Below are 57,671 nucleotides of genomic sequence, written 5' to 3' on the forward strand. Positions count from 1 at the left end.
TTCTCTAATATTGGTATATTGAGTTGAAAAAATATAAATCATGATCAGGGCCAGAAGTATTATTATTATGTACTTAAATCTACTCAGTAATTTTTCCACCAGTTCCCCTCCTACATATGCTAATTTTCCCGACTTTTCTTCTTAAAATAAAAAAAGTAAATAAAATCAATCATTTTACTATATTATAACATAAAAACAGAAAAAAGGCAGCCAAAAAAATAAGGTACCAGCCGCTCTGAAAAATAATCCAGGTGCTGATACCTTCACTTTTTAGGCAAAATTATATTTTAACCAAATAGAAAATCTTAGCTTATAATCAGTTAAATATAAAATTTATTTATGTCTTTTTTTAAGTTCTTTTCGAATCTGAGCTGGGTTAATCCCTCTTTCTGCAAGCAGAACCAGCATGTGATAAACTAAATCTGCTGTTTCAAAGATCAGTTCATCATCTGGCTCATTTTTAGAAGCAATTATCACCTCTGCAGATTCTTCCCCTACTTTCTTTAAAATTTTATCTATTCCCTCTTCAAAAAGATAGGTAGTATATGAACCTTCTGGCATTTCTTCTTTACGACTTAAAATTAAGTCATATAAAAAATCAATAACCTGATCTTCCTCAAATTCATCTGTGATATTCTCTATCTGCTCTTCAAAAACAGACGATTTTTCTTCATTACTAATATTTTCTGCAATTTTCCTATAAAAACAGGAAGTCTTACCTGTATGGCAGGCAGGGCCAGCTGGCTCTACCATAAAGAGAATAGTATCCTGATCACAGTCATAAAATATCTCTTTAATCTTTTGAGTATTACCTGAGGTCTCTCCCTTATGCCATATCTCCTGACGTGAGCGGCTGTAAAAAACTGTTTCCTCTTTTTCCAGACTGAGCTTAAGTGTTTCTTCATTTACATAGGCAACCATCAGCACATCTTTTGTTTTATAATCCTGAACAACAGCAGGCATTAACCCCTGCTCATTATATTTAAAATCAATCTCATCTAAATTATCGATTATTTCTAACACTCAACCACCATATCCTTTCTGATAAACAACTTAGAGTCTATTAATATCCTTAATATACTCTCATCTCATTTATTTTAAACAAATATTTTATTATTTATTTTCTTCAATTCTGACTGGTATTTCAGCTTTTTCTAATTCTTTTTTAACATCCTTTATTGCTATCTCTCCAAAATGAAAAATAGAAGCTGCCAGAGCTGCATCTGCCCCAGTTTTAGTAAATACATCTTTAAAATGCTGAATATTACCTGCTCCACCTGAAGCTATAACCGGGATATTTACTGCTTCAGTTACAGCTTTAAGCATCTCCAGATCAAAACCATCTTTAGTACCATCAGCATTAATACTTGTCAGTAAAATTTCTCCTGCACCAAGCTCTTCCAATTCTTTAACCCATTCAATTAAATCAATACCTGTCTCTTTACTGCCACCATGAACAAAAATTTCCCAGCCTTCTCCGTTTTCTCTTTTGGCTGCATCAACAGCTCCAACTATACACTGAGAACCGAATATCTTTGCTCCCTCTCTAACCAGCTCTGGATTTTTAACTGCAGCTGAATTAACCGAAACTTTATCAGCTCCAGCCCGGAGAATAAACTGCATATCTTCTACTGTTCTGATTCCTCCTCCTACAGTAAGAGGAATAAAAACCTGTGCTGCCACCTTTTCCACCAGTTGAGCCAGAGTCTTACGCTTTTCTTTAGTTGCTGTAATGTCAAGGAAAACAAGTTCGTCTGCACCCAGATCATTATATTCTTTAGCAGATTCTACCGGATCTCCAGCATCTATTAAGTCAACAAAGTTTACCCCTTTAACAACTCTACCGTCTTTAATATCAAGACAGGGAATAATTCTTTTTTTAAGCATTTTCTTCACCTAACCTTGCTAAAACTTCTTTTAAATCAACTTTATCCTGGTAAATAGCCTGACCTGTAATTGATCCATAAAAGTTTTCTGCAGCCAGATCATATAAATCCTGATTAGAACTTATTCCACCTGAAGCAATAATCTTTAAATCAGTCTCAGCTTTTAATTTCCTTAAACCCTTAAAATCTGGGCCGCTGAGCATGCCATCACGCCCAATATCAGTATATAGTATGTATTTTACTCCTAATTCTTCCATCTCTCTGGCAAAGTCGAGCATATCTTTTTCACTTGCTTCCAGCCAGCCTGAAGTTGCCACCTTACCATCTCTGGCATCAATACTGACCAGAATGCTCTCTGCTCCAAATTCTTCTATTATTTCTGCCAGCAGTTCAGGATTTTTGACAGCCAGAGTCCCAATAATTACTCTCTTGACTCCCAGATCAAGCAGACGCTTAACATCTTCTTTTTTTCTAATTCCTCCACCTGTCTGAATCTTAAGCTCAGTTTCTGCTGCTATCTGCTTAATTACAGCAAAGTTTTGACTTTCTCCCTGAGAAGCTCCATCCAAATCGACCAGATGCAGCCATTTTGCACCTTTTTCTACAAATTCTTTAGCAACTGCCAGTGGATCCTGGCTGTAAACTGTTTTCCGATCGAAATCTCCCTGTTTTAATCTGACTACCTCACCTGCTTTTAAGTCAATTGCCGGTAATACTATCATCTATAACAACTCCCTAAAATTCTTCAAAAGCTGGATCCCATTATCTCCACTTTTTTCTGGATGGAACTGGAATCCAATTACATTATCCTTTTTAACTACTGCCGGAACTGTAGTACCATACCCAACTGTAGCCAGTACATCTTCTGTTACCTGATCAAGCTGATAGGAATGAACAAAATAAAAATGAGGACTTTCAGGCAGCCCTTTAAATAAGGGATCATCTTTTATAATCTCCAGCTGGTTCCAGCCCATATGTGGAATTTTATAGTGGCTGTCCATTTTAACAACATTACCTTTTAAAAGCCCAAGCCCGGAAGTTTTTTGATCTTCATAACCCCATTCAAATAATAGCTGCATTCCCAGACAGATACCTAAAAATGGCTTTCCTGTTGCTACAAATTGATCAATAAAATCTATAAATTCATCTTTTTTTAACCTCTCCATAGCTCCGGGAAAAGCACCTACTCCCGGTAAAACTAAAGCATCATATTTTTTTATTTCTTCTTTTTTACCAGTTTCCAGAATAACTGTTTCTTCTCCCACAAACTCCAGTGCTTTTTGAATACTATTTAAATTGCCTGCTCCATAATCAATTATTGCTATCACTTAAAGCACACCCTTTGTGGAAGGAATTTTATCTGATTCAATCTGGACTGCATCCTTTAAAGCTCTGGCCAGCGCCTTAAAGACTGCCTCAACCTGATGGTGACAATTATCACCATGCAGAATCTCCAGATGAAGGGTAATCCCGGCATTAAAAGCAAAGGCCCGCATAAACTCTACCACCATTTCTGAGGGAAAATCTCCCACCATCTCTCTTGAAAAAGGTAAATCTGTATATAGATAGGGGCGGCCACTGATATCAACAACTGCTCTGACTAAAGTCTCATCCAGAGGAACTAAAGCACTGCTAAAGCGGCTAATTCCTTTTTTATCTCCCAGAGCCTGAGCAAAAGCTCTACCAAGAGCAATCCCGGTATCTTCTATTGTATGATGCTGATCAATATGAAGGTCCCCTTTTACCGAAAGCTCTAAATCAATATCACCATGACGGGCAATCTGATCCAGCATATGATCAAAAAAACCAACACCTGTTTTGATATCACTTCTACCTTCTCCATCCAGATTAACACTGGCAATAATCTCAGTTTCTTTAGTTTTACGCTGTTCCACTGCTACCCGATCTCTACTCATTATAAATCACTCCTAATTTTTCGCTTTAAATTCTTCAAAAGCTTTGAGTACAGCTTTATTTTCTTCCCGACTGCCAATAGTAATTCTAATTGCTGCCGGTTCTTTACTATAAGATCTAATTTTAATTCCCTGCTGATTTAAAATGTTTTTAAACTCTTTAGTTTTTTCTCCCTCAATATAAATGAAATTAGCCATTGAAGGATAAAGCCGCCATCCCTGATATTGATTTAATTTCTGATACATCTTCTGCCTCTCGCTTTTGATTAAATTAATTCTTTCTTTTATAATATCATTATTTTCAAGGATTAAACAAGCCAGAATATCAGTTAGGCTATTTAAATTGTATGGTTTCAAAACTTTTTCTAATTCTTCAACCAGCACCTTATTCCCATATAAATAACCAAAACGAATACCGGCCAATCCAAATGCCTTGGAGAAAGTCCTGGTTACTGCCAGATTGGGATGATTTTCAACTTCAGGCATCAAATCAAAGTCATTAAAGTCAGCATAGGCCTCGTCAATGATCAGCGGTCCCGAAAAATAATTTGCTAAACTTAAGATCATTTCTCTAGAAATAATTTCCCCGGTGGGATTATTGGGAGAACAGAGAAAAATTAGCTTGGGCTCAAACTCATCAATTTTAGCCTTTAAATTTTCAAATGTAAAATCATCATTCAGCGGTACTTCTTTATATTTACCGCCACTTAATTCTGTAAAATACTGATACATTGAAAATGTAGGTGCCTGAGATAAAACCACATCTCCTGGTTCGACAAAAGTTCTTATTAACATATCCAGTAACTCGTCAGAACCATTACCGACAATTATTTCTCCTGTACTTACCTCTTTATTTAATTCCTGACTCAAATAACTGGCCAGTGTCTGCTGCAGACGCTCAGAATAAATTTCCGGATATCGGTTAATATCATGCTGATCAAATTCTTCTTTAAATTTCTCCTTAATTTCTACCGGCAGATCAAAAGGAGATTCATTACCAGATAAATTTATCTTTACCTCAAAATTATCCACCTCTCCTCTATATGGAGATATCGCCCTAACTTCAGGCCTCAACAGCTCTTTTAAATCCTCTTCCTTCTTATTTAAATTATTACTGCTCATTATTTCCTCCTTTAATATTGCTGGTTCAGGATTGAATGTAGCTTTTACCTAAGTTTGAATCTTAAATTTTATTGATCCTGCTTTCTTATTTTTATCGAATTGGCATGAGCATCAAGACCTTCTCCTTCTGCCAGACAGATTACATCATCACTTGCTTCCTTAAGTGCCTCTTTACTGTAGTGAATAAAACCAGAATATTTAACAAAGTCACGCACAGATAACGGAGAAAAGAATCGGGCTGTGGAATTAGTCGGCAGAACATGATTGGGCCCTGCATAATAGTCACCAATTGGCTCCGGTGTATATTCCCCCAAAAAAATTGAACCTGCATTTTCTACCGCCGGCAGCAGTTCAAATGGATTTTTGACTGCTAATTCTAAGTGCTCTGGTGCTACCAGATTAATCATTTCTAAAGCTGCCTCCTGATTTACGACCTCAATCATCAGACCAAAATTCTCCAGTGATTCTTTGATAATATCCTTTTTACTCATTTCTTTAATCTGCTTTTCCAATTCCTCCTTCACTTTTTCTATTAACTCTGGAGCATCTGTAACCAAAATTGAAGAAGCAAGCGGATCATGCTCAGCCTGGCTCATTAAGTCAGCAGCAATATAGGCCGGGTTAGAATCTTTTTCTGCCATGATCATAATCTCACTTGGTCCTGCAATCATATCAATTTTAACCTGGCCAAAAACCAGTTCTTTGGCCATTGAAACATAAATGTTGCCTGGACCAACAATAATGTCAACTCCCGGAATAGTCTCTGTTCCATAGGCTGCAGCTGCAACTGCCTGAGCCCCTCCAATTTTAAAAATCCTATCTACTCCAGCAATTTTTGCTGCTGCCAGAATTACTGGACTTACTTTACCTTCTTTGTCTGGAGGGGTAAGCATAATTATTTCTTCCACTCCTGCAACTTTAGCTGGAATTACAGTCATCAACACAGATGAAGGATAGGCAGCTCTACCGCCAGGAACATAGACGCCTGCTCTTTTGAGAGGCTGACAGATCTGTCCGGTTATAATCCCTGGTTTTTTCTGTTTCTGCCAGGATTTATCTTTCTGTTCAGCATGAAAATCCTTAATATTTGCTGCCGCATTTTTTAAAGCTTTTATAAAATCTTGATCTACTTCTTTCAGAGCAGCTTCAATTTCCGCCTCTTTTACCTCCAGCTCTGAAGCTTCAAAGTCTACCCCATCAAAGCGAGAAGTATATTCTAAAACTGCCAGGTCTCCATTTTTTTGCACATTCTTTAAAATCCCTGCTGCAGTCTCTCTATATTTAGCCAGATTATCACCGGAACGACTGTCTAAAAGTTCTTTAACCTGTTCAACATTTTTACGACCATTGCTAATTTTTTTTAACTTAAGCATTACTATCATCCCCACTGACTACTTCGTCTAAAGCTTCAATGATTGCAGCTATCTCATCCTGTCTGGTCTTCATACTCACTTTATTTACAACCAAACGAGCAGATAAATCCCTGATACTCTCATAAATCACCAGACCATTTTCTTTTAATGTTCTACCTGTTTCCACAATATCTAAAATAGTATCCGCCAGACCTGTAAGTGGGGCCAGCTCAATCGAACCATTAAGTTTAATAATTTCCACTGGTTCTCCTTTACTGCGGAAATAACGTCGGGTAAAATCTGGATATTTAGTCGCTACTTTTCGTTCAAGCAAAGTATCTTTTCTGTCCGGTAATCCCGCCAGGGCAAACTCACAGACTCCATATTCTAAATCAAGCACCTCATATAAATCTCTATTTTCCTCCAATAAGGTGTCTTTACCTACAATTCCCAGGTCAGCTGTACCATATTCTACATAAATTGGTACATCAGCCGGCTTAACCAAAATTATTTCAAATTTTTCGCTCTCAATTTCGAAAATTAATTTGCGTGATTTTAACATATTTTCAGGTAAGTCATATCCAGCCTGACGAAAGAGTTTAACTGCTTCTTTAGCCAGCCTCCCCTTGGCCATAGCAATACAGAGATTGTCCATTATTCCCACTCCTCTATTTTATTTAAAATTAAGTACTCCAGTGCTTCTTTTTGGTTTCTTTCAATTACAGCACTGGCACCACCATTTTGCTTTAATTCCAGTTTATCAGCTTCCAGGCAAATTTCGAAATTTACCTGCTGAAAATCTAAATACTCTTTATTCGCACCATTATATATTTCAGCTACAAAGCCAGCCCTTCTTAAATCTTCTGCTAGCTCAAAAGCAAGCCGCATATCTGAATCTGACTGATAAGAGAGCAAAAATCGTTTTTCCTGATCCTCAGCAAAGTTCTCCGTTCTATTTAAATAATCAAGCAGATTTTCAATTTCAAGAGCAAATCCAACAGCCGGTTCTTCTACTCCAAATTTTTCAGTTAGATTATCATAACGACCACCACTGGCCAGCAAATTACTGTATCCCCGGGCATAACCCTTAAAAATCAGTCCTGTATAATAACCATGACGCGAAATCAGCATTGGATCAAAAGTAATATAATCCAGTAATTCCAAGTCTTTTAATCTGGCAAAAAGACTGGACAGAGTTTTTAAGACTTCTTTTGTTTCTTGAGATAAAGGCATTTCTTTCATTACTTCAATTACCTTTTTAGGAGAGCCGAAAAGGGAAGGAAGTCTCAATAATACATCTTCTGCATCCTCCGCAAGCTCAACTTTTCTCAAGTAATTCTTTACACCTATTTTATTTTTAGCTGCCAGCAATTTGCGCAGCTCCACTTTTTCATTTTCAGCAATCTTTAAGTCTGCAAAAATTTCATTAATCAAATCTGCATGGCCTATATCAATCAGGGGAGCTTCAACTCCCACTTTCTTTAAAGTCTTAATTAAAAGCATAATCATTTCCAGATCAGATTCCAGACTGGCAGAACCAATTAGTTCTACACCGGCCTGAGTCTTTTCCTTTAAACTTAAACTCTGAGAATTTTTTGATTGGAAAGCAGAACTTAAATAAGAAAATTTTAAAGGCCGGGGGCTATCCTGAAAGCGACTTGCCGCCAGACGAGCTATTGGCATTGTTAAATCAGGTCTCAAAACTAAAATCTGTCCTTTATCATCTACAACCTTAAACATCTCACTTTTATCAACCAGTCCCTCTATACCTGCATACAATTCTAAAGATTCCAGAGTTGGTGTAATGACTTCCCGATAAGCACTGGCTTCAAAAACCTCTCTGATAGTCTGATAGATAACTCTTCTTTTTCTAAGTTCTGCCGGCAAAATATCTCGAACACCTTCTACAAATGCATTCATCTATAGCAACCTCCTGTTTAATTTAGTCCTTTATCATATTAAAGTATTAAAATGTTGTATCTATTATATTGATTATGATCTCTACTGTCAAGTCTTTTAGCAAATTTCCTATTCTGTCTTAATTTTAACACTATTTAGGCTAAATTTAAAACTTAAAAACCTGCTGGAAAATATCAGCTCCAGCAGGTCTCCTTTTAAAAATATTTAGCTTTATATCTAGCAAAAATTTATCATTTTAATAATCAGAATTCACTTCATTACCTTCGATAATTTGCACACCGGAACTGGCTCCAATTCTGGTTGCTCCTGCTTCAATCATAGCTTTCGCTTCTTCCAGACTGTGAATTCCGCCTGATGCTTTAACTCCCATTTCTTTACCAACAGTTTTTCTCATGAGAGCTATATCTTCCACAGTAGCTCCTCCACTGCCAAAACCAGTAGATGTTTTAACAAAATCTGCTCCAGCTTCTTTTGCCAGTTCACAGGCTTTAACCTTTTCCTGATCTGTTAAATAGCAGGTTTCGATAATTACCTTGACAAGCTTATCACCGGCGGCCTCAACAACTGCTTTGATATCATTTTTAACCAGTTCGTAGTCTCCTTCTTTTAAAGCTCCAACTTTAATCACCATATCAAGTTCATCTGCCCCTTCGGCTGCTGCTATTTCGGCTTCTGCAACCTTAGTCATAGTTGCATTGACTCCAAGGGGAAAACCAATTACTGTACAGACTTTTACCGGAGAATCAGCAAGTTCTTCAGCTATTAAAGTCACCTGGTCCGGGTTAGCACAGACTGAAGCAAAATTATATTCTTTCGCCTCTCTGCATTTTTCCCTCACTGCTGTTTTCGTTACTTCTGCTCCTAAAATGGTATGATCAATCATCCCTGCAATTTCTTTTTTAGTCATTAATTAAAACCTCCTGTATTTTAGTAAATATTAATTTCTCGAATAATCATTTTATTAAAAATAACTGATATTTTTTTGTTCCTCTAATCTGTCTGTTGCCGGTGGAGGAGTAATGGAAAGCTCTGTAATTTCTTTTCTCCAATCCTCTGTCATCTCGATATCTAATGCCCCCAGTGAACCTTTTAGCTGTTCAAGATTACGAGCCCCAATAATTGGAGCAGTAATAGCCGAATTGGACATTACCCAGGCAACTGCCAGCGAGGCTGGTTCGACACCTCTACTATGAGCATGATTGCTGAAATCTTCTGCTATCTGATAATACTGTTTTAAGCCATAGCGGGTAGCATAATCATCTCTCTCTACCAGTCTCCCTTTGTCAGGACGTCTGTCCTTACCGTACTTACCTGTCAAAAGACCTCCCCCAAGAGGGCTGTAAGAGATCACTCCCATATTCTCAGCTTCTGCCATAGGCAAAATTTCAACTTCCGCCTGTCTTTTGGCAAGATTATACATTGGCTGCACCAGTTCAAAGCGGGCCAGACTTTCCTGACGGGAAATGCCAAGAGCCTTTTCTATCTGCCAGGCTGCCCAGTTGCTAACAGCTGGATATAAAATCTTACCCTCTTTAACCAGAGCATCCATAGCCCTTAAAGTCTGCAGCATATCAGTTTTACTATCAAAACTGTGAACAAAATAAAAATCTATGCGGTCAGTTTTCAACCTCTTTAAACTCTCTTCTACTCCCAGTTTTATGTGGCGTCGTGAGAGCCCCTGAGCATTAACATCTTCAGCAGTCTTACCATATACTTTAGAAGTAATTACCAGATCATCTCTACAATTATTTTCCTGCATAAATTTACCGAGAAGTTCCTCAGATCGTCCTTCATTGTAAACATCAGCAGAGTCAAAAAAATTAACACCTCTATCTAGAGCCGCCTTAAACATCTTGCGCGACATCCCTTCGTCAGCTATCCCACCAAAAGACATCGTTCCAAAACAGAGCGGAGAAACCTGAACTCCTGTCTTACCAACTGTTCTGTATTCCATTATTTATCCCTCCCGAATTTGCTGTATTCTTTCTATTACCATTATATTCAATTTGAAAGTTAGATACAAATAATTCTTTAAATTTTAAAAAAATTTAATTTGAATAAAAACTATGCTATGATAAGGTTAAATATAAATAACCTGGAGGAGATTTTTAATGTATACTTTTGACTATCACCTGCATTCTAAATTTTCAGCTGACTCAGAAATGACAATGGACGAATTATGTCAGACAGCTGTTGATAAAGGCCTGGATGAAATAGCAATCACTGATCACCATGATATAGATTATAAAGACAACACAATTGAGTTTTTACTTGATAAAAATAAATATTTAAAAGAAATAGAAAAGTGTCAGCAGAGATATAAGGGAGATTTAGTTATTAAAAAGGGAGTTGAAATAGGTCTGCAGTCTCACATACTTAAAGAATGTAATAATTATTTAGATCAGGATTTTGATTTTATTATTGGATCTTTTCATACTGCAGAAAAAAAAGATCTTTATAATGGAGATTTTTTTAAAAATTACAGCCAGTGGGAAGCTTATATTCAATATTTAAAATCCGTGCTTGAAGTCGTCCGAAACTATGATAATTACAGTGTAATCGGTCATCTGGATATTATCCGCCGTTATGGAGACTTTAATACTCAACCGGATTTAATGGAAAACAACAAAGCTGCTGAACTAATAAGAGAAATTTTAAAAATAATTATTAGAAAGGATAAGGGACTGGAAGTTAATACATCCGGTTATAGAATTGATGCTAAAAATCCTCTCCCCAGTTTTGAAATTCTGAAACTATATTATAAACTGGGAGGAAAAATTTTAACTATTGGTTCGGACAGTCACACACCGGACAAAGTAACTAATAAATTTAATTATACAAAATCAAAACTGAAGGAGATTGGTTTCAAAGAACTTACAACTTTTGCAAAAATGAAGCCAGTATTCCATAAAATTTAACAAAAAATCGCAGGAATTTAATTCTCTCCTGCGATTTCTACTAATAATTCTGCTGTATCTTCCGGATCATAAAGATAATATTCTGCTTCAGTACTTAAATCATCTTCATTTTTTACATAAATTGTAATACCATTTTCTATAACTCTAAAAACATCTTCATCTGTACTATCATCACCAATATAAATCTGCAAAGTGTTGTCTATCCCCAGTTTCTTATTAATCTGATTACTTATATATTTTACTGCCTGACCTTTATCCCAGCCAGCAGGTCTGATTTCAACAATTTTTCGCCCTGCTAAAACCTGATAAGCAGTGTTTTTAAATAAAGCTTTTAAATCTTTTTCTGCTTTCAGCTGCTTCTGTTCAGATTCAAAGTGTAGAGCAAAACCAAAACCTTTATCCTCCAATCTAACCCCCGCTTTCGCCAGATACTTTTCTTTGCTTTTCTGATAGTTCTTTTTGCTTAAAACATCAATTTCATTAGTCTGATAGGGATAGATAACCCCTTCCGAAAAAAAGAGCTCGATTTCCAGTCCATGACTGCCAGCAAAATTACTCCGCTTAAGATCGATCATCTTTTTAAGCTCAGCTAACTTTCTACCTGAAACCAGGCTTAAATAATAAGCTTCTTTTTTTTCCAGTTCTTTTAGATTAGTCTCAATTTCTGGTAAAGCGAAAGCAGAAAGGGGATCAGGCTGAAAAGGAGCCAGAGTTCCATCATAATCCAGAAAAAACAGCACATTATCTGCTTTTTTGATTTGAGCTTTAATATTATTAAGATTTAGATTGTCCAGTGCATATTTTTTATTCATAACAATCAATCCAATTTTCTAGAAAATAATCACGCCACCAGTTAATATCATATTCTTTTAGATCAGCTTGAGCCTGCTCTAATCTCTCTTTTTTCTCTGCTGCAGGCATCTCCAGACCCTGATAAATACCATCTGCGAGCTCCTCAGTATTATATGGATTCACCTGGATAGCACTGTCTAAATATTCAGCTGCACCTGCAAATTCAGAGAGCAGCAGAACTCCGGAATCCTGAACTGCCAGATATTCTTTAGCAACCAGATTCATCCCATCAATTGAAGCTGTAATCAATGCCAGATCAGCCGCTTTATAGTAAGGAAGCAAATCTTCCTGAGGAACTGAACCATAAAAGTATTTTACAGGCTGCCATTTATCTTTTTGATATTTTCCATTGATTTCCCCTACCTTTTTTTCAATTCTTTCTTTCATCTGCTGATATTCTTCAATTCCTGTTCTACTGGGGGCAACTCGCTGAACAAAAGTTAGTTCACACTGATATTCTGGATACTTTTCAAAAAATTTATCAATCCCTGCCAATCTTTCTTCAATTCCTTTGGTATAGTCCAATCTATCAACAGCAAAAATCAGTTTTTCAGTTTCATAACTCGACTTGATTTCTTTTGCTTTTGCAAGGTAATCCTCATCCTGAGCTAGATTACTAAATTTCTGATAATCTATTCCCAGGGGGATACTTTCCACTCTAGTTTTTGCTCCCTGATAATATACTTCTTTCTCGGAAAAATTGACTTCTGCTCCAATCTTTTCAGCACAGCTTAAAAAATTATAGACAAAAAGATCTGTATGAAAAGCCAGAAAATCAGCAGCCAGCATTCCTTCTATAATCTCTTTTCGCCAGGGAATAGTCCTAAAAGCCTCCCAGGCCGGCCAGGGTATATGCCAGAAAAGTGATGTTTTAGTTTCCGGTTTTTCTTCTTTTAATATACCGGGAACCAGAGCCAGATGATAATCATGAATCCAGACAAGATCATCTTCCTGCAGTTCATCCAGCACACTTTCTGCATATTTCTGATTTACCTGTTTGTAATTTAGCCAGTAATCCTCCTTATAATTTGCTTTCGAGATAAAAGTGTGGCTAATTGGCCACATAACTTCATTCGAAAATCCGTAATAAAAACCATTTTTCTCTTCTTCACTCAACTTCACTCTTTTTAATGTGTAGCCATCATTATCAGGAACTTTTACCTTATTATCCTGATCAACAACCTCAAAATCAGCCTCACCTCGACCCCAGGCAATCCAGAGCCCATTATCTTCCTGCATCATTGGATCGAGACCAGTTGTCAGTCCACCGGCAAGTTTCTGCTGCTTAATTCCCTGATTTTGATAAACGTGTTTATACGGTTCTCCATTGGAAACCAGAACAAGTCTTTTCTGCTTTAATTCTGCTTCCATAATTATTACCTCCTATTTTTGCAACTTCTCACTTCTCCTATATTAAAAAATAACACAAAACAGAGGTAATTAAAGTAATCATTTAACAAAAATCAGTTTAATTAAATTTTGCATTAATATTCAGTCATTTTAAAAGATCATTTAATGAAACATCCAGAGCCTTAGATATTTTTTCTAAGTTTTTTAAGGAAGGGCTCTGAAGTCCATTTTCAATATTACTTAAAAAAGACTGGGCAATACCTGCTTTCTCTGCCAGTTTAAGCTGAGTCAGCTCTCTTTCTTTTCGAAACTTTTTGATTTTCCTTGCTAACTTTGCTGACATATTTCTTCCTCCCTTAATATTTTATTCACTATATACTATACTATCACTATAATAATTTATCTTCAATAATTATAATGATTAATAAGTTATATATTAATATTTTTTATAATCTTCAGAATTAAATTTATAAAATTTTATCTTTTTACTATTTTTTGCAAGAAATAAATGGTATAATAGTGTTAAATTATCATTATAGTGATATAAATTATTTATTAACTATCTGGAAAGATCACAAAAGAATATCTGCAGGGAGGTATTGATTATGAATATCGGAAAGCGTTTAAAAAAGTACCGTAATGAAAGACATTTAAGTCAGAAGAAGTTGTCACTTCACACAGGAATCAGCCAGTCATTTATTAGTTCAATTGAATCAAACAAACAGTCACCCACAATTACAACTCTGGAACGAATATGTGATGTTCTGGGAATTACAATTGCAGAATTTTTTTCTAAACCAGATAATGCTGTTCCTGATTCATTAAAACCTCTGCTTGATAATGCTCGCCAGTTGAGCCCTGTTCAAAGGAAAAGCTTAATAAATTTTTTAGAAAGTCTAAATAGTGATTAATCGTTTTTACATAAAAACCCTCAAGAAAGTTAGAAATCCTTTCCTGAGGGTTTCTTAGTTTTAGTTATAGAGGTTATAAATATAAAACCAACATTAAAAAAAGACCTGCATCTAAGGCAGGCCAAAAATTAACAATATTTATTGAGTATAATAAGAGTTATATCTCCAATTCTTCCCCAATTTCTATTACTCTGGACTCACAGCCAATCTGCTCAAATTTACTGGACAGTCCTTTTGCCTGCAGCAGTTCCTGTCTTTCTTCAGGATCATAATGATAGGGAATAGCCATTGCTGGATTTAACTTAATAACCTTTTCTAAGTAATCGGAAAAATAGTCATTAAAACAGGCTGTAAAAAGCAATTTAATCTCATCTCCGGGATCAGGATAATCAGAGGCATCAGCTGTCTGATATAAACCTTTATAAAAATAGGCTACAGACCCCTCAGAATTATAGCAGTCAACATCTAAAACCTTAATTTCATCCTCTATTACATCTCCTGCCTCTACAACTTCTCCCTCAAAATCAAACTTGTCATAAACAGATTGTGGAGCAAAAACTTTAGTATCTTTCCCGCTTATAGCTGCCAGATCATCTAAATTAATGTGATCATCATGCTCATGAGTAATTAATACAATATCTGCTACAAAATTGCTTTCTACTTTAAAGCTGGGGTCAATGACAATTTTGTTATCATCTTCAATTAAAAGAGCCGAATTTCCTAACCACTTAACTTTGATAATAATCATCTCCTGTTGAATTTATTAGATCTAACAATATTAATTTTAACACAAATTTTTCAATAAACAAAATAGCCCCCCACCAGAAGCAGGGAGCTTATAAATAACTTTTTATTAGCTTTAAGTATTTAACTCTCTTACATGAGCTTCGTCTCCAGCTGCAACCTTTTCTCCTATTTCAGAACTAATCGTGCTGCCACTTGGGATTTCTTTATTTTCAAAATCATCTACTCCCACATAAGAGAAAATACGACAGTTTCGTCCAATAGTTGTTCCTTCAGGAATAGTAGCTCTTTTGGCTATCACATTCAGCCCATTTGCTAAGAGGTCTGGTTTATCCTTATTTGGTGTATAATCATCACCAGAACCTATCTTACAGTTAGCCATTACCTCAACTTCTTTATCAATAATAGCTTTTTCGACTACAGAATTACTCCTTATTATTGTATCATTAAAGATAATCGAGTCTCTAACTACCGCCCCTTCTTCAACATAAACTCCAGGACTAATAATTGAATTTTCTACAATTCCATTAATAATTGAACCATTGGAGATTAAACTTTTCGAAGCACAGGCATCCTTACCAAATTTAACTGGAGGTTTTTCTTCACTTCTGGTATGCAGTTTCCAGTCTTCATTATATAAATTTAGACTTGGAACAGGTTCAGTTAGCTCCAGACTGCTCTCCCAGTAAGCCTCAAGTGTACCTACATCTTTCCAGTAATCATCAAATTCATAGAGATAAACACCTTCTTTTTCAATCATAGGTGGAATAATATGATGACCAAAATCAGAATCCTCTTCAGTACAATATTTTTCCAGAACTTCCAGCAGTACTTCTTTTTTGAAAATATAAATCCCCATTGAAGCTAAATTACTCGGTGGATTTTCCGGTTTTTCTACAAAATCTGTGATTCTCATTTCATCATTATAAGCTAAAATACCAAAACGATTTGCATCCTCATAAGGAACAGGTTGAGCTGCAATTGTTAAATCAGCTCCCTTTTGACGGTGGTAATCTATCATTTTACTGTAGTCCATCTCATAGACGTGATCTCCAGATAAAATCACTACATCTTCCGGATCTTTATTTTCAATAAAACTAATGTTTTTATAAATAGCATGAGCTGTACCCTCATACCAGTCTGTTTTCCCCGGCTTACCTCTATAGGGCTGTAGGATTGTAACTCCACCCAGTCGGCGATCTAAATCCCATGGTTTACCAATTCCTATATGATTATTTAGAGAAAGTGGTAAATACTGAGTCAAAACCCCTACATTATAGATTCCGGAATTAACACAGTTGCTTAAGGCAAAGTCAATCAATCTAAACTTTCCTGCAAATGGGACACTCGGTTTAGCTCTATGTGCTGATAAAATATCAAGCCTGGTTCCTCTGCCACCTGCTAAAATTAATGCTAGTGTTTTCATAGAATACCCCCTATTTGTTAGAACAAAACTATATTATTTTTTTCATCTTATATTTATATATATTAGGCAAAATTAGGTAAAATCCTTTATTTTTTTGAAAAATTCCGACTTGAAAAAGTATTCTCTTTTATCAGAAATCGTTTTAGTATTTAACCGGCTAAATATAGTTTGTTCCTGCTATTTATGCTATAATATAATTAAAGAAAGAAGGTGAAATTTATGCAGATAATTACAATTTCACGACAGACAGCAAGTGGAGGAGAAGAAATTGCTGCAGAACTTGCCAATAGACTTGGCTTAAAACTAATTGACCGTAATTTTGTTCTAGAAAACTGGCTGCCCGAAGTTGCTGATGAGCATCAGCTTCATATGCTGGAGCAGAGTTCTAAATTCTACACTAAGATACTAAATCCTGATGCTGAAAAAAAAGAACAGCTATCTTTTGCTGACTATATCGCTCAGAGGCTGAAAAAAGAAGCTGAAAAAAATAATCTTCTGATTTTGGGGCTGGGTGCACAAATTATTTTCAAAAAGCATCCTTATACTCTTCACTTTAAAATTGTTGCCAGTGAAGAATACAGAGTAAACGAATTAAAACAAAAATATGGGCTCCACCAGGAAGAGGCAGCAAGAGAACTTGAGCTGGCTGACCGCAAACACCGTCGTTATGTCTGGCGGATCCACAAACAGGACTGGGAGGAAACAACACTCTATCATCTTACTTTAAACAGAGACGGTTTAAATCTGGAAGAAAGTCTCTCAGTTTTAATGACTCTGGTTGATCTAAAAAAAGAAAATCCAAAACCACTGGAAGATAATATTGATATTAAATCGGAGAATATTGAAAGTGAGAGTCAGCGCAATTTTGGTCACGAAAGCGAAAAAGAATTTGCAAAAATTTTGGATATGCATCATATTAAATGGGAGTATGAGCCAAGTGAATTTCCACTGGAATGGGATCCAGAAGGTAATGTGGTCATGGCCTTTAGACCGGATTTTTATCTGACCGAACATGACACTTATGTTGAACTAACAACTATGAAAAGAAAATATACAACAGAAAAAAACAAAAAAGTAAGACTGCTGCAGCAGCTTTATCCTCATATTAAGATAAAAATTGTTTATAAAAAGGATTTTGAACAACTGGCTGATAAATTTGAACTCAATGGGAGTGAGGATTAATGAAAAAAGATAGTTTAGGTAAAATAATTCTTTCCGAAGATTTAATAGCAAGAAGAATTGAAGAACTGGCAGTTCAACTTAATCAGGATTTTAAAGATAAAGAAGTCATTCTAGTCAGTATCTTAAAAAGCTCTCTCTATTTTATGACTGACCTGAGCCGCAAACTTGATTTCCCCGTTAAACTTGATTTTCTGGAGTTGAATCACTACGCTGATCAAGATAACTCGGGTATTATCCGGGTAACCAGAGATTTAGAGTTTAGTATCGCCGGCAAAGAAGTACTGATCATTGAAAATATAATCAGAACTGGTTTAACCCACAGCTATCTGCTCAAAAATCTTGGTTCCCGCAACCCGAAAAATATTAGCATCTGTACACTACTGCATATTAATGAAAATAAACTGTTAGATCTACCCGTTCAATATACTGGCTTTGAAATCGAAGACAATTTTGTGGTAGGATATGGCCTTGATTATCAGGAAAAATATAGAAATTTGCCCTATATTGCAAAATTAAAGGAAAACCCTCAGCTCTAAGCCAAGATTCTGAATTATTTATATAATTCTGCTTCAATTTGTTTCATTGCCCGACTGGCTTTTTCCTGAATAAATAAATTTGTAATATCATTTGTAAAGTTAGATTCCTCTATATTAATCTCAATTATTTTAGCACCTTTACTTCTGGCAACTACCGGAATTAAAGATGCTGGTTGTACTTCACCAGTCGTTCCTATAATAATAAAGAGATCTGCTTTTTCCGCTTCCTCAAATGATAACTTTTCTGCTCTATCCGGGATAGCCTCTCCAAAAAAAACAAAATCTGGTTTTAATATTTCTCCACATTTTCTGCATTTGGGCGGCAGCTCTGCAAGGATTTTATCTGTTACTGGATATTTTTCTCCACACTCTGTACAGACAAGTTCTCTCGAATTACCATGGAATTCAAATACATTTTTACTTCCGGCCCTCTGATGCAGATTATCTATATTCTGAGTGATTACAGCCTGAACATAACCATCAGCTTCCAGACGAGCAATTATCCTGTGAGCATCATTGGGTTCAGCTTTACCAAAATAATCATAAAAAATTTCTTTTATAGTAATCCAACTTTCTGCGGGATGTTTATAGAAATTTTTAAGGTCTAAAATTATTGGATCATATTCATTCCAGAGACCATTTTCTCCCCTAAAAGGTGGTACACCACTCTCCACTGAAACACCGGCTCCTGTAAATACTGTCACATGCCGGGAATGCTTTATTAAATCAGCAGCTTTTTGATATTCATTCATATCACTCACCTCACATTTATTATATCATATTTTTTCGATAAATAATTAATTTTTTAACTAAGCTAATCCAGAAAGTCATCCTTATCGTCTTCAAAAGTCCGCATAAAATCTACAGCTTTTTTGCTGATATCAAAAAATTCTCCTCGCTGTCTTTCGCGAAAATAACTGCTCTGTTTAAAGCTGACAAAATTATCCTGATCAAGCTGATAGATCTCCATTAAACTCCAACCCCAATCATACATTTCTCCAATTTCCTGTCTAAAAATTTTTTTAGAGTTCAATATAGTTTTAACCCTGTAGTTAGTATGATTAAAAGGCTTAACTTTTTCATCAGCATTATAGGTAATCATATCTTCGATTTTAGCCCGTTTTTCATCCATCAAATTTTCAAATTTTAGGTGAGCTGGATCCTTTTCTACTGCCTCAATTTCTTTTTTGCCGAGATAATGGAGATTAAAGTCATACAGCACTTTCATTTTTAAGTATATATATTCTTTTACATCCGAAAAACGCCCTTTAATTTTTTTTACCGGATAATGAACAGCTTTTCTCTTTTTTATGTCATTATCTTGATTTGTTCTAACCAGTAATACTATATCTCCTACAACTGCAGAATTATTAAGCTTGTTTTTATCTAAAAACAACTTTTGGCTTTTGCCCTTAAGTAAACTTTCTATTGCAATCTTTGAATCAAAATCTATAATTTTATATAAGTCAACTTTTTTAGTTAAAGTCATATTTCCCACCTCAATTTTTATTATAACATAATAAGCCAAAAGAAAAACCCTGCTATTTAAGCCAGGGAGTAAAAATTAACATTATTTTTTATCAAATTTATCTTTTATAAATTATTATTTGCAGATAATTTGTAAACAGCTTCCTCTAATAAAGTTCTAACAACAAGATTAATAACTTCCTGTCTACCTTTTCCAGTTTCAAACTCTACTATATTATTACCCATAAATGAAAAAGCCTCAAGACTAATTTTTTCTCCAATAATTTCTTTTTTTAAACTTTTAGCCCAGACTACTTCTCCAGAACTTGTATCAGTAACTCTTAAATCAACAGCAGCACTGGCTACTGCGTACTCCTGCTGACCACCTTTGCCCGCAATTCTCAGTCCAAGTCCACCAGTTTTTTTATCAATTTGATATTCTGTAATCGCTCCAGATATAACATAATCAGCTCCTGTAAGCTTCCCAATAACTGGTCCCTCATTGTCTATAACTCGATCATTAGCTACTAAGTTTTGCTCAGTCATAAAGTTGTTAAAATCTGCTCGATCAAGAACTTTATACTGTCTGGACCTCATCAGTGCTGTAATCAACATTTCTGTAGCTCCCTGAGAAACTACAGGAGAACCACTTTCACTATACTGGCCAGTTTTATCCTGAATATCATAAATTGCTATTTTAAATTTTTTTTCTATTTCAGGTAAAGAAGCCAATAATTGAGTGGCTGTTGTTACATTTTCCTTTGAAGATAAAATCCGATCTGCAGATAATGTAACTTCGTTTATCAATTTAGCAGGTGCCTGTGCTTCAGTTAAATTATTATTCTCTACCGCTTCATTCTCTACTGCAGCCGGGGCACCTCCTGTTAATAGTGAAACAACTAATAATACTGCTATCATTCCTTCCATAATATTTCACCCCACAATATATTTTAAAGCATCATTGAAGATCTTCTGCTGAAGGCCAATCATCTGTTGAATATTCAATTTCTGTAACTTCACCTGTAGTTTTATTGGTTAAAATTATAGTTACAACACCAGTTATTTCATCTTCATTAACTGTTACTTCTAAATTCCCAACATCATAATTACCTTCTGCCAGACCATCTTCAACCATTTTATTTACTATATCCTGTTGAATTAAACTCATAATCCTGCCATTAAGACCACTAATGAACTGCGCTATAGGATCTTCTGATAGGCTCATCTCATGCTGAGTAGATGCAATGTTTTGAGCCACCTGCCTGGCATCCGGATCATTAAAAGTTTGAAAACTCCAGCTTGTAGTAGAATCTGCACTTATAAAATTTGAAAAAAGAAAAGTAATTAAAAAAGATCCTAATAAAATGTATAATATTGTTTTTTTCATTATCAGTGAAACCTCCTTCTAAAAACTCATTTTAAAACCAACAGCCGAATAAAAATCTCCCTTATTGTCAGAATCATTTTTATCATTTATAAATTTTGTCTCCACAAAGAAATTATCTGTTAAATTTAGACCAACAAAAGCCTGATAATCAGCTTTTCCCATTATTTCTGCTCCTGCTCCAATATAGGGATTAAATAATTTTTCTTTCAAAGCAGCCCTGAGGGATAAAAATCCTGCCAGATTTGTATCTTCTCCTGCTAAATAAATACCTTCTATAACATAAGCAACTGAAATCATTGATTGGCTTTTATTTTTAAATAATTCACTCTCAAATTTAGCCCCCAGATTAAGTTCTTTATCTCCAGAATGATAAGTTGTCATAAAAAGGCTGACCGCTGAGACTGCCTCTTTTTCCTTTTTCTGTTCCAGATGCTGGGAAGCTTTAATTAATTTTATTCTTTCTTCTAATTTTCTATCATCGTTTTTCTGTTGAGCTAAAACTGTTGCTGGTAGAATTGAGGTCATTATCAAAATTAAAAATATAGCTATAAAAAAACTTCTTTTTATATTCATATTTTTCACTCCTTAAAACTTGATTTTAAAAAAGACAGTCCGAAGTAAATTATATTCATTACCTCAGACTGCCTTACTACTAAATACACAGCTTAACTTCTACTGTGCTGTAGTATATTGTGGAGAACAATTTATAGTTGAGTAATTGATGCGTTATTACCAGAACCCATCTGGTTTATAATTGCCATATCTTTTTTGCCTCTCTGATCTGTTCGGGCAGTATTAGCAAAACCAGCCTGTTCAATTAAACTAACATTATATTTTCCTCTCTGTAGTTGAGTGGCTCTATTAGAAGATCCATGCTGAAAAACGGTAGCCACTAAATCTTTACCTCTTTGATTTTGGTTAACTACATTGCCATATCCGAAAGATTTTACTACAGCAAAGTTATCAGATCCTACTTGAGTTAAACTGGCATTATTTCCCCATCCCTTCTGAAAGATGAGTCCAACATTGTCTCCACCATGTTCATGATACCAGCCGTTCCCCTTCTGATAAATTGAAGCATTATTAGAAGAGCCAAGCTGAGTAATCATTGCAAAGTCTCCACGACCATAATCTCCATGACCGGGGCCACCATGTCCTGGTCCTTCATTACCATTACCAGGATAGTCATTACCATAATCACCATTTGCTGCAACCATTGCTGACATTCCAACCACCAAAACAACTGCCATGATAAGAACAAATAATCTTCTCATTTCTAATACCTCCTTTATTATTTTAGTTCTTCCAACTACAATTTATTAAATTAAGCTTTATCTTAATTTAATTAAGATAAAAGCATTAATTTTGTCTAACTTTTATCTCCCGATTGTTACCAAACTGCGAAACTTTTAAATTGTTATTCCTACTGAACTGCTCAATTTCTGCTTTATTATTATATCCATATTGTGCAATTAGAGCCGTATTTGATCCTGTAAACTGTTTAATTAAAGCCTGATTATTATTGCCAACCTGAATTATTAATGATTTATTAACTTCGTTAATAATAGACTGATTTTGCTGCCAAATTTTAGCCTGATTAAAATTCCCTTTTTGTTTAATTAATGCTAATTGATTATCTTTTTTTAATTTAGAATAATTAAAATAATTAAGCTCATTATTTACTTTAAAATTATAATCTGTAAATTGATCTTTATTAAAATAAGACTTGTTTTGGTATTCCTGACCAAAAACTGAAGCTGAGAAAATCAAAATCAGCAGCACTAAAGATAAAATTAATAATAAGTTAATTACTTTCATTTGTTCACCACCTTTCTTTTTTACTCACCTCCTTTTGCAATAATAATGATAATCGTTCTCATTCGAAAAGATTCAGAACAATTCTCGAAAATTAATCGAAAATAGAAAAAAGCCACCTTTTTAGGTGACTTTTTTAAAAAATTCCAGCTATATTTTTTTAATTATTTTATTTCCTTAATATCTAATTTTGGTTTTTTAGGAAAATTAGTTTTATCAAAAAATTTATTGAATCTTTTAATAATTATTCCACTACTGTCAAGACTCATATCATGTAAAATTAGATATATTCTATTCTGAGCAGGACAGATATAATCTCCAAGTCTCATAATTGATTTAAACTTTGAAATAATTTGATCAAAAGCACATTTTACATCTTCAGTAGCTAAAGTGCCATCTTCAAACTCTAATGTAATTAGTAAAAATGCTTCCTCATCAATTCTCTGAACCTGACGCAATTCAAATTCAAAAATACTTTTAAATTCATTAATATTAGCACATTTCATAGCACCAGAATCAAAATTAATTTTTTCTTCAATATTTGTGTCAATATCTTCTTCTACAATATCTCTACTTTCTTTTATTCGATTCAGTTCAATCTTTAATTTCTTCTGCGGTGCGACGCCTAAATGCTCATCTAATATCTTTTTGCATTTCTTATAACAATTAATTGCTTCTGCAGTTCGACCAAGTTGATTAAATGTTTTTAGTTTTAATAAATAAAAGCTTTCCCGATAAGGATCATAATCTATTCCTTTATTTAAATAATTTAACGCATCTAAATATTTTTGAGCATTATACATTTTTCGGGACATTATTTCAATTAAATTAAGATATTTTTGTTTCAACTGCTCTCGATATATTTCTGTCCAGGAGGCATAACTTAAATCTGTAAAAAAATCATCTCGGTATAATTCAAACAATTTTTTTAGATCTTGAATAGAAAAGTCTCCTTTTCTATTAATTAATAGATCAGTTTTGTGACCAAAACAATCCCAATCTGTCCAAACTTTATAGTTTGAATTAATTGTATAATACCCATTATTCGACTCTACAATATCCTTATCCAAACCATCTCTGCTCAAAGATTTTCTTAACAAATAAATTGTGTCATATAGTTTCTTTTTTCCACGTTCAAGTACTGACTGCTGCCAAAAAATATCTACTAATTCTTCAGAACTAACTTTTCTTTTTCTTTCTACAAGCAAATACATAAATAAATACATTGCCTTTTTAGAAACCCAACTATCTCCATTAAAAACTCTGCTGCCATCTGAAAAATAAAATGATCCCAGCCCATAAAATTTAAGGTGTTTTCCACTCAATTTTATCACCTCAGAAAAAAGTCAATACCATTAATTAGATATAGTAACTATTTTTATTATATCATAATAGAATTAACTTCAAGTAAAAGGATAACAAATTAAAGATATTAAAATTCATAATCAGGATAATATTTTCTGATAAAATAACTGGGGGTACAGCTCCAGGCATGACAATAACTATTGATTAGATTGCTTCCATAAGGAGAAAAACTTTTATCTTCGGGATCATATAACTCCCAGAAACAATCAGCCCCATCATCTATCATTGCTCCCCAGTAATAATTTAGAATTTCTAACCCTTTTTCTTTATTATCACTCTTTATAAAGGCTTCAACTAAATGATGATACATATAAGGAGTTGTAATTTTTAAAGCTTCTGAGTAATTCATAATTCTATTTAACAAATTATTACTTTCCTTTTTATCCAAAATCCCAGCTAAAACCATCCAGATCTGAGAAGCCCAGGATGTTTGTTTTTCTTTTCCGCTTATAAATATTTTTTTATTTTCATCCCATAAGTATTTATGAGCTGCCTGAGAAGTTAATTTAATTTTTTTTCTATAATAATCAGCCAGTTCCAACTCATTTAATTCTTCTGCAATTTTAACCCCTCTTTTTAAGCTGTAAATTAAAATAGCCTGGGCAGAAGCCTGCTTATTTAAACCTTCTGTCCAATCAATAAAAGCCCACCAATTTTTACTATCCTCAACAAGATAATTATTATTTAATCTTTCCAAACCAAGTTCAATCTGTCTTTTTGCAGTAGGCCATAGTTCCTCTAGTGTTTTTAAATCATTACTATAAAGATAATAATCATATAATGTGACTGCAAAGAACAGAGAATAATCATAGAGCATGGTATCATCAGGTTGCGGCTCTGGCTCCATAAAAAGATTGGCTGCAACTTCTCCATTTTCTAAAGGCAAAGCTGCAAACAAATAAAGACATCGTTTAACCAGATCATAATTTTCAAAAGTATGATAATTTGCCAGAGCCTGCAGCCGTAAGTCTCCCAACCATAGTCTTCGGTCACGTTTGGGGCCATCTTCAAAAACAGACTGCATACAATTTTTTAAAGTTCGATTGGCTACTTTATCAATTTCTTTTAAATTTTCAGAAACAGCTTCGGGCAGTTTCTTAACTTTATTCTGATCTGCTGTTGTAACTGAAGTGCAGCTGATTTTGTCAAAAACAACTTCATATTTTGAGGAAGTATCAATCACTTCAAGCTGAAGATAACGAAATGCATATCTTCTGGGTAGAGTAATTTCTGTTGGTAAAACATCTATAGTTTTTATTTCTTCCTGCAGCCAGGAAGAACTCAACCAGCCATCATAATCAGCAAAATCTTCACCTATCTCACAGGGCATTTCTCCAAAAGTTAGTTTAAATCTCAAAGGAGCATCAGGCGGACTGCCTGCTGTTTTTATTGATAGATTAAGATAACCTACCTGATGGGTTCCAAAATCTAAAATAATACTATCCCCCTTAGCAAAAGATTTCTGATTTAGCTTTTCTATATCTTCTTTTTTTTCTATTTTCCAACCCTGAAAATATTTTTCATTTTTTTTAACTTCTATTATAGATTCAGGATAGGTTTCCTCTTTAATAAAATCTGTTTTTAGATTTTTTGCTTTATCTAAAAACACCATATTTTTTTCTCCTGCTAAAACAAGAACCTGTTTTTCTCCATTATTCATATAATACCTCCCTTCTGATCAAATTACTTATCCTTTAACTGAACCGGCTGTTATTCCACTGATAAATTTCTTCTGCATTAATGAAAAAGCTACAATTAAAGGTAGAACAACCAAAATACAGGCTGCAAATAAAATGTTCCACTGGGCTGGATTGTCCTTACTACCTAAAAATTGAATCATTCCTAAGGGTAAGGTATAAAATTTTGACTTTGTTAAAAATACCATGGGAAAGAAATAGTCATTCCAGATCCACAGACCCTGAGTAATAATTACGGCAACATGAGCTGGTTTTAAAAGAGGAAAAACTACATCCTTAAGTCGAACCCATAAACTTGCACCATCAATATAGGCAGACTCCTCTAACTCCACTGGAATTTTCTTTAAAAATCCTGTATATAAAAATGTACTAAAGGGCAGACTACAGGTTATAAACATAATCATTGGTGTAAATCTTGTTTCTGGTATGTTTAAAGTATTAAACATCTGAGTAACAGGTACTATTACCATTTGAGCAGGTATTACAAGACCTGCCACAAAGAAATAATAAAGCCAGCGCATAAATTTATTTTTAATTCTGGATATAGGATAAGCTACCATTGTTCCAATCACTACTATAACAAAAACTGAACCCCCAGTAGTAATAATACTATTGATAAATTTCATCGGAAAATTCATTGTATTAAATGCTATTCTATAACTTTGCAGATCAATCTCTGTAAATAATTTTAAATGAGACTGCATATTTGAAGGAGTTCTAAAAGAACTTGATAATACAATTATTAATGGCAGAGCAATCACAGCTGTAAAAAAAGTTAAAACTGCATAAATTGCTATTTTCCTACCAAAACTTTTATTCATTATAATTCTACCTCCCTTTTATTCATAAAAATTAGCATAATAATTGTTATTGTAATTATTACTAAAAATGCTACAACTGCCAGAGCACTTGCTTTTCCCATCATCTGTTCTGAAAATGCAATATTATATATCTGATACATTAATGTATTAGTTGCTGTTCCTGGGCCACCATTTGTCATCACAAAAATATAGTGAAAAGCTTTAAGACCATAAATTACTGATAAAACAATGTTAATTGTAATTGAGGCAGAAATTAATGGGAGCTTAATAAATCTAACTATTTGCCATTCATTACAGCCATCTATTCTGGAAGCTTCAATCAAACTAGTATCAATTGTCTGTAATCCTGCAAGATAGATAATCATTGTCGTTCCAAACCGCTTCCAAATCTCTACTATTGCAACTCCGTAAATTGCCCAATCATAATTGCCAAGAATATTAAAATTTATTGCTCCAAAACCAAAAGCATTTAATAAAGATGCAATAAGACCTGAATCAGGCATATATACATAAGACCAGATAAAACCTACAACAATCGGACTAAACAATGCAGGAAGATAGGCTATAGTTCTAAATAGCCCTTTAGCTTTAATTTTAATATTTAATAAAATTGCCAATCCCAGTGCTAGAATATTATTACCTAAAACTAAAACAATTGTATAAATTAAAGTATTTTTACTTGAATTTAATATTGTTCCCTGTCTTAATAAAAATTTATAATTGCTGAGTCCCACAAATCTAAAATTATTTGTAATTCCATTATAATTAGTCAAACTATAACGAAACAGCTGAAAAATTGGCAATATCCAGAATACAGTAAACATTAATAAAGCGGGAATGATAAACCAGTACATTTTATTAGGAAATATCAATGATTTGCTATCAAACCACTTTTTAATTTTTTTCATATTACTCCTCGCTTTCTTTAAAATCTGAAATTTCGGTTTGATTATCAATATAAAATACTGGTCCTCATCAAAAACATAAAAAGATAAAGACCAGTATTTAATTAAGTTTAAATAATGAATATTTTAACTTTATTGATACATCAATAGTTCTTCTAACTTAAGCTGCATATCTTCAGTAACCTCATCAATAGTTTTTCTTCCATAAACTGCTTCAGTAAATGATTCCTGCATCTGATCATTTACACCAGAAGGCCACTGCTGGTTAAACCAGTAGAAAGATTTACCTTCCTGATATAAATCAATAAATGGCTTAAACAATGGGTCAGACTTATCGGCTGCATAACCATAAGAATAGATGAATCTACCTGTATCAATATATTCTTTAAAGATTTCTGACTGACCATCAAACCAGAGTTCTAAGACTTTTTTCGCTGCCTCCTTATGTTCTGAGGAAGCAGTAATTGCTGGTCCACCTGATATGGAAACTGAAGCATAAGTATCTTCTCCCTCTGGATTTGCGGGAAGAGGAAAATAACCTCTTTCAAAATTAGCTGATCCTTCAGCTCTAATAGCACTGGCATTAAAACTGCCATCAAAGATCATAGCTGCATTACCATCAACAAAAAGCTGAATAGCCTGCTGGGCACTCAAACCAAATGAAGATTCTGTAATGTAATTATTATCATATAAAGTTTTATATTTAGCTAAAATATCATCCCAGGTGCCATCATCTGTAAATTTAGATTCTCCGTTTACAAGTTCTTGATCATAGTCAGGATTATCTTTATAATGTCCATTAGCTCCAATCTGATATAAGCCAAACTGCATTACATAATTATCTTTATCCCCCATAACTATTGGTATTTCTCCGTTATCCTGCAATACCTTACATGCATTTAAGAATTCCTGCCAGTTGGAAGGCACTTTCAAATCATATTTTGCAAACATATCTTTATTATAATATGTTCCCAGAATACCTAAACCACCAGATATTCCATATACTTCTCCTTCATAAGTATAGACATCTCTTGCCTGAGGACCAAAGTTATCTAAAGCTTTTAAGTTAGTTATCGGTTCCAGTAATCCAGATTCCGCAAGAGTTAAAACACCATTCGCTCCAGCCATACCAGGCTGTACAAGAATAATATCTGCTGCTTCACCAGAAGCTAGCTTTGTTTTTAAAACAGTATAATACTGATCATCAGGTAATTTAGTAGACTCTAAGGTGATATTTGGAAACTTTTCTTTAACTAATCTTGGTAAAATTTCTGTTTCAAAGTCATTTTCATAAGCTGTACCACTCCAGAGCATTGTAAGTGTAATTTCTTCAGAATCCTGAGCCAAAACTACAGCAGAGAATATTAACATCATCAATAAGCTAAGAGCAACTATTTTTTTCATTTAAATTTTCCTCCTCTAATTTTTGTTTAAAATTAAAACAGCAGAACTATCATTACTCACCTCCATCAGCATTTTATTTATTTCAGTTACCCGGGTAAATAAGTGCTATTATAAAATTTTAGTTACGCGGGTAACTATTTCACATAAAGACATCTCCATCAACCTCATCATCTAACTCGGCCAGTACTCTCCCTTACCACTAATTCTGTTGGCATTTCAATTTTAATATTTTCGACATTATTGGTGACCATTTCATCTATTAACTGCATTGCTTTTACTCCCTGTTCCTTTTTATCAACATGGAGAGAAGTTAATTTTGTAGAAGAAATTTTAGAAAATATTGTATTATCAAAGCTAACAACTGATATGTCTTCTGGTACTTTTAATCCAAAATCTTTAATTGCTTCTAAAGCACCCACAGCCATATAATCATTAATTACAATTACAGCAGTAATATCTGTATTTCTTGCTAAAAGTTTTTTCATATCTCGATATCCCTGTTCATAGTTACTAAAATATGGTGGCTGGCCAAATACTAAATAATTTTCATTGTATTCTAAATTAAACTCCTTTAAATAGAATCTATATGATTCATATCGGGAAGTATTTTCTTTAACACTTGGTTCAACAAAATCTATGTAACCTATTTTTTTATGTCCAAGTTCAATTAAATGTTCAAAAATCTTTTTCATCCCACCAAAATAATCAACACAAATAGAAGAACTATTTATTTCAAAAGGATTTTCATGAAAACTATTAACCATAACTGTTCCGTTCTTAAGCATTTCATTTATTTGTTCCTTCGGAATATTACTTAACTGTACAACCATATAGATACCATCAATCTGCCGACTGTAAAGATCCTGATAATATTCCTCCGGACTATTATTACCAATTCCAATATTAACAATATAATTTCTTTTCTTAGCCTCTTCTTCAAAACCCAAAATTATTTCATTAAAATAGGGATTAGTAATGTCATCAATTAAAATAGCAACCTGCTTACTCTGTTTTGTTGTCAGGCTTTGAGCAACTAAATTAGGTTTATAGTTCAATTCTTTAATAGCCTTTTTAACTTTTTGTGATAATTCTTCACTTACATACTTGGTTCCATTTATTACATTAGAAACAGTCGCTGTTGAAACTCCTGCTTTTTCTGCTACATCTTTTCTGGTTACAGTCATAATTATCTACTCCTATTTCTAGTTACCCGGGTAACTAAGGGTCAAAAAAATATTTTTCTTATTTGTCTGAATTATATTACATTATAATTCTTTTGTCAATAGTTTTCTTTTATTTTTTTGTTTTAGTATTTTATTATTTTGTTTTTTATGTTTTGGGTTAGTTTTAAATAAAAAAGCTCTATCCAGATTTTATAAAGGATAGAGCTTTTTCTTTAGCTATTTTTTTGAAATTAATGTTCCAATAACTCAACTTCAATAAACTCTGTTAAACCCTCAATTGCTGCCTCAGCATCTTTACCATCTGCTTTTAAAGTTATTTCATCACCTTTGCCAATACCTAAACTCATGATTCCCATAATACTTTTGGCATTTACTTCTTTATCTTCCATTAAAATCTCAACTTTCGCTTCAAATTGACCAGCCTTTTTTACAAACTGTGAGGCAGGTCTGGCGTGGAGGCCTGTCTCATTGTTAATTATTAGTTTCTTTTCTACCGTCATTTAATAATCCTCTCCTTATCAGATTATATTAATTATAATTTTAAAGTTCTATTTCAATTCTTTCTTTATTTCTTCAGCGATTAATTCTGCTTTGGTTCCTACAACAACCTGGGCGTTATTTTTATTAGCTTTCAAAATACCAGAAGCCCCTAGCTGCTTTAATTTAGCTTCGTCCAATTTGCCGGAATCTTTAACTTCGAGTCTTAACCTTGTAATACAGGCGTCAACACTTTTTAAATTTTCAGCACCACCTAAGGCTTCAATATAGCGAACGGCCTTAGTACTGCTGCTCTGAGCTGTACTATCTTTTTGCTGTGTCTCGGGCATTACACTCACATCATTCCCGCTGACTTCACCTTCAGCCCTTCCTGGAGTTGGAATATCAAATTTCTGAATAGCGAAACGGAATAATGAATAATAAACTACAAAAAATGCTATTCCAATTGGAATGATTAAAAATGGTTTTGTAGCCAGTCCATAGTTTAAAAAGTAGTCAATTGCACCGGCTGAAAATCCAAAACCGTGCTGAATTCCTAAAACATAGGTTACAACCATTGACAATCCTGTTAAAAGAGCATGAATAACATATAATACCGGAGCTAAAAACATAAATGAAAATTCAATTGGTTCTGTAATTCCTGTTAAAAATGCTGTTAATCCAACACTTAAGAAAATACCACTTACAGCCTTTTTGTTTTCAGGTTTAGCTGAATGATACATTGCCAGAGCAGCTGCAGGTAGTCCAAACATCATCATCGGAAAAAATCCGGACATGAAAAAGCCGGCTGATGGATCTCCCGCAAAAAATCTTGATAGATCTCCAGTAACAACTTCTCCTGCTGCAGTAGTAAACTCACCAAAAACAAACCAGATAAAACTGTTTAATACATGATGCAGACCAACAGGTATTAATAATCTATTTAAAACTCCATATACAAAAACTCCAATTGGACCAGCATTAATAATCCATTCGCCAGTAAGCTGAATAACATTCTGAATTGGAGGCCAGATATAACCAAATAATCCTGCCAGCAGAACACTTGCAGCACCAGTTATAATTGGAACAAAACGCTTACCACCAAAAAAGCCTAAAAAATCAGGTAATTCAATATTATGATAGCGATTATATAAATAACCAGCCAGTAAACCACCAATAATTCCGGCCAGAACTCCCATATTAATATCCGAATTAATTGCCTGAGTTCCATTAGTGATTACAAAATAACTTACTGCACCTGCAAGTCCAGCAGCCCCAGAACTATCGTAGGCAATCCCCACAGCAACACCAATTCCAAATAGCAATGCCAGATTATCAAAAATTGCAGAACCAGCCGCCATTACAAAGGGAATATCAAAAACATCTCCCGCACCAAGTCTGAGCAGTAGTGCTGCTGCAGGCAGTACAGCTATCGGCAACATCAGAGATTTACCTATTTTCTGTAAGTTAGAAAAAATCTTTTTCATTTTTAAAACCCTCCTGTTTTTTGTTAAACTAATTGTTAAATAAGACTATTACAGAGAATATTTTAGAGAATTTCCTCTCCATTGATCTATATAATAATTACAGTTAAAACTGCAATTTTATTTTTCGAAATTCTAAAAGCAATAGAAAAGCCGAAGAGAATCTACTACTCCCCATGTAAATAAGGAATAATAATTTCTCTTCGGCTCTTGCCTGATTGAACAGTAACATGCCTCAGTGAATATTTAATTTAAATTAACATATTTTAGTCAAATCTTTTAAATACAAATTTATTTAATTAAATTCTCTATTTAATCTGTGTAAATGCAGAGCAAGATAACCCTTCTCATCTTCAGGCACCTGATAATCGAACCTGGATTCAATAATCTCTGCCAGTTTATTTGCCAGCTGATAGCTTTCTTTAAAATCTTTTTTGATATTTTCTAAAAGTGGATTAGTGTTATTTTCTCTGCTCTCAATTCTCTCCAGAGCAAATCGCAGATGATTGACCAGTCTGGCATAATTTAAACTGTCATATTCAAGTTTTTCGCCCAACTCCTCTTCCACTTTTGCCACCAGCTGCTTAATTATTGAAGTGTTTTTAACTGTTTTTGAAACTTCACTGTTATTAATCGCTCCATGAATGTGAAAGGCAATAAAACCAATCTCACCTTCTGGAATTGAAATCTCAAAATGTCTCTCTAAAATTTTTACAGCCCTTCGAGCAAGCTGAAACTCCTTTTTATATAAAGTTCTAGTTTCCATTAAAAATGGATTTATAATCTCCAGACCCTCTTTAATCCTTTTTAGAGTAAACGCAACATGATCAGTAAGTCCAATCCGGATATATTGATTTATATCGTCATCAAGCTCTTCGTTGACCATTGTAATAATCTCTTCTGTAGCTTGAATAATCTGACTGTCTACCTCTTCCAGTAATTGAAAATAGTTGCTGCGTTTGTCACCAGCAAGTGGAACAAATTCCTGTTTGATCTGATAATCATTTTTTGTAAAAAGATCACCTTTGCTGGTCGAAAAACCAATACCACTAGCAATCAGAATCAATTCCTGCTTTTCATCACCTTTTTCAGCTAGAATCACATTGTTATTAAATATCTTTTTGACTTTATACTTTTCTTTAACAGCTGACATCTGATTCCTCCTGGAAGTAAAAGCTAAATTCTTCAGCAACAAAAAGAAAAATCTAGAAAAAAATATAAAGTCCTTCCCTTAAATAAAAGCAAATGGTTAAGAAACTTATATTCCCCTCTAGATTATGCCTGATTTAACAGTAACACTCTCTTTACTTTAATTGAGTTTTTTTAATTGTAACACTATTTTTCTCGTTTTTCAAGCATTTTTGAATAAAATTTTTCAGCTGCTGTACCTTATCAAATGATCTCCTTCAACTTTAAGCAGCCTCTTTAGCCAGTTTTTTTGCCAGTGCCACAATTGTTAAAATTGGCGGCATACCTGGTGAAGTTGGAAAAACACTTGCATCACAAATAAATAAATTATTAACTTCTGTCTCTAATTTAGTATCTATAACGCTTCCTATTGCTGCAGTACCTCCTGGATGAGCTCCCTGAGGATTAGTAACTAAAATACTATTCTCATCTGCTCCTGCTTTTATCAAAATTTCTTCTGCTTTTTTTATTCCCTGTTCCAATTTGATTTTATCATCGCCCGTCACTTTCTTTGATACAGATCCATCCTGATTAACAATTCCTCCAGGTGTATCAGAAATTTTAACCATAATACCAATTAAATTCTTTTCTTTTAACCTCATTCCCTTTAAACCCGCTTCAATAAATCTTATCATCTTCTGTCTGTTAATAAAGGTTGACAATATAAATCCTTTTTCTTGATGAAACTCAAGATCGACAAACTCCATAGGTGGTTCAGAAATCTGATTCAGTCCATCTGTTATTCCATATACATTAACAAAAGTATCTATAAAAAGATTTTTACCAATAGCGTCATTTTCCAACTTAGAATTTTGCAGTATAACTGGTGTACCTAGACCACCTGCTGCCAGAATAATATTATCCGCCTCATATTCAAATTTTTCTTTAACGGCTATTCCTCGAACTCCATAAGCTCTTTTCTGATTGATAAGAACTTCTTCGACATTACTATCATATTTAATTACCGCTCCCTGTTTGAGAGCTTTATCCAGATATTCTTTTGCAGTCCACTTAGCTCCCTGTTTACAGCCATAAATACAGAGGCCGCATTTAATACACTTATTTTGATCAATAGCTTTTGGCATTGCTTCAATCTCATATCCCAGACTTAATGCTGCTTCATAAATTGCTCTAGATCCTGAAGCCTGAATTTTTTCAGTCGAAAGTTTTACCTTGAGTTCATTTTCAGCCTCTTCAAATTCTTGACTGAGATTAATCCCCATTTTCTCAAATTCTTTTTCATAACTTCTGACTATATTCCCGGTAGCAACGAAGGTTGTACCACCACCCATAAAAGTTCTGTAAATAATTACTCCTTCATTTGATTTTTTTGGAGTTCTGGTATATCTATTACAATCATAAAAATTTAAAATATCACGAAAAGTACCAACTCTTGTTATATCTGCGCCTCTTTCTAAAACAAGCACTCTTTTTCCTCTTTTGCTTAACTCCCAGGCCAGGGTAGATCCACCAGCACCCGAACCAACAATAATGAAATCAAATTTAGAATCTTTCATTTTCTTTAAGTTACCAGAATATTAAGAATGTTTTATTTGGAGAAAATTATATATTTTAAACAGTAACTTACCCCTCCCTTCTTAAAGTTTTCCTTAATTTAATTATACCATAAGTAAAATAAATATTACCAGTTTTAAACTTAAAATACCCGACTCAATTTGCTCTTACCAGCTGGAATAAAGAGAGGAGTGCCAAAAACGGGATCAGGAATTATATGATAATTTAAATCAAAAGGTGATTCACTAATTAAAGGTTATTTATTTCTTTTTACTACCTTAAGAGCTTCTCTTTCTGCAAGTGTTGAAAGCTGGTGTGTATTTGCAAATTTAACTATAGCAATTGGTTCTATTTTAGAATATTCTCTTAAAGCCCAACCAATCGCTTTTTGGATAAAAAATTCATCTATCTCTTTCAGCTCTTCAATTACATCAAATAGAAGCTGAGCATCTGTTTCTTCTTTATAGCCAAGCTGAAACAATAAGGCCGTTCGCTGCAGCCAGATATTTTCGCTTTTTACCCATTCAGATATTTTTTCATCTTTTTTTGGAGGAAATAGTTTAAAATATTCGCCAACAAGCTTTTTGGCAATATGATCTACAGTATCCCACCAGGATTTATTGAGAATCATGTATTCAAAAAGATTTATTATATCCTCAGTATAATCTTTTTGGTATTTTAAAATTAACTCCTGAGCAAAGTATTGAAACTCTCTTCCCGGCAGCTGCCAGAGTTTTTTGATAACAGGCTCCAGCTTTTGATATCCCGGCTTATTTTCTCTACGCATATATTTCCTCAAAGTTTTTCTTCTTTCAGCAGCCTGCAGACCATAAAAGGGGAATTGATCCCGCATATAGCTGGCCATCCCTTCTGCTTTTTCAGGATTAGCTTCCTGAGTCAAACTCAGTCTGATATCAGCTAGATAGTTAAACATCCCTTCCTCATCTATCTGCTCCCAGCTATCTAATTGTTCAGCTAAATCAAAATTACCATCAATTAAATATACTCTTTCTGACTCAGCAGGTATTTCAAGTTCCTCAAGGTAGTTTTCTAACTCTTCTTTACTATGACTGTATAAATTAGATTCTCTCAGCTCTGATTGAGAAAGTTCATCTCTCTGCTGCTGTCTATTTTTTAACTCTGTCAGGCTACTTTTCAAATAATATACTCTTAATTCTGCTGCCTGATCAGAAGCAATTTGACCATAATTCTTTCTAATCTGATATTTGTCTGCATTTGTATCTGCAATTACAGAATAACCTTTATTCAAATAATAATTTATCAGTTCATCAAAAATTTCAAAAGTCCAGTTATAATTCTCAGACTGATCAAGTCTGTAGTCCAGAGAAATTTTATCTGCTGCAAGATAAATGCTCTCTTTTCTAGTTCTTTGATATAATTTTTCTGCCAGAGTCGATTTACCACTGCCAGGAAGACCAAAGAAAATAAATAATGTCTTCTTTTCTGCTTTTTCCTCTGGCAGCTCTATATCTTTTATAATATCTTTTTTTATTTTTTCTTTATTCATTATAATCATTCCGTTCTATTTTTTTGGAGGTTAAAATTACAGTACCTATCTCTCCTTTAAAACAGCGCAATTTATTCCCCAATTATTTTAACTAAAACTCTTTTCTCTCGCCGTCCGTCAAATTCTCCGTAGAAAATCTGCTCCCAGGGACCAAAATCAAGTTTACCCTCTGTCACTGCCACAACAACTTCTCGCCCCATAATCTGCCTCTTTAAATGAGCATCAGCGTTTTCTTCAAAGCCATTATGAGCATACTGCGAAATTGGCTCATGCGGTGCCAGTTCTTCCAGCCACTCCTTATAATCCTGATGGAGTCCACTTTCATCATCATTAATAAATACACTGGCCGTGATATGCATTGCATTAACCAGACACAATCCTTCCTGAATCCCGCTCTCTTTTAGAATCTCCTGAACCTGTCGAGTGATATTTATCAGCTCAACTCTATCATCAGTGTTAAAATAAAGATACTTGCGAATTGATTTCATTTTTCTCACTCCCCATTTTTATTCTCAAAAAATATTAAAACTTTTATTATCTAACAAAATTTAACTGCTAAAAAACACTAAAAACTTCTGTAAAATAAATATCCTGCCATCAAAAACACTGTAATCGTTAAAATTAATTTAACCAGTTTTTCTCCTTTTTCCACTGCCAGGGTACTGGCTAACCAGCTACCTGTCCCATTACCTAAAGCCAACAAAATAGCTATTATCCAGTCTACTTTGCTATTAAAAATAAAAATACTGAGAGAAGTAAAAATATACATAGCAACAACAAACACTTTAAGGCTGTTAATTTTGACTAAAGAAAAATTGGTTAGGAGTGAGAGGGCAGCAATAATAATTATTCCCACTCCGGCCTGCATAAAACCTCCATAAATTCCAATTAAAAAAAATACCAGGGCGGAAATAAGCTTTCTTTTCCTGCTAAAAATTTTCTCACTACTTTTCATCTTTTTAGCTGGATTCCAGAGTATTAAAATTAACATAAAAAACATTATTACCGCTAACAGCTGATTAAATAGCTGCTCAGAAATAGAGACAGCTATCTGAGCCCCAATTAAAGAACCAATTACTGCGGGAAGTGCAAGGAGCAAACCAAATTGATAATCAAAATATCCCTTAACTTTAAAATTAGTGACTGCTGTAAGATTTTCAACCAGGAGAGCCAATCGATTTGTCCCATTAGCCACAGCAGCCGGGAGGCCCAAAAAAATTAATAAGGGTAGTGTAATTAGAGAACCCCCACCGGCCATCGTATTAATAAAACCAGCTGAGATTCCCGCTAATAAAATCACTATAATCTTAATTAATGACAATTTAGCTCCCCCTTCTGAGATGATTCCTGCTAAAAACTAACTATATATAAAAAAGCCACTGCAAAAGAAATTAAAGGTGCTAAAACGGTCACCATAAAATAATCAAAATACGTGTCTCTAAATTTGAGTCCGGTATATGCCAGCATAGCCAGATAAGCACTGTTGTGAGGTAAAGTATCCAGACCTGTTGAGGCAATTATTATAATTCTGTGTAACTTCTCTGGATCCACCATCGTTACAATATTTTCGCCAACTGTGCTGAGAGTTAAAAGCATTCCACCAGAGGCGCTGCCTAAAAGACCTGCAGCAATATTAGTTATAATTCCCGTCAGTAAATAGGGGTTCAATGGTAAATTAAGCAGAGTCTGTAAAAAATCTTTAAAAACAGGCAGAGATGAAATAACCTGACCAAATCCCATCGCAGATGCAGCAAACATCAATGGCAAGATTGCATTTGAGATACTGTCATTTAAAATTTCTAAAAGATCAATTTTTTTGATGTTTTTTATTATCGAAAGCACAACCCCCAATAATAATGCAACTACTGGTGGTTTGGAAAGTGCCGCCAGAAAAATAAATACTACTAAAAGCGGCAGCATTGCTGTTAAAAAATTGACAAGTTTGTTTAAATCAGGTTTTTTTAAAATCCTGTCATTCAGTTTACTGCTCTCAGATAACATCGATCTACTTCTATATCTTAAATATGCAATTGCAGCTGCAGAACCAGCTGAAATTCCAGCCAGACCCAAACCAAAACCTGCCAGAGCAGATGTGTTTAAATAATCCATCATAATTAAATTATGAACCTGGGGACTTCCCGGCAAAGATAGACCCACAATAACATTTCCACCTGCAATCGAAGCAATTATCAATGATTTGGGTAATCCTGCTTCTTCAAAAACCTTTCTGGCAATCGGATAAATAGTAAAGATCAGCACAAATGCCGAAATACCCCCGATCGATAAAAGTACACTGGCAAAAAAGATACCAACTGCAGCATAGCGATGTGACAGGACATCCAGCACAAATTCTCCGATTGCTGTTGCATCGTCAGATTCTTCCATAATCTTGCCCAGCAGAGCACTCAACAGAAATATAAAAAGGTAATCCTGAACAAAAGAAGCAAAACCTGGTAAATACTGATTATTTAAGATTTCTAAGATATTTAAATTATTTAAGAATAAAATTACTGCTGATGATATTGGAGCAGCAACTACTATACTTACTTTTAAGATTATTAAAGTTATTAAAATTATAAAACCTACTGTAATACTTAGCAAGATTATTCTCCCTCCAGAAAGCTCCAACCCATTTTAGTTTTCATTTCATCAGATTTAATTAATGCATATTCTGTTGCCAGCGAACCAAAAATTTCAGTGAAAATGGAGGTAAATAAAATAACATTTAAGATTAACATTGAAATATTGGCAACATTACCTGGTATATGGATAAAATCTTTCTGAATTATAAAGGCTAAATCAATTGTGATCCCAATCTGAGGGATCAAACCAAACCCTATATAGTCTTCTACATGCCTGGGGGCTGACGAGAGCTTTGCACCCAGATGAGCTCCTCCAACTTTTCCAATTACTCTCATAAAAGTATAAGCAAAGGCAATTAGCAAAAAGCTCTTATTAAATAAATTACTAATATCAATTTTGGTTCCAGCCAGAATAAAGAAAGTTGCCAGCAGCGGCACAGTTAGTATATCAATCTTATCAGAAACATTTAACCTTCTTTTGGGGATATTCCTATAAACAAAGCCTACCGTTAAATTAGCAAACAGGGGTGAAATACGCAAGAAAACAGCAGCGGCCGTGGTACCAATTATCGTTGCCAGAATTAATAAAATTTTTCTGTTTTCTGAATCACAATTAACCATCAAATGCTGAGAAATATAACCTAGTATCAAACCGAGCAAGATTGCCGCTACAACTCTAACAAAAGGTTCAATTAGAATATTAGTGATTGTTAGTTCTATTTCTGGAGAAGCCAGGATATAGGACAGAGGTTCCATAAAAGAAAAAATCAATAAAGCAAGAAATTCATCCAGTGCAAGTACAACCATTAAAGTTGCGGAAAACTCTCCCGGTATTCCATATTCTTTTAAAACCATTACTGTGGCCGCTGGAGCTGTTGCAGTAGCAATCGTCCCAAACAGAATAGCCACAAAAAGATCTTTACCTAATAAAAGCATTATTCCTGATACTAAAACAAAAGCACCTATGGATTCGAAAATAACTATCAAAGTTAATTCAAACTCCAGCTGTTTTAATATTTTTATGTAAAGAGAGGTTCCAATTCCAAATGAGATAAACGAAACTGCTAAAACTGTAATAAAATTTAGTGTGTTTAGCAGATAATTATGCCAGGCCAAAAATTCCTTAGATATAAAACTTAGATTACCAACCACACTCTGACTAAAAAGTGTCCCTAAAAGAATATAACCAACTACACTGGGAATTCTAAACTTATCTGTTATTGTCTTAACTATAAAAGCTGCTAAAAATAAAAGCCCAATTAAATAAATCAATTTATGACTTTTGTGATTAAGCAGCATCCAGTGCTGTAAATTATTTAAGCTGCCCAGTACATCATAATTGTTAATCATTATCGCCCCCAATTCTAAGAATATTTATTTATAAATTTAAAATTAATTACATTATTGATTATAGCATAAAAACTCCACTTCTGAACACCCCTATTTTTATATTTAACTATAAATTGAATATTTTAGCTAAAATTGAAAGAGGATCTGCCTCTAAAGACAAATCCTCTTTTTGCAAAGTGTATTATTTAATTATCCTTAAACTAGGCTTTCAGCGCTCCAGCAGTCATTCCCTGAACTACCTTTTCCTGTAACAAAATAAACAAAATAATTAGTGGAATTGAAGCCAAAGTTAAGGCTGTCATTACATAGGGTACATTAAATCCGTGTTCTCCCTGAAACCTCCATAAACCAAGAGTTAGGATCCATTTTTCTGGAGAAGATATCAGTATTAGTCCATAGACAAACCTATTCCAAATCTGAACAAAATTATAAATTAAAATTGTGCTTATTGCTGGCTTAGAGAGGGGTAAAATAATTTTAGTATAAATTTGAAAATAACTGGCACCATCCATAAAAGCAGATTCTTCAATTTCTTTGGGGATACTTTCCATAAAACCTGATAGAATAAAAATTGAAACCGGCAGCATAAAAGCAATATAGGGTCCTGCCAGACCAATTAACTTATTATTTAAATTTAAAAATCTGCTTATTTTATAAACAGGTATTAAAGTTGAATGTATAGGTATCATCATTCCAGCGACAAAAGTTGCCAGAACAAATTTATTCATTCTAAAATCTATTCTCGTAATTATATAGCTGGCAAGAGTGCTTATAAAAACAAGTACTACCAGTGAGATAAGAGTAACAAAAATACTATTATAAAAATATTGATAAAATCCGGAATTCAAAACATCTAGATAATTAATAAACTTATAAGTATCAGGAAGTGACCAGATTGATTCCTGCAGAAACTCCATATTACCTTTCAGACTTGTACTAACCATAAAAATGAAAGGATAACCAAAAATTATGCTAAATATTGTTGCTATTATATAATATACTATACTGCTTTTTTTCATGGTATTACCTCCATATCTATAAATCGTCAAATAAAAATCCTGGATTGCTCCAGATTAGACTATTTCTTTCTTTTACTAAAAAATAATACTGTCATTGAGATGCTAAAAGCAATTAAAAATAAATAAATCCCAATTGTACTTCCATAACCCATTTCCATATCGGTAAATGCTGTTTTGTACATATAAGTTGCCATAAGCTCTGACGCATGGTTGGGTCCTCCACCTGTCATGGTAAAAGCAAGTCCAAATGCCTTTAAGGAACCAGTTAAAGATAAAATGCAGGCATTTATTATTGTAGGTTTTATCATTGGTAAAGTTATACTAAAAAATCTCTGCCAGCCTCTGGCTCCATCAATTCTAGCTGCTTCATAAATACTTTGAGGAATACTTACCAGAGCCGCTGAAAAAAGAATCATATAAAATGGTGTAAAACGCCAGCTGATTGCTCCAATAACAGAAAATATGGCAAGACTTCTGTTCCCCAACCAGGCAGACTGCAGAGAACCTAAACCAATCATCTGTAAGAGATTATTTAAAAGACCAAAATTGGGATCGTAGATATACGAAAAAAGAATACCTACTGCCACCGCTGACATAATATACGGTAAAAAGAAAATAACTCTAAAAATTTTATAGCCTTTAATCTTTTTAGATATAAAGACTCCTAATAATAGGCCAATAGGAATCTGAATTAAAAGTGATAAAATTACCAGCAAAAAATTATTACTTAGAGCTTTCCAGAATATTTCATCCTGTAATACCAGCTGCCAGTTCTCCAGACCAACAAAAACTAAATCCTTTATACCACTCCAGCTAAAAAGAGAATAATAAAATGAAAGTGGTATCGGAACAATTAAATATAATAAATAGAATATATAGGCAGGGATAAGTCCTAATAAAACAAATCGTAATTTTTTCTGGGTTTTTTCACTAAAAAATTCTGTTAATCCAAAATCATTTGAATCCATATATCTCTACTCCTTCCGCAATAAAAAATATTCCCTCCCCCTTATTTATTAAGAAGGAGGGAATATTATATTAGTTATTCTTCACCATATACTTCTTTAGCTAAATCTTCCCATTCTTTTGTCATTTTTTCTGGAGTAAGTGAACCGTCTAATACTCCCTGCAGACTTTCTTTATGGAAAGAACCTAATTTAGGAGGTAAAGTTTGATCATAAGCTGTTTGAATATGTGGTGCTGCCATAAATAATTCTTTCATTTTTACAGGAATCCTGCCCTCAACTTCTACTCCTTTTTGAACCGGAACAAGTCCAGCCTCTTTAAGAGCCATTCCAGCCTTTTCAGTTGAAAGATTTCTTAAGAATTCCAAAGCAGCTTCTTTATTTTCTGTATTTTTATTAACTGTAAACCATGAACCACCTGGAGAACCTAAAGCATTATTTGGATTACCTTCGCCACCTTTAACTGCTGGGAAAGTAAAGATATCTGTTGCTTCGTAAACAGATGGTGCTTCATTTTTCATATTAGGAATAAAGCTTGGTGTCTGAATTGTTATTGCAGCTTTACCTGAATAATATAGCATATAATCTTGAGCATTACCATGTTTTAGACCATTAAATCCATTCGGGAATGCACCTAAATCAACTAATTCCTGAATTTTTTCTGCTGCTTTAACAAATGGTTGATCAGTAAAATGACCCCCAGTTCTATTTAAAACACTCTGGAAAGCATCATAACCACCAATTCTGTCTACCAGATACATGTAGTAGAAAGATGCTGGCCATGCTTCTTGATTTGCCAGAGCAAATGGAATTATATCATTTTCACGTAAAACCTTAATTACTTCTTTAAGATCCTCATATGTTTCAGGAACTTCTAAATCATACTTTTTAAAGATCTCAGTATTATAATAGGTTGCAAAAAGTTCAATCCCATGCCCAGGAACCCCATATACATTACCATTAAAGGTTGCTGGGTCAAAGACGGTGCTGCTTACAAATCCATCAGCTACATCCGGGTTTTCATCCAACCAGGAGTTCAGATTTAGTGCCATGTCGGCATCAACATACTTTTTAAGTGAACCTCCACCCCAGGACATAAAAACATCTGGTAGTTCATCTGAATTAATAGCTACCTGAACTTTTGTTTTGTAGGCTCCATCTTCCATTGGTGAACTAACAATTTTGAGATTAGGAAACTTTTCTTGAGTTGCCTTAACTGCCTGATCGACGATTTGCTTGCCATCACTATCAGTTGTATAAACATGCCAGATTGTTAAAGTGTCATCTGCCAGAGCTGATACAGATAATACAAAGATAAAAGTAACCAACATTAAGCTAACTAAAGTTTTCTTTTTCATTCGTTTACACTCCTTTTTTTAGTTAAATAATTTATTCTACTACAAATAATTAGCTGGTTATTATTGGTAGTTATCACCCCTTTCAAGTAAACTAACTTTTTTTACCAGTCATGAACACTGCCATCCAGGCGTTCAGCAACCGGCAAATAAGCTTTTTGATACGAATATTTTGCGGCCATATCTTCATCTATATCACAGCCCAGACCCGGCCTGTCAGATATTTTCAAATAGCCATCCTCAAATTCCGGTTTCCCAGTAAACACCTCGTCAACTTCCTCCGGAAATTCTGCCAGCTCCTGTATACCAAAATTAGGGGTTGAAAAATCAAGGTGTAAATTGGCCATATGAGCAATAGGCGAAATATCTGCAGGCCCATGCCAGGCTGTTTTTACCTGAAATGTTTCTGCAAGATGTGCGATTTTTTTAGCCTCTGTAATTCCACCAATATGACTTACATCACATCTAATATAATCAATTAATTTTTCTGTAATTAATTTAACCGCATCCCACCTGCTGTTAAATAATTCTCCCATTGCCAGAGGCATTGCTGAATTATTTTTAATAAAGCTAAATCCATCTTTATTTTCAGGTTTTAAAAGATCCTCTAAAAACAAGAGATCATACTTTTCTAATCTTTTTGCCAGCTTCACAGCTTCAGAAATTGTCAGCCGCTCGTGTGAATCATGTATTAAATGTATGTCTTCCTCAATTTCACTTTTTAAATACTCAAATAATTGAGGAATAGTATTTAAATAAGGTTTAGAATCCCACTTTTCTACAAAAGGTAATTCTTTGGCATCATCTTCCACAGTGCCATAGGTTCCATCCAGCCCAGGTATAGATACCTGAACTCTTAAGGCTCTGTAGCCCTCATCAATCTTTTTTAGGGCCTTAGCTTTAACCTCTTTAAAACTCTGACCGGAAACATGAGTATAACAGAGTGCTTTATCTCGACATTTACCTCCAAGAAGAGAATACACCGGGAGACCAGCCTTTTTACCCTTAATATCCCATAAAGCCATATCTATCCCTGCCAGAGCAGTCATAAATACAGGCCCACCGCGCCAGTAAGCACCACGGTATATGTACTGCCAGATATGCTCTATATTATCCGGGTTTTTCCCCATAATAATTGGAGCCAAATACTCTTCAATTGTTTTGGCAACTGCTAACTCTCGTCCATTAAGGGTCGCATCCCCTACCCCATAAATCCCTTGATCAGTTTCAATTTTTACGGTAACATAATTTCTGCCTGGATTTGTTACTATCACTTTAACATTATTAATTTTCATCTTATCACCTTAATTCTTTATTATTATTGTAGAAAATTCTTATTTGAAAATTTATATAGTTAATTAATTTAGTTGTAGGTTGTTAGTTGTAGGTTGTAGTACAAGTTAAAATAAAAAAATTATATTTTTTTTAAGTCCTTAAATCTTTCGCGATCATCTTCCTCAGATAAATTAACTGCTAATTCAGGATCTTTATTTTTAATTGCCGAATAAAGTTTTTTATGTCCTTCTATACTTTTTTTAAAATTACCCTCTTTATTCATTTCTTCTAAATGATGAAAGAGTATATCTTTTAATCTTAACATTGTCTGATGCAGAATTTTATTTTTAGATGCCTTAGCAATATTTAAGTGAAATTTATAATCCCACAGCGAATACTCTTTATAATCATCCTGATGTTTTACCATCTGATCTAGAGCTTTCTTTATTTCCTGAATGTCTTCTGCCTCTGCTCTAATTGCAGCCAGTCGGGCGTTTTCTTTCTCAATTACACTTCTAAACTCTAAAACATCAAGCATTTCATCGTTACTAAAAATCATATCCGGTATAATACTGCTAACTATACTGCTGTTTAAGTTTTCAGATAGAAATGTTCCCTGGCCCTGTCTGGTTTTTATTACATTTAAACCTTTTAATTTCTGAATCGCATTTCTGATAGTATTCCTGCTTACTCCAAACTTCTCTGAAAGTTCATTTTCTGAAGGTATTTTTTCCCCTGGCTCCCATTCACCACTCAGAATTTTTTCTTTCATTTTTTTATAAACCTCATCAACTAAATTAATTTTTTTTATAGTATCCATAATATCTCCCCACTTTTTAACAAATTATAAGTTGTAGGTTGTATTACAAGTTGTTAATTTAAATTATAGCTTAAATTTTTTATAATGTCAAATTAAAATTTAAAAAAATATATAAATTAAGAAAGAGGGGTTGCCCCCTCCAAATAAATATTTACATTTTAAATTTTTAGCCATCATTGCCTATTGCATCAACAGGGCAGGCATTTAAGGCACTCTCACAGGCTTCCCGTTCATCTTCATTTTCAGGTTGTTTAAAAACATAGGCATAATCACCAGACATTTCAAAATTATCTGGAGCCTCACCGACACAAACACCACAGGCAATACACTGATCGTCAACATAATATTCCCCTTCAACATTTTCAGAAACTCTGTTTTCTACATTTGCCACAACAACCACCCCTTCTATTGTGAGAATATGAACCTAAATAAATTATAATAGTTCTCTTAATATTTGTCAAAATTTTTCGTTTATTCATAATTCAAGTCATTATTAAGTTGAATCTCAACTAAAAACCCTTCTGCAGCCTATTGTTTTTCGAGCTGAACCCAGACAGAATAACCTTCTCCTGCTGTTCCTCTAACCTTAAAGTTACCGTTTCCCTCACTATCTGTTTTGACTTTCTCTTTTACATTAGCTGTAAAATCATAATAACACGTATTTGCTTTTCCTGTATTTATAGTTTTTTCTACAAGCTCTTTGTTTTCTCGCTGAGTTATCATCATTACCAGTCCACTTCCGGGATGTTTTTCATCACCTGTTCTAATATACGAATATGTTTTTTGATCATTTGTTTCACTCTCAAAAGCATCACCATAGGCAAATTTCTTGCGAGCAGAAATTAACTTATCTATTTTATCTTTTAAACCATAATTATAATAATCTTTCCAGAATACAGTTGGAATTCCATCTCTCCGCATTAGAATATATGTATAAGCCTGCATTTTTCGATAAACAATAGTCTCTATTCCATATTTATTGGTACTTTCATGATCTGTATCATGATTTTCTACAAAAGTAACTGCTCTATTTTTATAATCTTTTTGATTTACCAATCCTCTGCCTCCATACCAGCGCATATCAAGATTACCTTTCATCATTTCTACAAAACTCTGTCTTAAAGGAAAATCAAAGGCACAAAGCTTTTTATTATCAACAATGTTTAAATAATCCATTAAAGATTTTGGACTATTAACCCAGGCTTCACCAATAAAAATTAAATCCTTCTCTGTATCTGCAGTAACTTCCTCAATAAAGTCATGAATCATTTCATTATCAATATGAGTACTGGCATCTAATCGAAAACCATCAAAATCCATTTGATTAATTATCCACTTTCCCCAGTTTATCACCTCGGCTTTAATTTCCTGATTATCATAATCTATATCTGCTCCCATAAGATAGTCATCTTCGTAAGAATCATCCCACTCTTTACACTGAAAGAGAAATTCTCCTGCCCTTCTGGTTCGTTCGTTCCAATCAACCCCATCAAAATGAGTCCAGTTAAGTTTTAAATTGCTGTATTTATTTTCGCGCCCTGGAAAATCAAATTTTGTCCAGACGTCAGCCTGACTGCCATCTTTTAAGGTAACTGTTTCTTTATCATCTGCACCCAGTCTGTGATTTAAGACAGCATCATATATTAGCTTCAGTCCTTTACTATGCAAATTTTCTACAGCCCTTTCTAATTGTTCTTTTGTGCCGTATTTAGTTCTTATACTGCCTTTCTGCTTAAACTCACCTAAATCCCAGAGATCATATGTACCATAACCAACATCCTCTATCCCCCCTGCACCTTTATTAGCAGGCGGAAACCACAGATAATCAAATCCTGCTTCAGCTATTGAATCAGCTCTTTTGTCTATTAAATTCCAGAGATCTTTTTCTTCAGGAAAATTTTCTGCATATTTATTGCTGTTCATTTCCCAGTAAAAAGTCTGTAAAATAACTGGATTTTCCACTATAATCACCTCAAAATATAAATTTCAAATATTTTTTACTTTTTTATTTTTTTATTTACCAGCATAAATAACAGATGTTTATTTTTTCTTCTTTAAAATATATTTGAGTAAAACAGTAATTTCCTCTTCTTTAATAAAAAAATAATGAATTCTCTTGACAGTAATCTATTTCTATAGTACAATATTATTCGTGACATAAGTGGAGAGATGTCCGAATTGGCTAAGGAGCCGGACTTGAAATCCGGTGAAGCCGAAAGGTGTCAGGGTTCGAGTCCCTGTCTCTCCGCCATTGAATATTAAGGGCCAACGCCCATTTTAAGAAACCTGCCGAGAGGCGGGTTTTTTGTTATTTAGGGGTAAATCCTGACAAAATCCTGCCATTTTTAATTAATATTGATAAAGGTGTTTTAGATATAGATAGAGGTGATATTATACATGGTAACTAAAACGTTAAAAAGATAGGTCTAAAGAAAGTGCAAGTACTATAAGACACGGGGAAGACTAAATACAAAGAATAGATAAAAAAAGCTAATATCAGAGAAGAGTTTGGGCCCTGAGAGATAGAAAAATCATCTAAAAGTAGTACAGCCAGTATTATTATGAGGCATGCTATACTGGCGGAGAGGTTCAAATAATTTAATATAAATTTTGATCTATCCAAAATCCAATTTTGAATTTCAGATTCAATTATAGATAATATCTTTTTATTTTTACTAATTATCTTACACTTGAATAAATAGATTTTAAGAAATTGCTTTATTTAAGTAATCACTTATTTTATCTGCAGCTTCTTCAATATTAAAATCTTCTTCACTTAAAATAAGTTTCCTCATTATTACACTTTCCATAATACCTAAAAAGGCAAAAGCAAAATAATCAAATTCAATATCTTTTGAAATATAATTATTCTCTATCAAAAATTTATATAAGTCCTGTAACCGACGGAAGCGTTTTTCTTCCATTCTTTTGAATTCATCTCCAAATTCTTCGTTTACAGCAACTGCTTCTCTCAAAATAATTATAGAAAGGTTTTTATGTTTTTTATAAATCTTAAAAAAACCGAGCAACATTTCTTCTAAAAATATTTTTAGATTTTTATTATTTGTATCAAAAGTATAATTATCAAATACCTCTAAAAAAATTTTTTCATGCCTTTTTATTAGAGAAATAAAAAGATCCTTCTTACTATTAAAGTATAAATAAAATGTCCCCTTTGCAATACCGACTTTTTCGACTATTTGGGCTATATGAGTATTATAATAGCCTCTGGCTGCAAAGACCTCTATCCCCGCCTGAATGATTTCTTCTTTGCGATCTGCCACCTTGTTACCCCTTCTTTTTTCATTATTTTATTCTTTTTAAGTATATCATATTTTTTTGATTATTTAAATAAAAAGCCATAATAAAAAGCTCAGCTTAAAAGCTGAGCTAATTTAATACTTTGAGGCAAAGCTGGACTTGGCCTATTTTATTAAGTCATCAATTAAAATTGTTCTTTTCATAATTAATCCCCCACTTAGATATTACCTTACTTTAAATTTAAGTTTAAAAAAAAGCCGGAGGAAGTCCTCCGGCTTGAATTTGGACTTAGATTTTAAGCTTATCAATCAACTTATTTAGAAGCTAATTGATAAGGTTGTGGTAATAGCATGACCAGTACCCTCAACATCATTTCCATCCACATTATATGCTGGAATAGAAATTTCACTATTTGTACTACCAGTGTTTCCTTGTGCAGTATCAAAAGCATCAAAGTCAGTTTCACCATCAATATACATTGCTTCTGTGATCCAACTTATATTATCTTTTAACTGTTTATCAACAAAACCAGTTAAATAATTGTAGCTTTTGATATCGCCATTATTATCTTCTTCACTCTTATTATTTAAATTAGCACCCAGAGTAATTGTTTCATTCCAAGCATATTCAGTACCCAGGCTAATTAAAGTGTATTCGTGTCCATCTTCAAATCCATCATTATCAGCATATTCAACAGAGGCACTATTAGTAAACTTGCCATAATTGTTATCAAGGCCTATATTAAATACAGTTTTATCTTCATTAGGAGTATAAGAATCTCCTGGTTGCACTACCATTACAGAACCATTAATTGAATTGTTTGGATTAAGTTGATAGTCAGCTCCAACTTTAAATAAGTCATAATCAGCATTACTTTCTTCTAAATCATTACGTGCAGCTACAAAATCTTCACCTGCAATTTCAACCATACCATTTAAATTAAAGGTATTAGTAACTGCATAGTTTGCTGTTAGATTAAATAAGTTACCAGTTTCATCATAACTTTCATCATCAGTTACAGTATCAGAGAATACAACTTCGCCAGTCATGCCAAGGGCTTCAGTTAGCATATCATTAGACCATGCTAAAGCAACTAATGTATTATCATAAGGATTTGTTGCTGAACCAACTAACTCATCAACAACACTCCTTGCATGATAAACTTTACCAGTTAATGTACCAAATTCCATTTCACTGGCTGCTGTTAAACCAAAGTATTTTTCGTCTGCCATCTCATTATTACCTGAATTATCTAGATTATCTTCTCCATTACCACCGGCAAAAGCTTTGAAGTCAATATTATACATATTTGTATTTACTTCAATACCTTCTAAGTCTTCATCTAAGAAGTAAGTTTCTGGATAATAATCTGGCATGTCACCAATTTTAACATTAGTATTATCAAAAGCTACTTCTAATAAAGCAGCATCCATTAAAAACTCATTCTCATCATTTTCAGTATAATCTAAGACATTTCTTTCATCCATAAATAAGTTAGTAATTGTATCAACATCTAAATTGAATTTTGCACCATTTAACTCCCCAGCAATGTTAAAGTTATATTCCTGCCAAAATCTCTCTTGTGCTGGGAATAGATCAGGGTCATCCACAAAATTCTCATCAATCGCGTCTCCATCAGAAAGTAATTCTAAAACTGCTCTTTCTTCCAGTTCATTTTCACCATAATAAGCTACTTGTGCCTTAGTCACAATATCCATACCAAACTCAATGTTATCTTTTGGAATATCTAAAGCGTCTACCTTGGCTTCTAATTCGTCCATATCTTTGCCTAAAGCATCGATGTCAGCACCTAATACTTTAAGTTCAGCGCTTAATTCGAATGTTAAAGCATCAACGATATCTGCTACTTCTTCAGCTTGAGCGTCTGAAAGCTCATCCTGAGAGTTCTTTTCCATTAAAGACTTAACGATAGCAGTTACGTCTTCAGCCTGACCTGTAGTTAGACCTTCGCCCATTTCGTCAACCTGGTTAGCTAGAGCTTCTTGCTCAGCAACAATGTTGTCTAAAGCGCGGCTAACCATAACAGCCATTTCGTAACGAGTCATTGACTGCTGACCTTTGTACTCGCCATCAGGATAACCTTCAACGATACCAGCAGCAACTAATTTATTAATTGCATCATATGCCCAGTGATCACTTGGCACGTCAGAGAATGACTGTGCAAATGCAGGCATAGCTAATGCTACGACTAAAAGTAAAGCAATTGTAATTGTAAGTTTTTTCATAAAAATTAACACTCCTTTTGTTTTCTTTTGAATTTTATTTTTCTCTTTCTGGATCTGAGAAATCAACTCTCATTTAAGAAAACAATAAGTGACCTAGTTTCCTTATCATTTTCAACTTAAATGATTATTATTTTTTCCAGATCCTATATATGTTATTCTACCTTAGATGTTTTCAAATCTTCGAAGTGTTTTTTCACCTCCTTTTCATTTTTTGAAAAAGGTAGATTAACAGCAATAAAAGTAAACCAGGAGAAAACCGGTGCCCCCCGAAATGATTTCTCAGTAGGAACAACAAGGGGTAACAAGTCGCTTACTGAGAAAATCATTTATGAAAATATTTCACGCTTTCTCCTAGTTCAAACCTAAAGTCAAATTTCTAATGACTGACCGGTCATTCATAATATATCATAAAAAATTATACTTTGTCAACAAAACTATCATTTATTTTTTTGAATTCCGATTCCAAAATTAATTTCTCACTTTTAGTTAAGCTATTTTCAGAACTAAATTCAAAGTTTAAATACCTTGATAGCAGGTATTCTAAAGCCAAACCTTCTCCAAAATTGTTATTTGTATTAATAAAATCATTTAAAATCAATTGATATTTTCTAGCATTATCTAAATTATTATTTTTCACTTCTATATTTATTTTTTTAAAATAATCTGGCAGTAAATTGATATATCTGCTAATTGTTTTAACCCCTTTGTTAAGATTTAAAAAATACAAGTCATCAGCAGATGCTAAAAATTCAAAGCGTCCATTATATTTATTTTTTAAGGTAGTAAATTTCTCAAAGTCTAAATCATAAGGATAAACTGGATTAGTTACAAATCCTTTAACAGCCTGAAAATCTTTAGTTTTTTTTATCAATGTTTCACCCTCAATTAAAGATAAAAGTCTGGTATTAAAACTTATATAAAAATTTCGGCTGCTATTACTGCTTAAAAAATTAAGATAAGACAGATAGTCTTTAAAATAGGACCCCATTGTTTCTTCAGTAATAGATGGACTTTTGAGTACTAAATCAAATTTCTTCTCTGTTTTATTTAAATCTTTAATAATTTCCTGTATATCACGAAGAGAATTAAAGTTAAGCTCAATTTTAAAATCTGACTCTTCTGGCATTAATTTAACCATTTTTTTATAGTATTCTTTTTTATCACTGCAGCTTAATTGTGAATAATCAAGATTACTATCTTTAATATAAAAATTCTTCTGACCAAGTTTCAAATTATTAGCCAGCAAAAGTTTAACTTTATGATAGTCAACTCTATTATTCTGATCAAGAAAATTAATTAATAAAGTATAAACATTATTCACCTATACCACCCCTTACCCAATCTTATTGAACAAAAAGTTTTTTAGTATTGAATCATTATTTTTTAAAGCCGGGAAGTTCTCTAAAACTCCCCGGCTCTAATATTTGTTAAATGTGTTTAGCCGCTTCTTCCTTTGGTATCCCTTTTATTTTTGCAACTACAATTGTTCTTAAATCTGTAACTAAAGAATAAAAAATAGGAATCACAAAAAGAGTCAGGAATGTAGCAAAGGTTAAGCCACTAACAATTACAATCCCCATCGGCTGGGTTGATTCGGAACCTTCTCCAATACCCATTGCTATTGGCAGCAGACCCAGAATTGTTGTCAATGCTGTCATCATAATTGGCCTCAATCTTACAGTTCCAGCTGTAATAATAGCTTCTATTTTTTCGGTACCACTTCTGCGCAGCTGATTAATATAATCAACCATAACTATCGCATTATTTACAACTATACCAGCCAGAGTGATTAAACCTAATATCGATGCCACCGAGACTATAGAGTTAGTAATATACAATCCGAAGATAACACCAATCACTGCCAGAGGAATAGAGAACATAATTGTAAAGGGATGGATCAGCGATTCAAACTGAGAAGCCATAACCATATAAATCAGAATTACCGCCAGTCCAAAAGCCATCGCAAGACTGCTAAATGATTCCTGCATATCAGCAAATTCACCTTCATAACTAAATCTATATCCGTCCGGTAAGTCTAGCTTAGATAAACGAGACTGAATCTGCTCCATAACTGTACCAAGATCCACACCATGTATGTCAGCAGTTATTTCAGAATAACGTTCCTGATCCTGACGTAAAATTTCTACAGGTCCTTCATCAATTTTCAGACTTGCTATCCTATTTAATGGTATCATCTGTCCACTGGCAGCTTGAATGTTAAGTTCAGGCACCTGAGACATCTGTCCTATTTGATCTTCTTCTAGACGAACTCTAATATCATATTCATCACCTGCAACCTCGTATCTTGTTGCAGTACTTCCATTAATTGCTGTCCTGACTGTATTTGCAATTCGACTTACATTTAAACCAAAGCGACTTGCAATAGAGCGGTTAACCTTTATTCTATATTCCGGCTGACCTTCAGAAAAACTATCTTCAATTTCTCTTAAGCCTTCAATATCTTCTATTGCGGAAACAGCTTTGGCAGTTTCTCTCTTCAATATATTTAAATTATCTCCAAGAAGTTTTACATTGACTGGAGAACCTCCCCCACTCATACCCTGCTGTTCTTCAACAGAGATGTCTACATCAGGAATGTTAATGCTCTGCCGTACTTCTTCCATTACTTCCGAAGTTGATCGATCTCTTTCAGCTAAATCTACAAGCTGAACACTTATATTGCCAAGGTGACTGCTGGTAGAAGTAGACATCATCTGACCACCAGACCCAACTGTGGCAATTATTGTTTCTACTTCATCTATTCCTGTCAATACAGACTCAATTTCAGTCGAAACTTCGTTAGATCTAGATAAAGCAGTCCCCACTGGTAGTTCGTAGCTAACCGAAAATGCACCCCGATCATTATTCGGCATAAACTCAAATCCTAACTGAGGTATTAAGGCGAAACTGCCAACTAATAAAACTATCAATAAAACAACAAAGACCCAGCGATGTTTAAGAGCTCTGCTAAGTGCTCCCCGGTAAATTCTTTTTATCCTACCTTCTTTTTTATTTCTATCTAATTCTTTCTGCTTAACTTTTAAGATCTTAGAAGCCAGCATTGGAATTAAGGTTAAAGCGACCATCAAGGAAGCAATTAGAGAAAAAGCTACTGTTAAGGCTAAATCCTGAAAAAGCTGGCCTGCCATTCCTTCGACAAAAACAATAGGTAAAAAGACTACAACAGTAGTAACTGTAGAAGCGGCAATAGCCATTCCAACCTCAGAAGCCCCTTCGCGAGCGGCTTCAATTTTACCTACTCCCATACTTCGATAACGATAAATATTTTCCAGTACAACTACAGCATTATCAACCAGCATACCTACCCCGAGGGCAAGCCCCCCCAGCGAAATAACATTTAAATTAACATCAGCAAAATACATTAAAATAAAGGTACCAATGATAGAAATCGGCATTGCTGTTGCTATAATTATTGTACTGCGGATATTTCTTAAGAATAAGAAAAGTATAATTACGGCCAGAAGACCTCCTAAAATAGCATTCTGACTCACACTGGCAATGGAATCCTCTATAAATTCCGATTGATCCATTGCTATTGCAAAATTATAATTAGGATAATCATTTCTGATTCGGTCCATTTCTTGCCTAACAGCACTTGCTACTTCAACAGTATTTGCATCAGTCTGTTTCTGGATTGAGAGCGTTAAGCTGCGCTTCTCATTAGTCCTGGATAAAGTTGTCAGATCAGAAAATCCATCTTTAACTTCTGCAACATCAGATAATTTAATATGGCCATTTCCAACTGGAATATTTATATTTCTTATCTCATCTAGATTAGAAAATTTACCAACGGTTCTAACTAAAAATTCTTTATCTCCCTGGCGAACATCACCTGCCGAAACATTTACATTTTCAGCCCGTACGATATTGGTAATTGTATCAAAGTCAAGATTGTAATGACTTAATTGATCTCGCTTAAGAGATACAATTATTTCTCTTGTCAATCCCCCCTGCATATTTACCTGGGCAACACCCGAAATTCTTTCTAGTCGGGGAATCAGCTCATCTTCAACCTCTTTTTTTAGTTCATCAATCTCTAAACCCTGAGCTGAAACACCATAATTCATAATCGGCATCATGGAAGGATCAAATTTGAAAATCATTGGACTGTCAGCATTTTCAGGTAAAGCCATACTGCTGATTAAATCTACCTGTTCTCTTAAATCCTGCACAGCAAAATCCATATCTCGACCCCAGTTAAATTCTACAACCACTGTTGACGATCCCATTGAGGAAGTTGAGGTGATACCTTTAACTCCTTCAACAGTAGCTACTGAGCTTTCTATCTGCTTTGTAATTAAATTTTCTATTTCTTCAGAACCAACACCTTCATAAGTTGTAATTATTGCCGCTCCCGGAAAAGTAATATCAGGAAAAAGATCGAGACTTAAGCGGGAAAGTGCTACTGATCCAATCAGCAGCACCATTAAAATAATCATAGCAGTTGTAACTGATCTTTTTATCGAGAAATCGGATAACTTCACTGATTTCTCACCTCAACTTTCTGGCCTGCTTCTAAGTTGTTTTGACCTCTAATTATAACTTCCTGGTTTGCTTTTAACCCCTGCAGAACTTCAACTCTGCTGTCAGTACTGATCCCAATACTTATATCTCTTCTTACTGATTTCCCATCTTCTACAACAAAAACATGAGGATTATCACTGTTTAAATTAACGACACTTTCGATTGGAATCACTACCGCAGAACCCGACTTACCTTTAGTAATTCTTACATCAGCAAACATACCAGCTCTTAATCTGTGATCCTGATTGGGAATTTTAATTTTCACCAGAAAGGTTCTGCTGGCTTCATCTGCTGCGGGAGCAATATTAGTTATTTCTCCTTCAATGTAATGCTGCATTGTCTCACCTCTAACATCAACTGTATCACCTTTTTTAATTGCAGAAACAGTCGCAGCAGTAACATTTATTTCAGCAAATAATTGATCAATATTGATTAGATTAACCACTGTCTGACCTGCGGGAATCATTTCTCCTGCCTCAACATTGACTCTATTTACTAAACCAGAAAAAGGAGCATTAACCTTTGTTTTATCAATTTGATCTTCAATTTCAGCCAGGCTTGCTTTTGCCTGCTTAACCGAGGCCAGACCGGCCCTTACTCTTTCTTCGCGAGGCCCTCTTTCTGCTGCTTCTAAATTAGCTTTAGAAACTTTGAGATTTGTGCGGGCACTATTAACCTGACTTTTGGCATTTTCCAGCTGTTGTTTCAATTCTGTTGGATTATTATAAGTTGCTTTGGTCAGCTTATAATTCTTTTCAGCTGCTGCAAGTGCAGTTTCAGCCTGTTCAACTGATATCTGGGCATTTTTATAAGTTGACTCTGCATTTTCAAAAGAAGTTTTTGCATTTTCATATTCTCTTTCCGAAATCACATTATCATCATACAGCTTTTGCGAACGCTCATATTCTCTTTTTGCCTGATTAAAATTAACTTCAGCCTGATTAAGATTCTGCTTTGAAGTCTGCAGCTGCTGACGTGCATTATTAAGCTGCTGCTCTGCATTTACAAGCTGCTGTTCTAATGTCCGTCTTTCCTTATATAATTCCTGCATTAACTCTAAATTTGTTTCTGCACTTTCCAGACTGGCCTGGGCATCTTCGTAAGCTGCTCTGGTTCTGGCCAATTCTTCTTCAGTGGTTCCATTTTTGAGCTCCTCATAACTGGCCTGGGCACTGTTTAAAGCTGCTTCAGCACGATTTTTTTGAATCAGCAGCGCCTCTTCATCTATTTTTATTAATTGAGCATCTTCGTCTACCTGATTACCCATTTCAACATTTACCTGAGCTATTAGTCCACCCGTCTGAGCAGGAATATTAACATCCTGAATCGGAGTTAAAGTACCGGTAAAAAGTTCGTTTAGGCTTATATCATCAGTAACTGACTGAGCGGTTTCAACAATCTGGGCCTCCTGAGCCAGCACAGGTGAAGCCGTTAAAAATAAGATCAATAATAGACTGAGTATTTTATATCTATTTTTCATTTTCTACCACATCCTTAAAATATTCTTTTAAACGACCACTTTTATAAATTGTTCTAAATAATTCTATTTCATAATTATATTCAGCCTGCAGCAGAGATGTTTGAGCCTGATTGTAAGTACTCTGAGCATCAATAACATCCGTATTGCTGGCTACTCCAGCTTCATAACTCTTGTTGGCAATTTCTAAATTTTCGGCGGCATTTTTCAGGGAAAGCTGTTCTAATTCCATTGCTTCTTCAGTTTCTTTAACAGTTAGAATAGAATTTTCAACTTCAATATCTAAATTTTCCAGCAGATCCTGGCGATTATTAGCAATCTTTTCTAGTTCGTTTTCCTGTTTTTCTGCATTTATACCACCCTTACCTCCATCATAGAGGGGAACACTGACTCCCATAGTCATGGACCAACTTTTCTGATCCATAAA

Annotated in this window: 56 protein-coding genes and 1 tRNA gene (2 of these 57 cut by a window edge); 5 read left to right on the forward strand and 52 right to left on the reverse strand. The window is 34.1% G+C overall.

All coding sequences use genetic code 11. The annotated features are described in order from the left end of the window. The 12 genes from BW929_RS08295 to BW929_RS08350 all read right to left on the reverse strand — a co-directional run. Positions 1-99, reverse strand: partial view of a GGDEF domain-containing protein gene (locus tag BW929_RS08295; protein ID WP_076544904.1) — the 5' end (the start) only. It extends 1,404 nt beyond the left edge of the window; only the first 99 of its 1,503 coding nucleotides appear in the window; it begins with the start codon at positions 97-99; its stop codon lies off the left edge, out of view. A gap of 234 nt (positions 100-333) precedes the next feature. Beyond that, the gene (hisIE, locus tag BW929_RS08300) at positions 334-963 is read right to left on the reverse strand and encodes a bifunctional phosphoribosyl-AMP cyclohydrolase/phosphoribosyl-ATP diphosphatase HisIE (protein ID WP_407645376.1); all 630 of its coding nucleotides are present in this window, start codon (positions 961-963) and stop codon (positions 334-336) included. 150 nt (positions 964-1,113) lie between these two features. Then, positions 1,114-1,887, reverse strand: coding sequence for an imidazole glycerol phosphate synthase subunit HisF (gene hisF / locus BW929_RS08305; RefSeq protein ID WP_076544908.1), 774 nt, complete (start codon positions 1,885-1,887; stop codon positions 1,114-1,116). After that, positions 1,880-2,608: a 1-(5-phosphoribosyl)-5-[(5-phosphoribosylamino)methylideneamino]imidazole-4-carboxamide isomerase gene (gene hisA / locus BW929_RS08310; protein WP_076544910.1), complete on the reverse strand. Its 729-nt coding sequence runs from the start codon at positions 2,606-2,608 to the stop codon at positions 1,880-1,882. The genes hisF and hisA overlap by 8 nt, the downstream gene beginning before the upstream one ends. Continuing rightward, entirely contained in the window at positions 2,609-3,214 is a 606-nt protein-coding gene (gene hisH / locus BW929_RS08315; protein ID WP_076544911.1) for an imidazole glycerol phosphate synthase subunit HisH, read from the reverse strand. It abuts the gene before it with no gap. Continuing rightward, positions 3,215-3,802, reverse strand: coding sequence for an imidazoleglycerol-phosphate dehydratase HisB (hisB, locus tag BW929_RS08320; protein WP_076544913.1), 588 nt, complete (start codon positions 3,800-3,802; stop codon positions 3,215-3,217). It abuts the gene before it with no gap. Between the two features lie 12 nt (positions 3,803-3,814). After that, positions 3,815-4,921: a histidinol-phosphate transaminase gene (gene hisC, locus BW929_RS08325; RefSeq protein WP_076544914.1), complete on the reverse strand. Its 1,107-nt coding sequence runs from the start codon at positions 4,919-4,921 to the stop codon at positions 3,815-3,817. Between the two features lie 68 nt (positions 4,922-4,989). Then, on the reverse strand, positions 4,990-6,303 hold the full coding sequence (gene hisD / locus BW929_RS08330; RefSeq protein WP_084566141.1) for a histidinol dehydrogenase: 1,314 nt from the start codon (positions 6,301-6,303) through the stop codon (positions 4,990-4,992). Beyond that, a complete protein-coding gene (hisG, locus tag BW929_RS08335) occupies positions 6,287-6,928 on the reverse strand; it encodes an ATP phosphoribosyltransferase (RefSeq protein WP_076544918.1) in 642 nt (213 codons plus the stop codon). Before hisG ends, hisD begins: the two co-directional genes overlap by 17 nt. After that, positions 6,928-8,193, reverse strand: a complete 1,266-nt coding sequence (hisZ, locus tag BW929_RS08340) for an ATP phosphoribosyltransferase regulatory subunit (RefSeq protein ID WP_076544920.1) — start codon at positions 8,191-8,193, stop codon at positions 6,928-6,930. The genes hisG and hisZ overlap by 1 nt, the downstream gene beginning before the upstream one ends. 235 nt (positions 8,194-8,428) lie before the next feature. Continuing rightward, complete coding sequence (gene deoC / locus BW929_RS08345; RefSeq protein WP_076544922.1) at positions 8,429-9,100, reverse strand: deoxyribose-phosphate aldolase; 672 nt, start codon at positions 9,098-9,100, stop codon at positions 8,429-8,431. A 54-nt stretch (positions 9,101-9,154) separates the two neighbouring features. After that, the gene (locus BW929_RS08350) at positions 9,155-10,147 is read right to left on the reverse strand and encodes an aldo/keto reductase (RefSeq protein WP_076544924.1); all 993 of its coding nucleotides are present in this window, start codon (positions 10,145-10,147) and stop codon (positions 9,155-9,157) included. Between the two features lie 157 nt (positions 10,148-10,304). Between BW929_RS08350 and BW929_RS08355 the strand changes: the two genes are divergently transcribed. Then, positions 10,305-11,111 (forward strand): histidinol-phosphatase HisJ family protein, encoded by an 807-nt coding sequence (locus BW929_RS08355; protein WP_076544925.1) that lies wholly within the window; start codon positions 10,305-10,307, stop codon positions 11,109-11,111. A 17-nt stretch (positions 11,112-11,128) separates the two neighbouring features. Here the strand turns inward: BW929_RS08355 and otsB are convergent, their stop codons facing one another. The 3 genes from otsB to BW929_RS08370 all read right to left on the reverse strand — a co-directional run bounded on the left by otsB (position 11,129) and on the right by BW929_RS08370 (position 13,656). Continuing rightward, positions 11,129-11,923, reverse strand: coding sequence for a trehalose-phosphatase (otsB, locus tag BW929_RS08360; protein WP_076544926.1), 795 nt, complete (start codon positions 11,921-11,923; stop codon positions 11,129-11,131). Next, complete coding sequence (locus BW929_RS08365) at positions 11,916-13,334, reverse strand: alpha,alpha-trehalose-phosphate synthase (UDP-forming) (RefSeq protein WP_076544927.1); 1,419 nt, start codon at positions 13,332-13,334, stop codon at positions 11,916-11,918. Before BW929_RS08365 ends, otsB begins: the two co-directional genes overlap by 8 nt. Before the next feature lie 124 nt (positions 13,335-13,458). After that, complete coding sequence (locus BW929_RS08370) at positions 13,459-13,656, reverse strand: helix-turn-helix domain-containing protein (protein WP_076544928.1); 198 nt, start codon at positions 13,654-13,656, stop codon at positions 13,459-13,461. A 262-nt stretch (positions 13,657-13,918) separates the two neighbouring features. Here BW929_RS08370 and BW929_RS08375 point away from each other — a divergent pair, with 262 nt between their 5' ends. Continuing rightward, positions 13,919-14,224, forward strand: a complete 306-nt coding sequence (locus BW929_RS08375; protein WP_076544929.1) for a helix-turn-helix domain-containing protein — start codon at positions 13,919-13,921, stop codon at positions 14,222-14,224. A 157-nt stretch (positions 14,225-14,381) separates the two neighbouring features. Here BW929_RS08375 and BW929_RS08380 read toward each other — a convergent pair whose 3' ends face one another. Beyond that, the gene (locus tag BW929_RS08380; RefSeq protein ID WP_076544930.1) at positions 14,382-14,972 is read right to left on the reverse strand and encodes an MBL fold metallo-hydrolase; all 591 of its coding nucleotides are present in this window, start codon (positions 14,970-14,972) and stop codon (positions 14,382-14,384) included. 111 nt (positions 14,973-15,083) lie between these two features. Next, positions 15,084-16,394 carry a glucose-1-phosphate adenylyltransferase gene (locus BW929_RS08385; protein WP_076544932.1) on the reverse strand — a complete coding sequence of 437 codons (1,311 nt, stop codon included), beginning with the start codon at positions 16,392-16,394 and terminating at the stop codon, positions 15,084-15,086. A 219-nt stretch (positions 16,395-16,613) separates the two neighbouring features. Here BW929_RS08385 and BW929_RS08390 point away from each other — a divergent pair, with 219 nt between their 5' ends. Together BW929_RS08390 and hpt are read left to right on the forward strand one after the other, a co-directional pair. Continuing rightward, complete coding sequence (locus BW929_RS08390; protein ID WP_076544934.1) at positions 16,614-17,576, forward strand: cytidylate kinase family protein; 963 nt, start codon at positions 16,614-16,616, stop codon at positions 17,574-17,576. After that, positions 17,576-18,112, forward strand: coding sequence for a hypoxanthine phosphoribosyltransferase (gene hpt, locus BW929_RS08395; RefSeq protein WP_076544935.1), 537 nt, complete (start codon positions 17,576-17,578; stop codon positions 18,110-18,112). Before BW929_RS08390 ends, hpt begins: the two co-directional genes overlap by 1 nt. 14 nt (positions 18,113-18,126) lie before the next feature. Here the strand turns inward: hpt and BW929_RS08400 are convergent, their stop codons facing one another. The 29 genes from BW929_RS08400 to BW929_RS08545 all read right to left on the reverse strand — a co-directional run bounded on the left by BW929_RS08400 (position 18,127) and on the right by BW929_RS08545 (position 47,677). Next, positions 18,127-18,864: an SIR2 family NAD-dependent protein deacylase gene (locus BW929_RS08400; protein WP_076544937.1), complete on the reverse strand. Its 738-nt coding sequence runs from the start codon at positions 18,862-18,864 to the stop codon at positions 18,127-18,129. A 62-nt stretch (positions 18,865-18,926) separates the two neighbouring features. After that, entirely contained in the window at positions 18,927-19,601 is a 675-nt protein-coding gene (locus tag BW929_RS08405; RefSeq protein ID WP_076545009.1) for a hypothetical protein, read from the reverse strand. A gap of 104 nt (positions 19,602-19,705) precedes the next feature. Continuing rightward, positions 19,706-20,506, reverse strand: coding sequence for a CsgG/HfaB family protein (locus BW929_RS08410; protein WP_076544938.1), 801 nt, complete (start codon positions 20,504-20,506; stop codon positions 19,706-19,708). Positions 20,507-20,537: 31 nt separating this feature from the next. Further along, complete coding sequence (locus BW929_RS08415) at positions 20,538-20,966, reverse strand: curli assembly protein CsgF (RefSeq protein WP_076544940.1); 429 nt, start codon at positions 20,964-20,966, stop codon at positions 20,538-20,540. An 18-nt stretch (positions 20,967-20,984) separates the two neighbouring features. Beyond that, complete coding sequence (locus tag BW929_RS08420; RefSeq protein ID WP_076544941.1) at positions 20,985-21,539, reverse strand: hypothetical protein; 555 nt, start codon at positions 21,537-21,539, stop codon at positions 20,985-20,987. Between the two features lie 131 nt (positions 21,540-21,670). Then, on the reverse strand, positions 21,671-22,240 hold the full coding sequence (locus BW929_RS08425) for a hypothetical protein (protein ID WP_076544943.1): 570 nt from the start codon (positions 22,238-22,240) through the stop codon (positions 21,671-21,673). Between the two features lie 85 nt (positions 22,241-22,325). Continuing rightward, positions 22,326-22,784, reverse strand: a complete 459-nt coding sequence (locus tag BW929_RS08430) for a hypothetical protein (RefSeq protein WP_076544944.1) — start codon at positions 22,782-22,784, stop codon at positions 22,326-22,328. A 161-nt stretch (positions 22,785-22,945) separates the two neighbouring features. Further along, positions 22,946-24,106, reverse strand: coding sequence for an AfsR/SARP family transcriptional regulator (locus BW929_RS08435; RefSeq protein WP_076544946.1), 1,161 nt, complete (start codon positions 24,104-24,106; stop codon positions 22,946-22,948). Positions 24,107-24,213: 107 nt separating this feature from the next. After that, complete coding sequence (locus tag BW929_RS08440; RefSeq protein ID WP_076544947.1) at positions 24,214-25,806, reverse strand: alpha-L-rhamnosidase-related protein; 1,593 nt, start codon at positions 25,804-25,806, stop codon at positions 24,214-24,216. Between the two features lie 27 nt (positions 25,807-25,833). Continuing rightward, positions 25,834-26,664, reverse strand: coding sequence for a carbohydrate ABC transporter permease (locus tag BW929_RS08445; protein WP_076544949.1), 831 nt, complete (start codon positions 26,662-26,664; stop codon positions 25,834-25,836). Then, entirely contained in the window at positions 26,664-27,572 is a 909-nt protein-coding gene (locus tag BW929_RS08450) for a carbohydrate ABC transporter permease (RefSeq protein ID WP_076544950.1), read from the reverse strand. Before BW929_RS08450 ends, BW929_RS08445 begins: the two co-directional genes overlap by 1 nt. 129 nt (positions 27,573-27,701) lie before the next feature. Next, entirely contained in the window at positions 27,702-28,973 is a 1,272-nt protein-coding gene (locus BW929_RS08455; RefSeq protein WP_076544951.1) for an ABC transporter substrate-binding protein, read from the reverse strand. A gap of 167 nt (positions 28,974-29,140) precedes the next feature. Further along, entirely contained in the window at positions 29,141-30,157 is a 1,017-nt protein-coding gene (locus BW929_RS08460; protein WP_076544952.1) for a LacI family DNA-binding transcriptional regulator, read from the reverse strand. 230 nt (positions 30,158-30,387) lie between these two features. Then, positions 30,388-30,657: an HPr family phosphocarrier protein gene (locus BW929_RS08465; RefSeq protein WP_076544953.1), complete on the reverse strand. Its 270-nt coding sequence runs from the start codon at positions 30,655-30,657 to the stop codon at positions 30,388-30,390. A 48-nt stretch (positions 30,658-30,705) separates the two neighbouring features. After that, positions 30,706-32,121: an N-acetylglucosamine-specific PTS transporter subunit IIBC gene (gene nagE, locus BW929_RS08470; RefSeq protein ID WP_076544954.1), complete on the reverse strand. Its 1,416-nt coding sequence runs from the start codon at positions 32,119-32,121 to the stop codon at positions 30,706-30,708. Between the two features lie 292 nt (positions 32,122-32,413). Next, on the reverse strand, positions 32,414-33,271 hold the full coding sequence (locus BW929_RS08475; protein WP_076544956.1) for a PRD domain-containing protein: 858 nt from the start codon (positions 33,269-33,271) through the stop codon (positions 32,414-32,416). 259 nt (positions 33,272-33,530) lie between these two features. Beyond that, positions 33,531-34,823 carry a GMC family oxidoreductase N-terminal domain-containing protein gene (locus BW929_RS08480; RefSeq protein WP_076544957.1) on the reverse strand — a complete coding sequence of 431 codons (1,293 nt, stop codon included), beginning with the start codon at positions 34,821-34,823 and terminating at the stop codon, positions 33,531-33,533. 254 nt (positions 34,824-35,077) lie between these two features. After that, positions 35,078-36,349, reverse strand: a complete 1,272-nt coding sequence (locus tag BW929_RS15075; RefSeq protein WP_159437156.1) for a DNA alkylation repair protein — start codon at positions 36,347-36,349, stop codon at positions 35,078-35,080. A 71-nt stretch (positions 36,350-36,420) separates the two neighbouring features. Next, positions 36,421-36,837, reverse strand: a complete 417-nt coding sequence (locus BW929_RS08495) for a secondary thiamine-phosphate synthase enzyme YjbQ (RefSeq protein WP_076544959.1) — start codon at positions 36,835-36,837, stop codon at positions 36,421-36,423. A gap of 77 nt (positions 36,838-36,914) precedes the next feature. Then, the gene (locus BW929_RS08500) at positions 36,915-37,670 is read right to left on the reverse strand and encodes a sulfite exporter TauE/SafE family protein (RefSeq protein ID WP_076544961.1); all 756 of its coding nucleotides are present in this window, start codon (positions 37,668-37,670) and stop codon (positions 36,915-36,917) included. A gap of 29 nt (positions 37,671-37,699) precedes the next feature. Further along, positions 37,700-38,950 carry a GntP family permease gene (locus tag BW929_RS08505; RefSeq protein ID WP_076544962.1) on the reverse strand — a complete coding sequence of 417 codons (1,251 nt, stop codon included), beginning with the start codon at positions 38,948-38,950 and terminating at the stop codon, positions 37,700-37,702. Between the two features lie 2 nt (positions 38,951-38,952). Then, positions 38,953-40,281: a cation:proton antiporter gene (locus BW929_RS08510; RefSeq protein WP_234978083.1), complete on the reverse strand. Its 1,329-nt coding sequence runs from the start codon at positions 40,279-40,281 to the stop codon at positions 38,953-38,955. Positions 40,282-40,481: 200 nt separating this feature from the next. Beyond that, positions 40,482-41,300, reverse strand: coding sequence for a carbohydrate ABC transporter permease (locus BW929_RS08515; protein ID WP_076544964.1), 819 nt, complete (start codon positions 41,298-41,300; stop codon positions 40,482-40,484). 59 nt (positions 41,301-41,359) lie between these two features. After that, positions 41,360-42,268, reverse strand: coding sequence for a carbohydrate ABC transporter permease (locus tag BW929_RS08520; RefSeq protein ID WP_076544965.1), 909 nt, complete (start codon positions 42,266-42,268; stop codon positions 41,360-41,362). A gap of 74 nt (positions 42,269-42,342) precedes the next feature. Continuing rightward, positions 42,343-43,623: an extracellular solute-binding protein gene (locus BW929_RS08525; protein WP_076544967.1), complete on the reverse strand. Its 1,281-nt coding sequence runs from the start codon at positions 43,621-43,623 to the stop codon at positions 42,343-42,345. 101 nt (positions 43,624-43,724) lie between these two features. Beyond that, positions 43,725-44,915: a D-mannonate dehydratase ManD gene (manD, locus tag BW929_RS08530; RefSeq protein WP_076544968.1), complete on the reverse strand. Its 1,191-nt coding sequence runs from the start codon at positions 44,913-44,915 to the stop codon at positions 43,725-43,727. A gap of 119 nt (positions 44,916-45,034) precedes the next feature. Further along, positions 45,035-45,715: a FadR/GntR family transcriptional regulator gene (locus BW929_RS08535; protein ID WP_076544970.1), complete on the reverse strand. Its 681-nt coding sequence runs from the start codon at positions 45,713-45,715 to the stop codon at positions 45,035-45,037. Positions 45,716-45,881: 166 nt separating this feature from the next. Further along, complete coding sequence (locus BW929_RS08540) at positions 45,882-46,106, reverse strand: ferredoxin (protein ID WP_076544972.1); 225 nt, start codon at positions 46,104-46,106, stop codon at positions 45,882-45,884. A 137-nt stretch (positions 46,107-46,243) separates the two neighbouring features. Continuing rightward, positions 46,244-47,677, reverse strand: a complete 1,434-nt coding sequence (locus BW929_RS08545; RefSeq protein WP_076544973.1) for an alpha-amylase — start codon at positions 47,675-47,677, stop codon at positions 46,244-46,246. Positions 47,678-47,878: 201 nt separating this feature from the next. Here BW929_RS08545 and BW929_RS08550 point away from each other — a divergent pair. After that, positions 47,879-47,966, forward strand: a tRNA-Ser gene (locus BW929_RS08550). Between the two features lie 454 nt (positions 47,967-48,420). Here BW929_RS08550 and BW929_RS08555 read toward each other — a convergent pair. From BW929_RS08555 to BW929_RS08580, 6 genes are all read right to left on the reverse strand, one after another. Then, positions 48,421-48,999 (reverse strand): TetR/AcrR family transcriptional regulator, encoded by a 579-nt coding sequence (locus tag BW929_RS08555; RefSeq protein WP_076544975.1) that lies wholly within the window; start codon positions 48,997-48,999, stop codon positions 48,421-48,423. Positions 49,000-49,293: 294 nt separating this feature from the next. Beyond that, complete coding sequence (locus tag BW929_RS08560) at positions 49,294-51,222, reverse strand: S-layer homology domain-containing protein (RefSeq protein WP_076544977.1); 1,929 nt, start codon at positions 51,220-51,222, stop codon at positions 49,294-49,296. Between the two features lie 415 nt (positions 51,223-51,637). Then, a complete protein-coding gene (locus BW929_RS08565; protein WP_076544978.1) occupies positions 51,638-52,543 on the reverse strand; it encodes a hypothetical protein in 906 nt (301 codons plus the stop codon). A gap of 106 nt (positions 52,544-52,649) precedes the next feature. Continuing rightward, the gene (locus BW929_RS08570) at positions 52,650-55,727 is read right to left on the reverse strand and encodes an efflux RND transporter permease subunit (RefSeq protein WP_076544980.1); all 3,078 of its coding nucleotides are present in this window, start codon (positions 55,725-55,727) and stop codon (positions 52,650-52,652) included. Next, positions 55,724-57,247 carry an efflux RND transporter periplasmic adaptor subunit gene (locus BW929_RS08575; protein WP_076544981.1) on the reverse strand — a complete coding sequence of 508 codons (1,524 nt, stop codon included), beginning with the start codon at positions 57,245-57,247 and terminating at the stop codon, positions 55,724-55,726. Before BW929_RS08575 ends, BW929_RS08570 begins: the two co-directional genes overlap by 4 nt. After that, positions 57,237-57,671, reverse strand: partial view of a TolC family protein gene (locus BW929_RS08580; RefSeq protein ID WP_076544982.1) — the end only. Its footprint extends 885 nt past the window's final position; only the last 435 of its 1,320 coding nucleotides appear in the window; the start codon falls outside the window, past its right edge; the stop codon is at positions 57,237-57,239. Before BW929_RS08580 ends, BW929_RS08575 begins: the two co-directional genes overlap by 11 nt.

The sequence above is a fragment of the Halanaerobium kushneri genome (genome assembly GCF_900156285.1).
GTDB classification, from domain to species: domain Bacteria; phylum Bacillota; class Halanaerobiia; order Halanaerobiales; family Halanaerobiaceae; genus Halanaerobium; species Halanaerobium kushneri.

What these genes read in the sequence shown, in the direction of transcription:
- hisIE (WP_407645376.1), bottom strand. Translation starts at nt 963, where the DNA reads ATGCCTGCTGTTGTTCAGGATTATAAAACAAAAGATGTGCTGATGGTT.
- hisF (WP_076544908.1), bottom strand. Translation starts at nt 1,887, where the DNA reads ATGCTTAAAAAAAGAATTATTCCCTGTCTTGATATTAAAGACGGTAGA.
- hisA (WP_076544910.1), bottom strand. Translation starts at nt 2,608, where the DNA reads ATGATAGTATTACCGGCAATTGACTTAAAAGCAGGTGAGGTAGTCAGA.
- hisB (WP_076544913.1), bottom strand. Translation starts at nt 3,802, where the DNA reads ATGAGTAGAGATCGGGTAGCAGTGGAACAGCGTAAAACTAAAGAAACT.
- hisC (WP_076544914.1), bottom strand. Translation starts at nt 4,921, where the DNA reads ATGAGCAGTAATAATTTAAATAAGAAGGAAGAGGATTTAAAAGAGCTG.
- hisD (WP_084566141.1), bottom strand. Translation starts at nt 6,303, where the DNA reads ATGATAGTAATGCTTAAGTTAAAAAAAATTAGCAATGGTCGTAAAAAT.
- hisG (WP_076544918.1), bottom strand. Translation starts at nt 6,928, where the DNA reads ATGGACAATCTCTGTATTGCTATGGCCAAGGGGAGGCTGGCTAAAGAA.
- hisZ (WP_076544920.1), bottom strand. Translation starts at nt 8,193, where the DNA reads ATGAATGCATTTGTAGAAGGTGTTCGAGATATTTTGCCGGCAGAACTT.
- deoC (WP_076544922.1), bottom strand. Translation starts at nt 9,100, where the DNA reads ATGACTAAAAAAGAAATTGCAGGGATGATTGATCATACCATTTTAGGA.
- BW929_RS08350 (WP_076544924.1), bottom strand. Translation starts at nt 10,147, where the DNA reads ATGGAATACAGAACAGTTGGTAAGACAGGAGTTCAGGTTTCTCCGCTC.
- BW929_RS08355 (WP_076544925.1), top strand. Translation starts at nt 10,305, where the DNA reads ATGTATACTTTTGACTATCACCTGCATTCTAAATTTTCAGCTGACTCA.
- otsB (WP_076544926.1), bottom strand. Translation starts at nt 11,923, where the DNA reads ATGAATAAAAAATATGCACTGGACAATCTAAATCTTAATAATATTAAA.
- BW929_RS08365 (WP_076544927.1), bottom strand. Translation starts at nt 13,334, where the DNA reads ATGGAAGCAGAATTAAAGCAGAAAAGACTTGTTCTGGTTTCCAATGGA.
- BW929_RS08370 (WP_076544928.1), bottom strand. Translation starts at nt 13,656, where the DNA reads ATGTCAGCAAAGTTAGCAAGGAAAATCAAAAAGTTTCGAAAAGAAAGA.
- BW929_RS08375 (WP_076544929.1), top strand. Translation starts at nt 13,919, where the DNA reads ATGAATATCGGAAAGCGTTTAAAAAAGTACCGTAATGAAAGACATTTA.
- BW929_RS08380 (WP_076544930.1), bottom strand. Translation starts at nt 14,972, where the DNA reads ATGATTATTATCAAAGTTAAGTGGTTAGGAAATTCGGCTCTTTTAATT.
- BW929_RS08385 (WP_076544932.1), bottom strand. Translation starts at nt 16,394, where the DNA reads ATGAAAACACTAGCATTAATTTTAGCAGGTGGCAGAGGAACCAGGCTT.
- BW929_RS08390 (WP_076544934.1), top strand. Translation starts at nt 16,614, where the DNA reads ATGCAGATAATTACAATTTCACGACAGACAGCAAGTGGAGGAGAAGAA.
- hpt (WP_076544935.1), top strand. Translation starts at nt 17,576, where the DNA reads ATGAAAAAAGATAGTTTAGGTAAAATAATTCTTTCCGAAGATTTAATA.
- BW929_RS08400 (WP_076544937.1), bottom strand. Translation starts at nt 18,864, where the DNA reads ATGAATGAATATCAAAAAGCTGCTGATTTAATAAAGCATTCCCGGCAT.
- BW929_RS08405 (WP_076545009.1), bottom strand. Translation starts at nt 19,601, where the DNA reads ATGACTTTAACTAAAAAAGTTGACTTATATAAAATTATAGATTTTGAT.
- BW929_RS08410 (WP_076544938.1), bottom strand. Translation starts at nt 20,506, where the DNA reads ATGGAAGGAATGATAGCAGTATTATTAGTTGTTTCACTATTAACAGGA.
- BW929_RS08415 (WP_076544940.1), bottom strand. Translation starts at nt 20,966, where the DNA reads ATGAAAAAAACAATATTATACATTTTATTAGGATCTTTTTTAATTACT.
- BW929_RS08420 (WP_076544941.1), bottom strand. Translation starts at nt 21,539, where the DNA reads ATGAATATAAAAAGAAGTTTTTTTATAGCTATATTTTTAATTTTGATA.
- BW929_RS08425 (WP_076544943.1), bottom strand. Translation starts at nt 22,240, where the DNA reads ATGAGAAGATTATTTGTTCTTATCATGGCAGTTGTTTTGGTGGTTGGA.
- BW929_RS08430 (WP_076544944.1), bottom strand. Translation starts at nt 22,784, where the DNA reads ATGAAAGTAATTAACTTATTATTAATTTTATCTTTAGTGCTGCTGATT.
- BW929_RS08440 (WP_076544947.1), bottom strand. Translation starts at nt 25,806, where the DNA reads ATGAATAATGGAGAAAAACAGGTTCTTGTTTTAGCAGGAGAAAAAAAT.
- BW929_RS08445 (WP_076544949.1), bottom strand. Translation starts at nt 26,664, where the DNA reads ATGAATAAAAGTTTTGGTAGGAAAATAGCAATTTATGCAGTTTTAACT.
- BW929_RS08450 (WP_076544950.1), bottom strand. Translation starts at nt 27,572, where the DNA reads ATGAAAAAAATTAAAAAGTGGTTTGATAGCAAATCATTGATATTTCCT.
- BW929_RS08455 (WP_076544951.1), bottom strand. Translation starts at nt 28,973, where the DNA reads ATGAAAAAAATAGTTGCTCTTAGCTTATTGATGATGTTAATATTCTCT.
- BW929_RS08460 (WP_076544952.1), bottom strand. Translation starts at nt 30,157, where the DNA reads ATGACTGTAACCAGAAAAGATGTAGCAGAAAAAGCAGGAGTTTCAACA.
- BW929_RS08465 (WP_076544953.1), bottom strand. Translation starts at nt 30,657, where the DNA reads ATGACGGTAGAAAAGAAACTAATAATTAACAATGAGACAGGCCTCCAC.
- nagE (WP_076544954.1), bottom strand. Translation starts at nt 32,121, where the DNA reads ATGAAAAAGATTTTTTCTAACTTACAGAAAATAGGTAAATCTCTGATG.
- BW929_RS08475 (WP_076544956.1), bottom strand. Translation starts at nt 33,271, where the DNA reads ATGTCAGCTGTTAAAGAAAAGTATAAAGTCAAAAAGATATTTAATAAC.
- BW929_RS08480 (WP_076544957.1), bottom strand. Translation starts at nt 34,823, where the DNA reads ATGAAAGATTCTAAATTTGATTTCATTATTGTTGGTTCGGGTGCTGGT.
- BW929_RS15075 (WP_159437156.1), bottom strand. Translation starts at nt 36,349, where the DNA reads ATGAATAAAGAAAAAATAAAAAAAGATATTATAAAAGATATAGAGCTG.
- BW929_RS08495 (WP_076544959.1), bottom strand. Translation starts at nt 36,837, where the DNA reads ATGAAATCAATTCGCAAGTATCTTTATTTTAACACTGATGATAGAGTT.
- BW929_RS08510 (WP_234978083.1), bottom strand. Translation starts at nt 40,281, where the DNA reads ATGATTAACAATTATGATGTACTGGGCAGCTTAAATAATTTACAGCAC.
- BW929_RS08515 (WP_076544964.1), bottom strand. Translation starts at nt 41,300, where the DNA reads ATGAAAAAAAGCAGTATAGTATATTATATAATAGCAACAATATTTAGC.
- BW929_RS08520 (WP_076544965.1), bottom strand. Translation starts at nt 42,268, where the DNA reads ATGGATTCAAATGATTTTGGATTAACAGAATTTTTTAGTGAAAAAACC.
- BW929_RS08525 (WP_076544967.1), bottom strand. Translation starts at nt 43,623, where the DNA reads ATGAAAAAGAAAACTTTAGTTAGCTTAATGTTGGTTACTTTTATCTTT.
- manD (WP_076544968.1), bottom strand. Translation starts at nt 44,915, where the DNA reads ATGAAAATTAATAATGTTAAAGTGATAGTAACAAATCCAGGCAGAAAT.
- BW929_RS08535 (WP_076544970.1), bottom strand. Translation starts at nt 45,715, where the DNA reads ATGGATACTATAAAAAAAATTAATTTAGTTGATGAGGTTTATAAAAAA.
- BW929_RS08560 (WP_076544977.1), bottom strand. Translation starts at nt 51,222, where the DNA reads ATGAAAAAACTTACAATTACAATTGCTTTACTTTTAGTCGTAGCATTA.
- BW929_RS08575 (WP_076544981.1), bottom strand. Translation starts at nt 57,247, where the DNA reads ATGAAAAATAGATATAAAATACTCAGTCTATTATTGATCTTATTTTTA.